Source organism: Acidovorax sp. Q11 (assembly GCF_054950075.1).
Map to the genome: position 1 here is coordinate 1 of NZ_JBUDZG010000033.1, position 45,446 is coordinate 45,446.

The 45,446-nt window shown below is 66.7% G+C and carries 38 protein-coding genes; 21 read left to right on the forward strand and 17 right to left on the reverse strand.

Annotation, left to right across the window (positions count from 1 at the left end):
- Positions 1-1,333, reverse strand: a 1,333-nt coding sequence (locus ACYZGB_RS19490) for a PAS domain-containing protein (protein ID WP_462390505.1), incomplete at its 3' end; no start/stop codon positions are given.
- A 218-nt stretch (positions 1,334-1,551) separates the two neighbouring features.
- Here ACYZGB_RS19490 and mutS point away from each other — a divergent pair.
- On the forward strand, positions 1,552-4,170 hold the full coding sequence (gene mutS, locus ACYZGB_RS19495; protein ID WP_462390540.1) for a DNA mismatch repair protein MutS: 2,619 nt from the start codon (positions 1,552-1,554) through the stop codon (positions 4,168-4,170).
- 42 nt (positions 4,171-4,212) lie between these two features.
- On the opposite strand, the gene ACYZGB_RS19500 is transcribed toward mutS, so the two are convergent.
- Complete coding sequence (locus ACYZGB_RS19500) at positions 4,213-5,430, reverse strand: alpha/beta hydrolase family protein (RefSeq protein ID WP_462390506.1); 1,218 nt, start codon at positions 5,428-5,430, stop codon at positions 4,213-4,215.
- Between the two features lie 248 nt (positions 5,431-5,678).
- On the opposite strand from ACYZGB_RS19500, the gene ACYZGB_RS19505 reads away from it, so the two are divergent.
- The 7 genes from ACYZGB_RS19505 to ACYZGB_RS19535 all read left to right on the forward strand — a co-directional run bounded on the left by ACYZGB_RS19505 (position 5,679) and on the right by ACYZGB_RS19535 (position 15,212).
- Positions 5,679-6,506: a peptidase gene (locus ACYZGB_RS19505; protein ID WP_462390507.1), complete on the forward strand. Its 828-nt coding sequence runs from the start codon at positions 5,679-5,681 to the stop codon at positions 6,504-6,506.
- A 57-nt stretch (positions 6,507-6,563) separates the two neighbouring features.
- A complete protein-coding gene (locus ACYZGB_RS19510) occupies positions 6,564-7,385 on the forward strand; it encodes an alpha/beta fold hydrolase (protein ID WP_462390508.1) in 822 nt (273 codons plus the stop codon).
- A 161-nt stretch (positions 7,386-7,546) separates the two neighbouring features.
- A complete protein-coding gene (locus ACYZGB_RS19515; RefSeq protein ID WP_462390509.1) occupies positions 7,547-8,368 on the forward strand; it encodes a carotenoid biosynthesis protein in 822 nt (273 codons plus the stop codon).
- The gene (locus ACYZGB_RS19520; protein ID WP_462390510.1) at positions 8,365-9,816 is read left to right on the forward strand and encodes an oxygenase MpaB family protein; all 1,452 of its coding nucleotides are present in this window, start codon (positions 8,365-8,367) and stop codon (positions 9,814-9,816) included. Before ACYZGB_RS19515 ends, ACYZGB_RS19520 begins: the two co-directional genes overlap by 4 nt.
- Before the next feature lie 59 nt (positions 9,817-9,875).
- Positions 9,876-11,624 (forward strand): diguanylate cyclase domain-containing protein, encoded by a 1,749-nt coding sequence (locus tag ACYZGB_RS19525; RefSeq protein ID WP_462390511.1) that lies wholly within the window; start codon positions 9,876-9,878, stop codon positions 11,622-11,624.
- A gap of 291 nt (positions 11,625-11,915) precedes the next feature.
- Positions 11,916-13,577: a diguanylate cyclase domain-containing protein gene (locus ACYZGB_RS19530; protein ID WP_462390512.1), complete on the forward strand. Its 1,662-nt coding sequence runs from the start codon at positions 11,916-11,918 to the stop codon at positions 13,575-13,577.
- A gap of 138 nt (positions 13,578-13,715) precedes the next feature.
- Entirely contained in the window at positions 13,716-15,212 is a 1,497-nt protein-coding gene (locus ACYZGB_RS19535) for an FAD-binding oxidoreductase (RefSeq protein WP_462390513.1), read from the forward strand.
- 40 nt (positions 15,213-15,252) lie between these two features.
- On the opposite strand, the gene ACYZGB_RS19540 is transcribed toward ACYZGB_RS19535, so the two are convergent.
- The 3 genes from ACYZGB_RS19540 to ACYZGB_RS19550 form a co-directional block, all read right to left on the reverse strand.
- Positions 15,253-16,578, reverse strand: a complete 1,326-nt coding sequence (locus tag ACYZGB_RS19540; RefSeq protein WP_462390541.1) for a diguanylate cyclase domain-containing protein — start codon at positions 16,576-16,578, stop codon at positions 15,253-15,255.
- Positions 16,579-16,755: 177 nt separating this feature from the next.
- A complete protein-coding gene (locus ACYZGB_RS19545; RefSeq protein WP_462390514.1) occupies positions 16,756-17,604 on the reverse strand; it encodes a MipA/OmpV family protein in 849 nt (282 codons plus the stop codon).
- Positions 17,605-17,614: 10 nt separating this feature from the next.
- Positions 17,615-18,439 (reverse strand): undecaprenyl-diphosphate phosphatase, encoded by an 825-nt coding sequence (locus ACYZGB_RS19550; protein WP_462390515.1) that lies wholly within the window; start codon positions 18,437-18,439, stop codon positions 17,615-17,617.
- A gap of 229 nt (positions 18,440-18,668) precedes the next feature.
- Between ACYZGB_RS19550 and ACYZGB_RS19555 the strand changes: the two genes are divergently transcribed.
- From ACYZGB_RS19555 to ACYZGB_RS19590, 8 genes are all read left to right on the forward strand, one after another.
- Positions 18,669-19,079 carry a DUF2306 domain-containing protein gene (locus ACYZGB_RS19555; RefSeq protein WP_462390516.1) on the forward strand — a complete coding sequence of 137 codons (411 nt, stop codon included), beginning with the start codon at positions 18,669-18,671 and terminating at the stop codon, positions 19,077-19,079.
- Between the two features lie 44 nt (positions 19,080-19,123).
- Positions 19,124-19,705 carry a DUF6622 family protein gene (locus ACYZGB_RS19560; protein WP_462390517.1) on the forward strand — a complete coding sequence of 194 codons (582 nt, stop codon included), beginning with the start codon at positions 19,124-19,126 and terminating at the stop codon, positions 19,703-19,705.
- Positions 19,706-19,750: 45 nt separating this feature from the next.
- Positions 19,751-20,044 carry a 2TM domain-containing protein gene (locus tag ACYZGB_RS19565; protein WP_462390518.1) on the forward strand — a complete coding sequence of 98 codons (294 nt, stop codon included), beginning with the start codon at positions 19,751-19,753 and terminating at the stop codon, positions 20,042-20,044.
- A gap of 26 nt (positions 20,045-20,070) precedes the next feature.
- Positions 20,071-21,120 carry an alpha/beta hydrolase family protein gene (locus ACYZGB_RS19570; RefSeq protein WP_462390519.1) on the forward strand — a complete coding sequence of 350 codons (1,050 nt, stop codon included), beginning with the start codon at positions 20,071-20,073 and terminating at the stop codon, positions 21,118-21,120.
- A gap of 78 nt (positions 21,121-21,198) precedes the next feature.
- Complete coding sequence (locus tag ACYZGB_RS19575) at positions 21,199-22,218, forward strand: alpha/beta hydrolase (protein WP_462390520.1); 1,020 nt, start codon at positions 21,199-21,201, stop codon at positions 22,216-22,218.
- Between the two features lie 56 nt (positions 22,219-22,274).
- Positions 22,275-22,571 (forward strand): 2TM domain-containing protein, encoded by a 297-nt coding sequence (locus tag ACYZGB_RS19580; protein ID WP_462390521.1) that lies wholly within the window; start codon positions 22,275-22,277, stop codon positions 22,569-22,571.
- Positions 22,568-23,656 carry a sensor histidine kinase gene (locus ACYZGB_RS19585; RefSeq protein WP_462390522.1) on the forward strand — a complete coding sequence of 363 codons (1,089 nt, stop codon included), beginning with the start codon at positions 22,568-22,570 and terminating at the stop codon, positions 23,654-23,656. The genes ACYZGB_RS19580 and ACYZGB_RS19585 overlap by 4 nt, the downstream gene beginning before the upstream one ends.
- Positions 23,653-24,516 (forward strand): LytR/AlgR family response regulator transcription factor, encoded by an 864-nt coding sequence (locus ACYZGB_RS19590; RefSeq protein ID WP_462390523.1) that lies wholly within the window; start codon positions 23,653-23,655, stop codon positions 24,514-24,516. Before ACYZGB_RS19585 ends, ACYZGB_RS19590 begins: the two co-directional genes overlap by 4 nt.
- A 24-nt stretch (positions 24,517-24,540) precedes the next feature.
- Here ACYZGB_RS19590 and ACYZGB_RS19595 read toward each other — a convergent pair whose 3' ends face one another.
- From ACYZGB_RS19595 to ACYZGB_RS19645, 11 genes are all read right to left on the reverse strand, one after another.
- Positions 24,541-25,995 carry an efflux transporter outer membrane subunit gene (locus ACYZGB_RS19595; protein WP_462390524.1) on the reverse strand — a complete coding sequence of 485 codons (1,455 nt, stop codon included), beginning with the start codon at positions 25,993-25,995 and terminating at the stop codon, positions 24,541-24,543.
- Complete coding sequence (locus ACYZGB_RS19600; protein WP_462390525.1) at positions 25,992-29,147, reverse strand: efflux RND transporter permease subunit; 3,156 nt, start codon at positions 29,145-29,147, stop codon at positions 25,992-25,994. The genes ACYZGB_RS19595 and ACYZGB_RS19600 overlap by 4 nt, the downstream gene beginning before the upstream one ends.
- A gap of 871 nt (positions 29,148-30,018) precedes the next feature.
- Positions 30,019-33,129, reverse strand: coding sequence for an MdtB/MuxB family multidrug efflux RND transporter permease subunit (locus tag ACYZGB_RS19605; RefSeq protein ID WP_462390526.1), 3,111 nt, complete (start codon positions 33,127-33,129; stop codon positions 30,019-30,021).
- A 54-nt stretch (positions 33,130-33,183) separates the two neighbouring features.
- A complete protein-coding gene (locus tag ACYZGB_RS19610; RefSeq protein WP_462390527.1) occupies positions 33,184-34,917 on the reverse strand; it encodes an efflux RND transporter periplasmic adaptor subunit in 1,734 nt (577 codons plus the stop codon).
- A gap of 223 nt (positions 34,918-35,140) precedes the next feature.
- Positions 35,141-35,782, reverse strand: coding sequence for a LysE family translocator (locus ACYZGB_RS19615; protein WP_462390528.1), 642 nt, complete (start codon positions 35,780-35,782; stop codon positions 35,141-35,143).
- Between the two features lie 100 nt (positions 35,783-35,882).
- Positions 35,883-36,512 (reverse strand): ABC transporter ATP-binding protein, encoded by a 630-nt coding sequence (locus ACYZGB_RS19620; protein WP_462390529.1) that lies wholly within the window; start codon positions 36,510-36,512, stop codon positions 35,883-35,885.
- Between the two features lie 30 nt (positions 36,513-36,542).
- Positions 36,543-37,460, reverse strand: coding sequence for an EamA family transporter (locus ACYZGB_RS19625; protein WP_462390530.1), 918 nt, complete (start codon positions 37,458-37,460; stop codon positions 36,543-36,545).
- Positions 37,457-38,467, reverse strand: a complete 1,011-nt coding sequence (locus ACYZGB_RS19630) for an NAD-dependent epimerase/dehydratase family protein (protein ID WP_462390531.1) — start codon at positions 38,465-38,467, stop codon at positions 37,457-37,459. The genes ACYZGB_RS19625 and ACYZGB_RS19630 overlap by 4 nt, the downstream gene beginning before the upstream one ends.
- On the reverse strand, positions 38,464-39,399 hold the full coding sequence (locus ACYZGB_RS19635) for a bile acid:sodium symporter family protein (protein WP_462390532.1): 936 nt from the start codon (positions 39,397-39,399) through the stop codon (positions 38,464-38,466). The genes ACYZGB_RS19630 and ACYZGB_RS19635 overlap by 4 nt, the downstream gene beginning before the upstream one ends.
- Before the next feature lie 10 nt (positions 39,400-39,409).
- Positions 39,410-40,744, reverse strand: coding sequence for a flavin-containing monooxygenase (locus ACYZGB_RS19640; protein WP_462390533.1), 1,335 nt, complete (start codon positions 40,742-40,744; stop codon positions 39,410-39,412).
- Positions 40,741-41,586 (reverse strand): SDR family oxidoreductase, encoded by an 846-nt coding sequence (locus ACYZGB_RS19645; RefSeq protein WP_462390534.1) that lies wholly within the window; start codon positions 41,584-41,586, stop codon positions 40,741-40,743. Before ACYZGB_RS19645 ends, ACYZGB_RS19640 begins: the two co-directional genes overlap by 4 nt.
- Before the next feature lie 90 nt (positions 41,587-41,676).
- Between ACYZGB_RS19645 and ACYZGB_RS19650 the strand changes: the two genes are divergently transcribed.
- From ACYZGB_RS19650 to ACYZGB_RS19670, 5 genes are all read left to right on the forward strand, one after another.
- Positions 41,677-42,429 (forward strand): IclR family transcriptional regulator, encoded by a 753-nt coding sequence (locus ACYZGB_RS19650; protein WP_462390535.1) that lies wholly within the window; start codon positions 41,677-41,679, stop codon positions 42,427-42,429.
- 15 nt (positions 42,430-42,444) lie between these two features.
- Complete coding sequence (locus tag ACYZGB_RS19655; protein ID WP_462390536.1) at positions 42,445-42,813, forward strand: hypothetical protein; 369 nt, start codon at positions 42,445-42,447, stop codon at positions 42,811-42,813.
- A 136-nt stretch (positions 42,814-42,949) separates the two neighbouring features.
- The gene (locus tag ACYZGB_RS19660; protein ID WP_462390537.1) at positions 42,950-43,918 is read left to right on the forward strand and encodes an MBL fold metallo-hydrolase; all 969 of its coding nucleotides are present in this window, start codon (positions 42,950-42,952) and stop codon (positions 43,916-43,918) included.
- Positions 43,896-44,498 carry a histidine phosphatase family protein gene (locus ACYZGB_RS19665; protein WP_462390538.1) on the forward strand — a complete coding sequence of 201 codons (603 nt, stop codon included), beginning with the start codon at positions 43,896-43,898 and terminating at the stop codon, positions 44,496-44,498. The genes ACYZGB_RS19660 and ACYZGB_RS19665 overlap by 23 nt, the downstream gene beginning before the upstream one ends.
- A gap of 151 nt (positions 44,499-44,649) precedes the next feature.
- A complete protein-coding gene (locus ACYZGB_RS19670) occupies positions 44,650-44,820 on the forward strand; it encodes a hypothetical protein (protein ID WP_162995995.1) in 171 nt (56 codons plus the stop codon).
- A 95-nt stretch (positions 44,821-44,915) separates the two neighbouring features.
- Here the strand turns inward: ACYZGB_RS19670 and ACYZGB_RS19675 are convergent, their stop codons facing one another.
- A complete protein-coding gene (locus ACYZGB_RS19675) occupies positions 44,916-45,371 on the reverse strand; it encodes a LysR substrate-binding domain-containing protein (RefSeq protein ID WP_462390539.1) in 456 nt (151 codons plus the stop codon).
- Positions 45,372-45,446: the final 75 nt, after the last annotated feature.

Consider the following 45,446-nt stretch of genomic DNA (forward strand, 5'->3'; position numbering starts at 1 on the left):
GTGCGCCCAGGCTTTTGGTGCGCTGGCAGCCGGCGATGGAGCGTTGCAGGCGGTCCAGCAAGAGGCGCCGGTTGGGCAGGCCGGTCAAGGCGTCGTAGAAGGCCAGGCGTTCGATTTCCTGCTCTGCCAGCTTGCGGTCGGTGATGTCCATGGTGAAACCATGCGACACCACCGAGCCATCGGCTTCGCGGTGGGGCACAGCGTTGGTCATATGCCAGCGCACGCTGCCGTCCTGCATGCGCACGCGGTATTCGCACTGCCAGGGCACCAGCTTGCGCACCGACATCATGGCCGAGCGTTGCACCTGGGGCAGGTCTTCGGGCACCACACGGTGCATGAGCACGCCGTGGTCGGCGGTCACCTCGTGGGGCTCGACGCCCATGAACTCGCGCACCGCATCGCTGATGTACTGCACGCTGGTGGCGCCATCGGAATGCAGGCGGTACTCGTAGATGAAGCCCGGGATGCGGCTGGCAATGCGCTGGATGAACAGCAGCTGTTCGCGCAGCTGCTCGGCCGCACGGTGCTCGTCGGTCACGTCCTGCACCACGCCCATCACCACCTGCACCCCATCGCGCGGCAGCGTGCGCTGCACGCGCGAGCGCATCCAGCGCACCTGGCCATCGGGCCGGCGCCAGCGGTACTCCACATCCAGTCCGGACCCGCGCTCGCGGATTTTGTCGAACACATGGCGGTCTTCCGGCAGGATGCCGCTCACGGCGCGCTCCGGGTCCACCCATTCCTGTTGTTCAAAACCGGCGATGTTGCACAGGCCCGGCGACCACAGCAGCACGGTTTCGCCCGGGTCTTCAATGCGGCGCCAATGACCGGTGCGGGCCAGGCTCTCCATGGTGTTGAAGACTTCGGTCTGCTCGCGCAGCTCGCGCCGCACTTCTTCGAGCGAGCGCTCGGATGCGGCCAGCGCAGCACGCAAGGTTTCGGCCTCGGAAGCGTCGCGCACCGTGACCATGATGCAATCGTGGGTGACCCGGCGCGCCGACAGATCCCAGGCCAGCAGCAACCGCCCGGGCTCGCGCACCACCTGGCGGCACTCCAGCGGCACCCCTACGCGCACCACGCCATACAGCTGGTCCAACAAAGAGGTGTTCGCCAGCAGGTCGAACACCTCGCTGGCATCCGCACCGGGCGCACGCACGGCGCCCAGCCCCGGCATGCGGCGTGCGGCTGCGTTGGCCGCCAGCAGCACCAGTCGGCCGTTCTGCAGCCGGAACTCCATCAACGCCACCGGCACCGCATCCACCAGGGCCTGCAGGCGCGCCTGCGCCATGGGCTCGATGAGGCCGTCGCCCACGGGGGCGAGAAGGTCGGTCAACAGTTCGGACGAAATCACGGTCGCTCTGAAACCTTCGAATCCTGGGGTTGGGAAAAGCGCCCTCGCAACGGAGAGCGCCTGCGGTCAAAGCCAAGCTGCCAGCATACAGCCAAGAGTATGTCAAAACGTAACAAAGCTACAAAACCTGTGGCAAATCATTGAGGGGAAACCCCATGGGCAAGCTGCTACAGTCCACGCCTCATTCCCCCGCCCCCTGCATGTCCGACACGCTCGAACACCACACCCCCATGATGCAGCAGTACCTCGCCCTCAAGGCCGGGTACCCTGAAACGCTCCTGTTCTACCGCATGGGCGACTTCTACGAGGTCTTCTGGCAAGACGCCGAAAAGGCCGCGCGGCTGCTCGACATCACGCTCACGCAGCGCGGCCAGTCGGGCGGCCAGCCGGTGGTGATGGCGGGTGTGCCCTTTCATGCGCTGGAGAACTACCTGGCGCGCCTGATCAAGATGGGCGAGTCGGTAGCCATTGCCGAGCAGGTGGGCGAGGTGGGCGCCAGCAAGGGCCCGGTGGAGCGCAAGGTGGTGCGCGTGGTCACACCCGGCACTCTGACCGACACCGAACTGCTTTCCGACAAATCCGAATCGCTGCTGATGGCCGTGCACCAGGCGCCCCGCGCGCGCTGTGGTTTGGCGTGGCTGAGCGTGACGCAGGGCCGCGTGTACCTGGCCGAATGTGCGCACGACGAACTGGGCGCCTGGCTGGCCCGCGTGGCGCCCAGCGAGCTGATCTACAGCGCAGGCGTGACCGAGCGCTTTGAACAACAACTGCAGGTGCTGCGCCAAGGCGGCGCCTTCACCTGCCCCATGAGCCTGCGGCCCGACTGGCAGTTCGACAGTGCCCTGGGCGAGCGCAAGCTGCTCGAAAACCTGGGCGCGGCCAGCCTCCAGGCCTGGGGTGCACACGAATTGGGCGAGGCCCACGCCGCCGCCGCCGGGCTGCTGACCTACGCCGAGCACACGCAGGGCCGCACCCTCACCCACGTGCACAGCGTGCAGGTGCAGCGCAACGACGACCTCATCGACTTGCCCGCCACCACGCGCCGCAACCTGGAGCTGGTCAAGACCCTGCGTGGTGACGATGCACCCACGCTGTTCTCGCTGCTCGACACTTGCATGACCGGCATGGGCAGCCGACTGCTCAAGACCTGGCTGCTGGAGCCCCAGCGCGATCGCGCCGAGGCGCGCCAGCGCCTGTCGGCCACCACCGCCTTGCGCGGTGCGGGGGGTGCAGGCGGCGGCTCAGGGCCCTGGGTCACGCTGCGCGGCGAACTCAAGTGCGTGAGTGATGTGGAACGCATCACCGCCCGCATCGCGCTGCGCCAGGTGCGCCCACGCGAACTGGTGGGCCTGGGCAAAACGCTACAAAAATCAGAGCTATTAGCGCTTAATGGACGCGCGCCAGAGCCTTTTTTGGTTCAGATTTTCGGCCACCTTCACCCGCCCGAGGGCTGCACGGCGCTGCTGCAGGCCGCGATTGCCGAGGAGCCCGCCGCACTGGTGCGCGACGGCGGCGTGATCGCCACGGGCTTTGACACCGAACTGGACGAACTGCGCGCCATCCAGACCAACTGCGACGCCTTTTTGCTGGAGCTGGAAACGCGCGAAAAGGCCCGCACCGGCATCGCCAACCTGCGCGTGCAGTTCAACAAGGTGCATGGCTTCTACATCGAGGTGACCAGCAGCAACCTGGACCGTGTGCCCGACGACTACCGCCGCCGCCAGACGCTGAAGAACGCCGAGCGTTTCATCACGCCCGAACTCAAGGCGTTTGAAGACAAGGCGCTGTCCGCCAACGAACGCGCCCTGGCCCGCGAGAAATGGCTGTACGAGCAGATCCTGGACCAGCTGCAGCCGCATGTGCCTGCCCTCACGCGGCTGGCGCAGGCGCTGGCCACGCTCGATGTGCTGTGCACGCTGGCCGAGCGCTCGCTCACCCTCAACTGGTGCGCGCCGCAGTTTGTGCCCGAGCCCTGCATCGAGATCGAAGGCGGCCGCCACCCGGTGGTCGAGGCGCGCCTGGCCGAGACATCGAGCGGCAGCTTCATCGCCAACCACACGCGGCTCAACGCCAACACGCGCATGCAGGTCATCACCGGCCCCAACATGGGCGGTAAATCGACCTACATGCGGCAGGTCGCGCTCATCGTGCTGCTGGCCAGCATCGGTAGCCACGTGCCCGCCGCCAGTTGCCGCCTGGGGCCCATCGACGCCATCCACACCCGCATCGGCGCAGCCGACGACCTGGCCAATGCGCAATCCACCTTCATGCTGGAGATGACCGAGGCCGCACAGATATTGCACGCAGCCACGCCGCACAGCCTGGTGCTGATGGACGAGATCGGCCGGGGCACCAGCACATTCGACGGCCTGGCGCTGGCCAGCGGCATCGCCACGCACCTGCACGACAAGACCCGCGCCTTCGTGCTGTTTGCCACGCACTATTTCGAGCTGACCGAGTTGCCTGCCAAGGCGCGCCACGCGATCAACATGCATGTGAGCGCCACCGAGTCGGGCACCGACATCGTGTTCCTGCACGAAATCCAGCCCGGCCCCGCCAGCCGTAGCTACGGGATTCAGGTGGCCAAGCTGGCGGGCATGCCCTCGCCCGTGCTGCACCACGCGCGCCACGCGCTGGCAGCGCTGGAAGAGCGTGCAGGCGAGGACGAGTTGCAGGTGGACCTGTTCGCCGCGCCCGAGGTGCCCGAGAGCGCGGGCGCGAGCCCGCTGGAAGCTGCGCTGGCCAGTATCAACCCCGATGCCCTGAGCCCGCGCGAGGCGCTGGATGCGCTGTACCAGCTCAAGAAGATGGCGGGCTGAAGCGGCGACGCCACGCGCCGCCCTCCGCAGGCCGCCGCAGCCTCACAAGTCCTGCGCCACCGGCGCCAGCTGCCCCAACATGAAGGTGATGAATGGCGGCACACATTGCAGGTGCCCGGCCACCGGTTGCGCGCGGCATTCGGTCAGGCTGACCAGGTCGCCCGCGCCACGGTCCTGCATGGCGCGCAGGGTGCTGACCGAGCTGGCGTAGGGCACGGTGCGGTCATCACGGCCGTGGTACAGGCGCACGGGCACGTTCGGTTTCCAGTCATAGACGTTGCTGGCGCTGGCCAGGGCCAACACGTCATCGGCCAGGAAGTGGTCGATGAAGCGTGTGTCATAGGCTACGTCGGCATCGCCCGGGATGAGGGCGCGCAGCAGCAAGCGGCGCACCTCGCGCTGCACGCTGCCGCCCAGGTAGCGCAGGAAGCCGGGGTTGATGAGGGCGCCGATCAGCGGTTGTTCCTGCCGCACCAGATCCACCAGGCCGTCCATGGTGGCCTGCACGTTGTAGGGACCGGCGCCGGGCACCACCATGCGCAGTTGTTGGAGGTGAGGCGATGCGCTTGCTTGCAGCGCGCGGTGCGCGGCCATGGTGACGTAGCCACCTTCCGAATAGCCTGTGAGGAAGAGCTGCCCGTTGTCCACCACACCGGCCTGGCTGCGCCAGGTGCGGGCGGCGGTCAAAAAATCGACCGTGGCGGCGGCCGATGGCGCCGCCAGCAGGTAGGGGTGGGGCGTGCCCTTGGAGGCGCCAAAGCCCACGTAGTCGGGCGCGAGCACGATGTAGCCCAGCGAGGCCAGCACCACCGCCACCTCTGACGCCACGGCGTTGTTGCTGGGGGCCTCGGCGTCTTTGAAGAGGGTGCCGTGCTGGTAGCTCAGCACCGGGCTTCTGGCACCAGCTGCCTTGATGGGCACGCTCACCAGACCGGAGGCACGCACCTCGCGGCCATCGGCGTCGGCGGTGAGGTAGTCCAGCCGGTAGGAGGTGACGCCGTAGCGCGGCACCACGTCCTGGGCCAGAGACTCTTTGGCGGCCAGCGCGGCCACGATCTCGCTGGCCGGAATGGACCCGAGCAGGCGGGCGGATTCCAGCCGCCCCGAACGCTCGGGCGGGATGGGCGGTGTGGTGGGCGTGCCCCCGTCAGCCGGGGCGCTGCTGCCGCCGCCACAGCCCGCGAGCCCCACCGCCAGGCAGGCCCCCAGCACGGCGGCACACACACGGCGGGTGCCCGCCAGTTTCCACGAAGTCCCCATGATCCACCCCACCAGAAAGTCCAGCGCCGGATGATAGGGCGGCAGGCCCCACAGCGCCGGACCGGAGCGGGTTTGCCCCCGGAATCATGGTCAAAATTGCCGTTACCGCGCGACCATAAAGCAAAGTTTGCTATTGTTTTTATAACACCCATGCTTGCCATGGAGCGGGTGGCCGCCCGCCCCCTCGGGCCCAGGCACGCGCACGACTAAACTTGCGGGTTCCCCACACCACTGATCCACACCTGTTCATGACGTACTGCGTCGCCATCAAACTCAACGCCGGGCTGGTTTTCCTGTCCGATTCCCGCACCAACGCTGGTCTGGACCAGATCAGCTCGTTCCGCAAGATGATGGTCTATGAAAAGGCGGGCGACCGCTTCATGGTGCTGCTGTCGGCTGGCAACCTGTCGATCTCGCAGTCCGTGCGCGAGATCCTGCAGAACGAGCAGATCAAGGACGGTGATACTGGCGAAGCCATCACGATCTGGAACGCCAAGAGCATGTTCGATGCGGCCCGCGTGCTGGGCTCGGCCGTGCGCCACGTGCACGAGCGCGACGGCGCTGCGCTCAAGCGCTCGGGTGTGGACTTCAATGTGTCCATGGTGTTTGGCGGCCAGATCAAGGGCGAAGGCATGCGCCTGTTCCAGGTCTATTCGGCGGGCAACTTCATCGAAGCCACGTCAGAGACGCCGTACTTCCAGGTGGGCGAGTCCAAATATGGCAAGCCGGTGCTGGATCGCGTGCTCACCCCCGAAACGCCGCTGGACGAAGCCGCCAAATGCGCGCTGGTGTCCATGGACAGCACCCTCAAATCCAACCTGTCGGTGGGCCTGCCGCTCGACCTGGTGGTGTACGAGGCCGACCGGTTTGCCACCGACAAGGTGGTCTGCATCGACGAGAACAACCCCTACTTCCGCATGCTGCACGACAGCTGGGGCCAGAAGCTGCGCCAGGTGTTCGACAGCATCGAAGACCCGGCCTGGGGCGGCGGAGCGACCGAGGTGCCCATCATGGTGAGCCCCGCACGCAGCAAGCCGCTCAAGAAGATCACGACCCACACAGACCGGCTCATCTAAGAGACCCACCGGGCGCGCCACCGCCCTTCCCCAGCCCTGCCGGTACGCCTTTTGCCCATGCTCCCCATCGTTTTTTCTCACGCCAACAGCTTCCCGGCGGGCACCTACCGCCTGCTGTTCAAGCTGCTCAAGGCCCGTGGTTTCCAGATCAGCGCGGTGGAGCGCTATGGCCACGACCCGCAGTACCCGGTGACCAACAACTGGCCCCACCTGGTGCAGCATCTGGCCGACTTTGCCACCGCGCAGGTGGAACGGCTGGGCCAGCCGGTGTTCCTGGTGGGGCATTCGCTGGGCGGCTTTCTGAGTGTGATGGCCGCCGCCCGCCACCCCGAGCTGGTGCGCGGCGTGCTGCTGATCGACTCGCCGCTGATCGGCGGCTGGAAGGCCAATGTGGTCGGCGTGGCCAAGCGGGCGCAGGTGGTGGGCTCGATATCGCCAGGCCGCGTGAGCCGCCAGCGCCGCTTCAGCTGGGCCAGCAACGAAGAGGCGCTGGAGCACTTCCGCAAGAAGAAGGCCTTTGCACGCTGGCACCCCGAGGTGTTGCAGGACTACATCACCCACGGCCTGCAGGACCAGGATGGCAAGCGCGTGCTGGGCTTTGACCGTGCTGTGGAAACCGCCATCTACAACACCCTGCCGCACAACCTGGGCCGCCTGCTCAGCGCCCACCCGCTGCAGTGCCCGGCCGCCTTCATCGGCGGACGCGACTCGGAAGAGATGAAGCAGGTGGGCATGGCCATGACGCTGCGCATCACCGAGGGCCGCACCATGATGCTGGACGGCAGCCACCTTTTCCCCATGGAGCAGCCGCAGGCCACGGCAGCGGCCATCGAGGCCGCGCTGCTCAATCTAGCCTCGCTCGCGCCTGACCGGGGCTGAGAGCCCGGGCCCGCTGCGTGTGGGCCTCTATATCACCAAACTCCCCGGCGCAGCGCCTGAAACAGCGCCGCAACAGCGACCTTTGATCAGGGCAAACAGGGAGCACGACGCCCAGGGCAATCCCCTACACTTGAGGATTGTTACAGCGTGATACACCCGACATGCCTGCACAGCCCTCCCTCACCTCGCGCCTGCCCGCGCTGAGCTACCTGCTCCTGGCTATTTACCTGGTCATCCTTGCGTTTCGCACCCACAACGACACGACCATGGCCCTGATGGTGGCCTCGGTGGTGATGTTTGCCTGCTGCTGGGCCAGCGCCACGCACCTGCTAGGCGCTCGGCCCGCGCTGCACCTCGTTCTGATAGCAGTCAGCTTTGGCTGGTTTGCCGAACAAATGGGCAGCACACACGGCTGGTTCTTCGGCCACTACACCTACACCGAGGTACTGGGTCCGCGGCTGGTAGGCGTGCCCATTGTCATTCCCATGATGTGGTTCGCACTGACCTACGCGGGTTATGTGATCAGCAATCTGATCGTCTGGCAGTCGCCGGTAGACGGTGCGCCGGGACTTGGCAATGCCGTCATGCTTTCGTTTCTGGCAGCGATGATCGTCACCGCGTTCGATCTGGGCGCCGATCCTTACTTTGTATACACCCTGAAAGCCTGGATCATGGCCAAGACCGATGGTGCCTGGTTTGGTGAAACGGTACAGGGCTTCTTTGGCTGGGTTTTCGTGGCATTTATGATCATCTTCAGCTTTCGCATTTCGGTGCGCAAACTCGCGCTTCGCCCTACCAGCCCCTTCCTGCGCCGCCATGCGCTGGTGCCACTGACCATCTACGCATCGGGCATGGTATTCCAGATGATTCTGGGCAATCCGGTGGAGATCCGCTCGATCGCACCGTTCGCCATGGGCATACCGTTGTTGTGCGCCCTGGCGGGCTTTCAGCGCTGGCGCGCAACGGCGGAGGCCACAGCATGAACCACAGCAACACCTTCTCACCAGCACCTCCGCCCGATTCGGAATTGGCAGCCATGCAGCACCACGCCGATCCGTTGGCAGACAAGACCATTGCCGACATCCTTGGCGACTGGCCCGCAGGGGATGTCGCAATGGACGCGCCGCAATGGGCGCGCATCGACACCGTGAACCGCCTGTTCGGCCAGTGGGCAGACAACGCAAGCTTGGTGAGATGGACCGCCCAGGGCGAGGGCGTGGATGCGGCCATTTCCAAAGCCTTGAACCACTACGTGGAGACCGCCCAAGTGCTGCCGCCGTGGGTTGATTCGAAAAAAGTAGAGCGCGCCGAGAAGCTCTTCACGGAGCATGGTGCGCTGTCGTGCATCCTGCTATTCTGCGCCAGCCTGCCTGAGTGTTATGTGATCCCCGATCTCTCCAGCGTGCTGCACACCTCGGGCCAACTGGAACAGAATGCAGAGTACCGCATCCGCTCCACTGCCGCGATGATCTTCCCCGTGATGATGCGCGGCGGCCTGAGCCAGCGCGGCGCAGGGGTGGCCCAGGTGCTCAAGGTCCGGCTGATCCATGCCACCATCCGCAACCTGATCCTGCACGGCAGCCCGCAAGACGCCGTCAAACAACTGCTGGCCGGGGGCAGCGGGCAGGTGGCACCACAAGCCCTGCCCATGGGCGGTGGGCGCCAAGCCATGTTCAAGACGCTGTATGCGCGCGGCTGGAACCTGCAGGGCGACGGCCTGCCCTGCAACCAGGAGGAGCTGGCCTACACCTTGCTTACCTTTGGCTACGTGTTTTTGCGCAGCCTGCGCCGCCTGGGGATTGGTTTGCGCCCGGCCGACGAAGAGGCCTACTTGCATGCCTGGAACGTGGTGGGCCACATCCTGGGCATCGACCGGGCCCTGATGGTGGACACCATGGACCAGGGCCAGGTGCTGATGGCCCGCATGCAGGCCCGGGGCCGCGCCGAACCCGCTGTGCCCGACCCCCGCCCCGCCCTGGGCCGGGCCTTGATGCAGACCATGGAGAACTCGCTGCCCTGGAGCATTGTGAAACCCTTCCCCGAACTAATGACCCGCTACCTGTGCGGGCGTGACACCGCCAGGGATTTGGGCCTGACCCGGCATCTGCCCTGGCTGTCAACGCTGCTGTTCTGGGGGGGATTGCTCATCGCACGGGCCATTGACGAGTTGTTGCGGACAGTGCTGGCACGCTTTTCCATTGTGCGGACACTCACCCGCATCCTGGGCTATCACTTCATGAGCGAGGTGCTAATGAGTCAGACCCGCCCCCTTCAACTGCCGACCGAACTACTCAATCAGGTGGACACCGTGGTCCACAGCTGGAGCGACGACCCCAATGCGCCGGGCTGGCTCAACCGGCTGGAAGACCGGCTCACCACGCGGGGCAGCTGGAATTTAAACCTCGCGGGCAAAACAAAAGGCACGCCATAGTGCGAGTCAATCCGACGTTTCGGCCCAGGAATGCGCTGACACTATCCAGCAGCGCCGCCATGCGGTTCCTGCGGCTCTGGTGGATAGGGTGCGTGCTCGCGGGCTTGACCGCGTCCTGTGCGCACGCGGCCGACGCATCCCTCGTGATGCGGCCCGAGGCGCGCAGTATGGACACATGGTCGGCCACCTCCATGCTGGCCGACGAATCGCGGAAGCTTACCGTACAGGACGTGCTAGCCCGGAGATCCGATTTTGCACCGCCACCTCGGACCAGCGGAAGCTTCGGGGTGCGCAAAGAGGCGATCTGGCTGCGTATTCCCCTGGTATCGTCAGTGGCCTCGAGCAACCAATGGATTGTCAACATCGACTTCGCAGTGCTGAACGAGGTGGACTTCTTTCTGACCGTCCAAGGCAAGGTCGTGCAACACGCCGCTCTGGGCAACCTGCGGCCTTTTTCGGAACGGCCCCAGCGAGGCCGAACGCCCGCGATGGCCCTGGACCTAGTCGCCGACACGCAGTATGAGCTTTTCGTACGCGTCTACACCGGCGGGGCCATGATCCTGCCCATCACCATCAGCAAGCCCCCCATCCTCGTGCCCCATGCACTGGGCGAACAGATGCTGCAGGGCGTGCTCGCCGGCCTAGCCCTGTGCCTAGGCATCTACAGCTTCGCCCAATGGGTTAGCCAGCGGGAAAAGCTGTTCCTGTACTACACGATGCTCGTGACCGGGAGCGCGGGCTTTTCGCTGCAGTTCTTCGGCATAGGCACCCAGTTCCTATGGAGCGACAACATCTGGATCGAAACCCACGCCGCTGGCGCAACGGGGCTGCTAGCGATAGCCGGGTCCTTCCTCTTCATGGGCCACGCGCTTCTGGGCCACGAGCCGGGCCACCGCTTTCTGCGCGCTATGAACGCGGGGGCCATGCTCAGCGGCGCGCTGCTGGCGGCGTTTGTGCTCGATCTCATCAGCACGCGCACGGCCACGGCCATCATCAGTGTGCTGGGCCCGGTGCCATCCCTCGTAAGTCTGCCCATCGCACTCGCCCGCGTGCGCAAAGGAGACCCTGTCAGCGCGACGCTGCTGGTGGCCTGGTTCGCCTACTTTGCCGCAGCCGTTGTCATGGTCGCGCTTGTGCAGGGCGCGCTGCCGGTGAACTTCTGGACCCTGCACTCCTTCCAGCTGGGGTCTGCGGCAGACATGCTGCTGTTCCTGGGGGTACTGGGCCAGCGCTCAGCCGCTCTGCGGGCGGCCACCGCCGAAGCGGTGCGCGAGCGCGACGTGATGCGCTCGCTGGCCTACACCGATTCGCTGACCGGGCTGCCGAACCGGCGCGGCCTGCAGCTGGCGCTCCTCGCAGCCCTGGCACGGTGCGGCCCCCAGCGGATGGTAGCGGTCTACCTGCTAGATCTCGACGGGTTCAAGCCGGTCAACGACACCCATGGGCACGACGTGGGCGATGACCTCCTCGTGTCCGTGAGCCAGCGGCTGCAAGCCAGCGTGCGCCAGCACACCGATGTAGTGGCACGGCTGGGAGGCGACGAATTCATCATCATGGCCCAAGACCTCGCCACTCCTGAGCAGGCGCACGAACTGGGCCTGTCGCTGCTGCAGGCCTTCGAGCCCCCCATTGCCCTAAGACAGCTTCACCTGCAGGTCGGGCTGACCATGGGCTACGCATTGGCCCCGCTCGACAGCGATGATCCGCAGGGGCTGATCCAGCTGGCTGATGCTGCCATGTACGCAGGCAAGCAACGTGGCAAGCACACGCTACGACGCGCTGGCGGTGAAGCGGCTCGCGTGCCATGACACGATGACCACTCCGACATCTACTCAGCAGCGTGCCAGCAATTATCTCGAAGACGGGGCAGCCGTTACCGTCGCATTGGGAGTGGGTGGCGGCAGCCCACGCGAATACTGCGCGCCAAACGTTGCCAGCATTCCTATACTCAATGAGCATTGAAGAACACCATGCTCCCAGCCTCCTCCCAGCGACCGTTGCAATGGTTTCCGGCTCAGTTCAGACGCTGGCTGTTGGGGTGCTTGCTGCTCGTGTTGAATGCAGGAAATGCCTGTTGGGCTGCGACACAGCCGCTGCTCTTGCGTGACGACCAGCCCTCGGTCAACGCCTGGCCTGCAGTCACGGTCCTTGTAGACCCGTCCCGGGTGTTGTCGGTGCAATCCGCAATGGCAGCGCCATCGGACTTCTCTGCACCTCCCGGAACCAATGGAACGCTGGGGGTGCAGCCTGATGCGGTGTGGGTCCGCGTTTCGCTGGCGGTGTCTCCCGCGTCAGACGGGGCCTGGGTACTGGACATCAACTACCCAGTCCTCAACCGCGTCGAGGTATACCTCGCCACCGAGGGGCTTATCAGCCAGCAAGCGACCCTGGGCAGCCTGCAGCCTTTCTCGCAGCGCCCGCTGCGCAGCCGCACACATGCCTTGGCCCTGAACCTGAAGCCCGGCCACCACTATGTTCTGCTGATGCGCGTTGAGACCCGCGGCGCGATGGTGCTGCCCATTTCACTCAACAAGCCAACAGCGTGGCACAGTGCCGCCTTAAACGAGCAAATGCTGCAGGGCGTTCTGACCGGGCTAGCGCTCTGCCTGCTGATATACAGCCTGGCGCAGTGGATTAATCTGAGGGACGTGCTGTTCGTCCAATATGCGCTTCTGCTCACGGGAAGCCTCCTCTTTTCACTACACCTCTTCGGCCTGGGCACCCAATACCTCTGGCAGGAAAACCCGTGGCTCGAGGTCCACGCGGCGGGCCTGTCTGCGCTGATGGCCACAGGCGGCTCATTTCTCTTCATCAGCCAAGCGCTTGTGGGCCACCGCCCCAAGAGCCGCTTGCTACGCACGATGCGGGGTGGTGCCCTTCTGTGCGCGCTTCTGGTTTTAGTGCATGTGCTGGACATCCTCAGTGCCTCGGCCACTGCGGCCATCGTGAGCGTTCTGGGCCTGGTTCCTGCGCTCATGGGCATACCAGGGGCCATTCGACGGACACGCCAGGGGGACCCCGTAGGCACCAGCCTGCTGCTGGCCTGGCTGGTCTACTTTGTGGCCACGGCCATCGTCATCGGCGTGATCAACGGCCGGGTGCCGGTGAACTTCTGGACCATGCACTCCTTCCAGTTCGGTGCAACGCTGGACATGCTGCTCTTCATGCGGGTGCTGGGCCTGCGCACCAAGGCCCTGCGGCTGGAGGCACTGGATGCCAACCGCGAGCGCGACGTGATGCGCTCCCTGGCACACACCGACCCATTGACCGGCCTGCCCAACCGGCGCGGGCTCAACATTGCGCTGGCGTCCGCGCTGTCGCGCTGCAGCCCCGAGCGGATGCTTGCGGTGTATGTGATGGACCTGGACGGCTTCAAGCCCGTGAATGACCAGCATGGCCATGACGTGGGCGATGAACTGCTGATCGCCGTGACCCAGCGCCTGCAAGGCCATGTGCGCCAGAGCGACCTGGTAGCGCGCCTGGGCGGCGATGAATTTGTGGTGATGGCCGGGCAGTTGCACAGCCTGCAGCAGGCGCAGGAGCTGGGCCACAAGCTGCTGGATGCGTTCCGCGCACCGTTCTCGCTGCAAAACGTACGCGTGGAGGTGGGCCTGACCATCGGCTATGCCATTGCCCCCCACGACGGCAACAACGCCATCGGCCTGCTCAAGCTGGCGGACGCCGCCATGTACAGCGGCAAGCAAGGCGGCAAGTTCTGCCTGCGGCGCAACACGGGCGACCTGGCGCTGTCGTCCTCCTGACCACGGCGGGACGCCCCCGCGCACATCGGCCCAGACCAGGCACGGGTCCAAAAAGCAACGCAGGTCATTTCCGACTGGTCAACCCGCTGCCTATCCAGTACACACGGGACTTCGTCTTTTCACGGAGGATCGTTCGCTATGGCCCATCGCAAAAGCCCTGCCCGCATTGCCAAAGACGCGCGTGTTGCGCATTTCCGCTCGCTGGCGGCCCCACAGGCTGCCGCCCTTCAGGCAGCTGTGGCGCCCGGCCCGGCACTCGCCTGGGATGCCATCGCTTCGCTGGAAGCCAGGCTGGTGGGCCGCATCGTCCTGCCCTCCAGCCCCGACTACAACGAGGCCCGACAAGAATCCAACCCCGCCTTCCAGGCCTATCCAGAGATCATCGTGTACTGCGCCTGCGAGAACGACGTGCTGGAGTGCCTGGCCGTGGCCCGCGCCTACAAAGTGTGGGTGGCCGTGCGCTGCGGTGGCCACAGCACGGCGGGCTATTCCGTCAACAGCGGCATGGTGGTGGACCTGAGCGACATGAAGGGCGTGGTGCTGGACCCGGCACGCGAACGGGTGCATGTGCTGCCCGGCACCGACTTCGACCATTTCAACGGTGCCATGAACCACACCGGCTGGCATGTGCCCACGGGGGCCTGCGGCAGCGTGTGTGTGGGCGGTTTTGTGCAGGGCGGTGGCTATGGCTACACCTCGCGCGCCTTCGGCATCCAGAGCGACCTGGTGGAATCCTTCCGCGTTGCGCTGGCCAACGGCACCATCGTCACAGCAAGCGCCCAGGACCACCCTGACCTTTTCTGGGCCCTGCGGGGTGGCACCGGCGGCAACTTCGGGGTGGTTTTGCAGGTGACCTACCGCATGCACCGGCTCGACCAGGTGTGGGCCTGGGCCATCAGCTGGGACCAGGCCCATGCCGCCCAGGTGCTCACGCTGATGCAAAAGAGCTTCATGAAAACCGGTGCTCCCGATGCGCTGGGCTACATGATGAACCTGGGCTACCAGCAAGGTGTGCCGGTCTACATGGTGCAGGGCATGTTCTGCGGCACCCGCGAAGCCGGCCTGCAGGCCATTGCGCCGCTGCTGGCCATCCCCAGCGCCCAGCTGCTGGTGGACAAGACCGGCACCTACCCCGAGATGAACATCTGGCTGGAGGACCACCCCTACACCCTGCCCGACAATCTCCCGGATGGCATTGCCGAAACCAAGGCCAGCGGCTACATCAACACCCCGCTGTCGCCCGCCGACTGGCAGCGCATCATCGACTACTTCAAAACCTCTCCCAACCCCTGGTCCTTGGCCTACCTGGAGCCCTATGGGGGCGCCATCAATCGCTACCCGGTGGCCGACAGCGCCTTCATCCATCGCCATGTGGATGCCGACCTGGTGGTGGATGTGTTCTGGCGTAACCCTGCGGAGCGCACCCAGATGGAGGCCTGGCTGGACGGATTCATGCAGCTGGTGAAGCCCTTCCTGAACGGGCATGTCTACCAGAACTACCCGGACGCACGCCTGTCGGATTTTGCGAACGCCTACTGGGGGCCCGCCTACCCGCAACTGCAGCAGGTCAAAGCCCGGTACGACCCCACCAACTTCTTCCACTTTCAGCAGAGCATTCGGCTGCCACAGGGCTGAAGAAAGGCGCGGGGCGAGCCCCGCCACCGCCCTTGCTTGATCAAGCGACCTGGGCGTAATGCAGCCGCCCCTTGCCCGCGCGCTTGGCCGCATACATGGCCTGGTCCGCGCGGTTCATGAGGGCATCGATGTCGCCCTCCATCGGGGGGTACATCGCCACGCCAATGCTGGCACCAATGGACAAATCGCGTCCATCCACCGCCATGGGCAGGTGCAGGGCCTCGATGATGCGGTGGCCGATGGTGTCGGTCACGTCGCGCGTGACCTCCTGGTCCAGCATGACCAGGAACTCATCGCCCCCGAGGCGCGCCAAGGTGTCGCCCACCCGCACCGTGCTGGCGATGCGCTGGGCCACAATGCGCAGCACCTCGTCCCCGGCGCGGTGGCCTTCGGCGTCGTTCACACTCTTGAAGCCGTCGAGGTCGATGAACAACAGCGCGACCGCCCCCGCACTGCGGCGGGCCTGCAGCAGCGACTGCTCCAGGCGCCCCTGGAAGGCCGCACGGTTGAGCAAGCCCGTTAATGAGTCGTGGTTGGCCAGGTAGTGCTGCTGGCGCGCGATCTGGATCTTGGCCGACACATCCTGCACCAGCGCCATGATGGAAGTAACCTGGCCGTCCTCGTCGGTCAGCGCCGAGTTGAACCACTCGCAATGCACCTCGGTGCCATCGCCGCGCACAAAACTGGTCTCGGCGCGGTTCTGCGCTTCTTCACCCGACTGCAGGCGGGACAAGGCCAGCTGCAGGCTGTTGTCCACGGAAGCCGGGTCGAGCAGGTCGGTGAGCAGCCGCCCCTCCAGACCCGCCACATGCAGCCAGCCCATGAGCTGCACCGCCCGCTGCGAGCAATGCAGCAGTTGCAGCTTGTGGTCCATCTCCAGCACCGCCAGCGGGCTGTTCTCCATATGGGAGGACAGCCGCTGATTGGCAGCGCGCAGCGCGTTCATGGTCACCTGCAGTTCGTGCACATCCAGCGCCGTGGTGATGAAGCCGTCGATGTCCCCCTGACTGTTGTGCCAGGGCGTGAGGCAGATGGTGCGCCACTCGTCAAAACCGTAAGGTGTGCGCAGCATGCGCTGGTACTGCACCCGTTCGCCCCGCAGCACACGTTCTACAAACGGCATGAAACGGGCACAGTCCTGCTCGCCATACACATCCACCAGCGTTTTGCCCACGAGGCGCTCTGGCGACATATCAAACCAGCGTGCGTATTCATCGTTGACGTAGATCATCGTCAGGCTGCGATCAATGACCGCCATGGTCGCACCCGCGCTGCGGGAGATCAGGTCCAGCAGCTCCGCCTTGGACCATGTTTGCTTCTGCGTAGCGGCGGAAGGCAGTGGCAACTCAGGCTCGTCTTGCATCATGCGGAGAAAGCCCATCGGGGCATGGTCATCAACAGGAAGACTAAAGCCCCTTGTGGCTTGCCGCCGCAGGGGCACTGACAGCGGCCTGCAACGCGCGGCAGTGGGGTTGCCGCAGCTTATCACTTTCGGTAACAGTTTCGCCCACCCCCGATGGAGCGGCGGGCTTTGCCCGGTTCCTCAGCGGCAGCAGCGGTAGGCCAGCCCCACAGACACCGAGTAGCCCACTGGCTCCACCGTGAGGGGGCTGCGGCGTGCGTCGCCCTGGAGCTGCGACACCCGGGCCGAACCCAGGATCACCCAGTGGCGGTTGATGGCCGACATCACCTCCACCCCACCGTCCACGCTGTAGAGACCCGCTCGCGGATCGAACGCAGGCAGCGGGCTCGCGCCACCCGCAGGCACGCCAAAGTGCCCCCGCAGGTAGGCGCGGTCGCCAAAACTGGCACCCGCGCCAATGGTCACCTTGGTCTGTTCGGTAAGGGGCCAGGTGTAGCCCACGCTGGTGGACAGCTGGGCACCGCCATCGCGGCCCAGAATGTCCTGCGACACCCCCGCCCCCACCGACCAGCGATCGGTGATGGCGTACCCAGCGCTCAGCCGCGCGCGCAGCGTGGAACGCACCGACGGCAAGCCCACCAGGATAGGGGCGTCGGAGCCGTCGCGGCCCTTGTCGATGCGCAAGGCCGCGCTCAGGCTGAAACGGTCGCTTTGCGCCAGGGTGGCACTGGCGCCCGATTCGCGGGAAGTCCCCAGGCCATGCCCCATGAAGGCGCTGCCGCGCGAAGTGCTCAGGCGAAAGCGCCCATATTCAACCGCCCAGGCGGGCCGCAGGCTGCTCTTGCGGCCATCGCCGCCCGCATAGTCCGGGCCGTTGCTGGCAATGGCCCCCAGGGCGTAGTGGAGCTTGGGCCCGGCGGGCTCGTCCAGGGCCGCAGCGTTTTGCGCCCAAGCGGGCAGCAGGGCCCACCCCGACACCAGAGCCAGAACGCCAGAACGCAAAAAAATCAATCCGGTAGAGCTGCGCATGAACGGATTATCAGTCCGCCCACTGCACCCATCCAGTCCACGCGGTCACCAAAACAACGATCCCGAACACGATGCGGTAATAGGCAAAGGGCACAAAACTGTGGGTGCTGATGTAGCGCAACAACCAGCGCACACACAGCCAGGCGCTGAGGAAGGAAAAGACCAGCCCCGTGAGGAACATGGGCAGGTCTGCCATGGACAGCAGCGCCCGTTCCTTGTACAGGCTGTACACGCCCGCGCCAATGAGCGTGGGAATGGCCAGGAAGAACGAAAAATCGGTGGCTGCCTGGCGCGACAGGCCCAGCAGCATGCCGCCAATGATGGTGGAGCCGCTGCGGCTGGTGCCGGGAATCATGGCCAGGCACTGCACCAGGCCCACCTTGAGCGCATCCAACGGTGTCATCTCATCCACGCTGTGCACGCGCGTGGCGGAGGCCGGACGGCGCTCGGCCCACAGGATGATGAAGCCCCCAATGATGAAGGTGCTGGCCACCACCACCGGCGTGAAAAGGTGCGCCTTGATGACCTTGCCAAACAACAGGCCCAGTACCACGGCAGGCAGGAACCCGATGAGCACATTGAGCGCAAAACGCTGCGCCTGGCGCTCGGTGGGCAAGGCCACCAGGGTGGAGCGGATCTTCTGCCAGTACACCAGGATCACCGCAAAGATGGCGCCGGTCTGGATCGCAATGTCAAACACCTTGGCCTTGGCGTCGTCAAACCCCAGAAGAGAGCCCGCCAGGATCAGGTGCCCAGTGGAAGAGATTGGCAAAAACTCGGTCAGCCCCTCGACGACCCCCATGATGGCGGCCTTGACCAGCAATACAACGTCCACGCGCACTCCTTGCAAATAGGAGCGGGATTATCCGCCGGGCGTGCTGGCGCTGCGGGCGGCGGAGCCCTCCTGCCGCCGGCGCGGGCCACTTTCTCCGCAAAAACGGCCTGCAACTCGCGCCATGCCCTTGCATTTCACGGCCCGAAGGCTGCATTTCGTCGCAAGGCACTGGCTGCCTCTGGGGGCTCCCGGCACAGTCCACCCCATCGAACGCGCCAGGAGCCCCACCATGCAAATCACCCCCGTCATTGCCATCCACCTTGCCGCTGCACTGGCCGCCGTGGTCATCGGCCCGATTGCCCTGTGGGCCCGCCAGGGCGCCACGCAGCGCCCCCGCCTGCACCGTGCGGCCGGGTATGCCTGGGTCACCCTGATGGTGGCCACCGCCGTGTCCGCCATCTTCATCACCGGCGGCCCCGGCCCGCGCTGGGGCAGTTTCGGCCTGATCCACCTGTTCATTCCAGTGACGCTGGGCATGCTGGTGATGGCCTTCGTCTACCTGGCGCGTCGCAACATCGTGGGCCACCGCAAGATGATGCAACGGATCTACATCGGCGCCTGCCTGGGGGCTGGAGCCTTCACCTTGATGCCCGACCGCTTCCTGGGCCACTCGGTCTGGTCCGCACTGGGCCTGATCTGAACACCGCCCCCTCCTCCATCCATCTCCAGCCAGGAATTTTCGCTATGCTCGCCAACCTGCTCATTCAACAGCCCCAGATGCTGGGCGCCATCATCCAGAACACCCCGTACTGGGTCTGGGCCCTGCTTGCCGGCCTGATCGCCCTGGGCGCCAGCCAGCTGGCGGGCCGCAACGTCAGCCTGGCACGGGCCACGGCCATGCCCCTGGCCATGACGGGCCTGTCGGTGTACGGCCTGGTATCGGCTTTCGGCAGCGCAGGCCAGGTTGGCACCTCGGTGGGTGCCTGGCTGGTGGCAGCCTGTGCCATCGCGGGGCTGGCCCTGTGGCTGCAGCCTGCGGCGCCCAGCGGCACGCTGTATGCCGCCACCTCGCGCAGCTTCTATATCCCGGGCAGTGCCATGCCGCTGGGGCTGATCCTGGGCATCTTCCTGACCAAGTACTTCGTCGGCGTGGAGCTGGCCCTGCAGCCCGCGCTGGCCCGTGACAGCAGCTTTGCCTTGCAGATCGCCCTGCTGTACGGCGTCTTCAACGGCCTGTTTGCCGCCCGCGCCCTGCGCCTGTGGGGCCTGGTGCGCCGCAGCGCCGCCTTTGCCGCTACACCACCGGCCTCATCCGCCTCGGCCTGAGCCCTGGCGCACTGCACCTCCCCCACCTTCACCAAGGCTTCTGCCATGCAACATCACCCCCTGATCACCGACCCCACAGAGCGCCTGGCCCGCAAGCGCGCAGGCGCCAAGCTGGGCTGGTACATCCATGCCGGCGCGTACCTGGCAGTCAACCTGCTGCTGGTCGTGCTGTCTGCCAGCAGCGGACGCCACTGGGCCGTGTTCCCCTCCGTGGGCTGGGGCATTGGCCTGGCCATCCATGGCGTGGTGGTGTTTTTCATGGCGGGCAGCAGCAGCCTGCACGAACGCATGGTGCAGGCCGAGCGCGACCGCATTGCCCGCCAGGGCACCCGTTCCTGACCCGTCCACACCCTAGGGAGCTGCCCATGAAAAACCGCTGGATCACCGCCCTCATCGCGGTATGCCTCCACACCGCGAGCCAGGCGGGCACGGGCCTGATGGAGCTGCCGGGCTTGGAGGGAGACGGGCCCGTCACCGTGTTCTACCCCAGCAGCGGTGCCGACGAACCCGTGAAGCGGGGCCCCTTCCAGCTGCAGCTGGCCTGGCAGGCTCCCGCCGTGCGGGGCAATGGCCGCCTGGTCGTCATCACACACGGGTCGGGCGGCAACCCGTGGGTCCACACCGACCTGGCACGCGCCATGGTGGCAGCAGGCTTTGTTGTTGCGTTGCCCGAACATACGGGGGACAACGCCAAGGACCCGTCCACGCCCGGCCCCGAAAGCTGGAAGCGCCGCCCCGCCGAGGTCTCCCGCGCCATCGATGCCGTGGCCCGGGACACCCGCCTGGCCCCGCTGCTCGACCGGGACAAAGTGGGGGTCTTTGGAGGCTCTGCCGGTGGCCACACGGCCCTGAGCTTCGCAGGCGGTGCGTGGTCGCCTGCACGCTTTCGCCAGCACTGCGAGGCCCACATCGCCGACGACTTTTCCTCCTGCGTCGGCTTCATCACCCGGCTGCACGGCAATCTGCTGGACGGCCTGAAGAAATGGTTTGCGCTGGCCGTGATACGCCACCGCTTCGGCGACGACACCGCCTACACGCACCAGGACCCGCGCGTGCAGGCCACCGTGGCCAGCGTGCCGTTTGCGGCCGACTTCGACATGGCCAGCCTGGCCCACCCGCGCATCGCGCTCGGGCTGGTCACGGCAGGCATGGACGTGAACCAGGTGCCGCGCTTTCACAGCAGCGCCGTGCTCGCCGCCTGCCAGGACCGCTGCACCCATGTGGCCCACCTGCCGGGCGCCAGCCACGGTGCCATGTTGTCCCCCATGCCGCCGCTGCACCTGCTCAACGACGTGCAGACCGCGCTGCTGGGCGACCCGCCCGGCTTTGACCGCAACGTGCTGCCCGAGGTGGACGCCCGGATCGTGGACTTCTTTGCCCAGCACCTGCAGCCACTGCCAGCGCCCCATCGCTGAGCCTCCAGCGGGTGGCGCCTTGGCCACCATCCACCGTATGCTTCCCATCTCCACGGCCACCCCGGCCTGCTCGCCACGATGACACCAACCCGCACACCCCAGCCCCGCCGCCGTTACACCATGTGGATCGCAGCCCTCCTCCTGACCGCCGCCCTCGCAGGGCTTGCCGCTGCCATTGCCTGGGGCGGCCCCAAAGACATTCCGCCGCTGGCCAGCATCAACAACCCGTTCAAGGACGTGGACTACAGCAATGTGCCCCCGGCCCAGCGTTACACGGCGCGCGATGGCACATCGCTGGCCTGGCACGGCTACAGCCCCACGGGGGGCACAGGGGGCACGGATGCCTCGGCAAGCGCCCCCCAGCGCCGGGTGGTTCTGGTGCACGGGTCTTCCGCACGCGGGCAGTCCAACCATGTGCTGGCACAGGCGCTGGCTGCCGCAGGTTACGCCGTGGCATCCCTGGACATGCGGGGGCACGGTGCTTCCGGCCCCAGGGGCCAGGCCGCATATATCGGTCAGATGGAAGACGACATCGAGGACTTTTTGCGCGCCGTGCCCCACGCGGGCCCGCAAACGCTGATGGGCTTCTCGGCAGGCGGCGGGTTTGCACTGCGTTTTGCGGGCAGCGCGCGGCAAGGCCTGTTCGACCGCTATGTGCTGCTGTCGCCTTTCTTGCACCACAACGCGCCCACATCGCGGCCGGACAGCGGCGGCTGGGTCTCGGTGGGCCTGCCGCGCATGATTGCCGTCACGTTGATCAACCAGTTCGGCATCACCCGGTGGAACCACCTGCCCGTGCTGAGCTTTGCCCTGAACGATGTGGCGCGCGAGCTGCTCACGCCCAGCTACTCGTACACGGTGGCCACCAACTTCCGCCCCCGCGACGACTACCAGGCCGACATCCGCAATGCCCGGGGCACCGTCTGCATCGTGGCCGGAAAAGACGACGAACTGTTCTACGCCGACCGCTTTGCCGACCTGTTTGCCCAGGCAGGCAAACCCGTGCCCGTCACCCTGGTGCCCGGCGTGAACCACATGGGGCTGACGCTCGATGCGCAGGCCGTGGCCACGGTGGCGCAGCAGGCCTGCCCGACGTAGCAATCCGCCGTGCCCCCTAGAATTCTGACCACCCTGCCCCACGCCCCTTTGCCGCCATGCCAACTCCCCTGAGCCCCGAAGAACTGGACACGCTGGCCCGTCGCCGCGCCAACGCCAAGCTGGGCTGGTACCTGCACGCAGTGGCCTTCGTGCTGGTCAACGCAGTGATTTTTGCCATGTCGCGCTATGCATTTGGCAGCCGCCCCTGGTCGGTGTACCCCCTGCTGGGCTGGGGGCTGGGGCTGGTGCTGCATGGCGTGTCGGTGTTTTTGCTGGGCACCGGCGGCGGCCTGCGCGAGCGCATGGTGCAGCGCGAGCGCGAAGCCCTGCAGCGGCGCCAGAACCGGCCATGACGCTGCGCCGCGATTTCAGTGGGGTCAGCAAGCTGCGGCACTACCTGCAGGTGGTCGCCTTCACGCTGGTCGTAGCCACCCTCCAGTACGCCTTCATGCCCGACAAGCCCTACGGGCCGCCGGTGGTGTATTCGGTGCTGATCGGCACCTTCACCTGGGCCATCATCGACCTGGGCCGCGAGCTGATGCCATCGGCCGCCGAAACCGGCTGGCCGCAGGGCTGGCAAGGCATCGCGCTGGTGGCTGCGGGCATCGTCATCGGCTACCTGGCGGGCACGCTGCTGGCGGATGCGCTGTGCGTTTACTACTTCCACTTCTACCCGGCGGGCGCCTCGCTGTCCGGGGCCGACCAGCGCACATCCATCCTCATCACGGCCATTGCCGGGCTGGTGGGCAGCTACTACTTCTACGCCATGCACAAATCGGCGTACCTGGAAGACAAGATGGCCGAGGCGCGCATGCACGCCACCGAAGCGCGCCTGAAGCTGCTGGAAACCCAGCTCGAACCCCACATGCTGTTCAACACCCTGGCCAACCTGCGTGTGCTCATCGGCACCGACCCCGCCCGCGCGCAGGAGATGCTGGACCGCATGATTGCCTACCTGCGCGCCACGCTCAGCGCGTCGCGCAGCACCCAGCACCCGCTGGAGAACGAGTTTGATCGCCTGCGCGACTACCTGGAGCTGATGGCCGTTCGCATGGGCCCGCGTCTGGCCTACACACTGGACCTGCCCGACACCCTGCGCAACGTACCCGTGCCCCCGCTGCTGCTGCAGCCCTTGGTCGAGAACGCCATCCGCCACGGACTGGAACCCCAGATCGAAGGCGGCCACATCACCGTGCGCGCCAGCACCCGGCCGGGCAGCGGCGGCCCCCAGCTGGTGCTGGAAGTGATAGACACCGGTGTGGGCCTGCCCGAGCAGTTGCCCACACCCGGCCCCGGGCAGAGCTTTGGCCTGGCCCAGGCGCGCGAGCGGCTGGCCACCCTGCATGGCAATGCAGGCACTCTTGAATTGATAGCTGAAAACACAGGCGGGACGCGCGCAAACGTCATTTTTCCCTTGAAAAATCCACCCCCACCATGAACCCGCCCGCCCCCCGCGCTCTGATTGCCGAAGACGAACCCCTGCTGGCCGCCGCCCTGCGCCAGGAGCTGGCCCGCGCCTGGCCTGCGCTGGAGATTGTGGCCACCGTGGGCGACGGGCTATCGGCCGTGCAGCAGGCGCTGGCGCTGCGGCCCGACGTGTTGTTCTTCGACATTCGCATGCCCGGCCAGACCGGCCTGGACGCCGCCGTGGAACTGGCCGACGCCTGGCCCGGCGATGTGCCCTTCCCGGCCCTGGTGTTTGCCACAGCCTACGACCAGTACGCCGTGCAGGCCTTCGACGCCCAGGCGGTGGACTACTTGCTCAAACCCATCGAGGCCCGCCGCCTGGCGCGCACGGTGGCCAAGGTGCAGGAGCTGCTGGCACAGCGCCAAGCCAGCGCGGCTGCGGCGCCTGCTGCGGCCGCCCCCGCGCTGGAGGCCACCATGGCCCAGTTGCGCGCCTTGCTGCAGGCGCCCGGCGTGGGTGCAGCAACCCCACCGCCACCACCTTCGCAGCCTGCACAGCCTGCTGCACGGCTGAGCGTGATCCAGGCCAGCCATGGCACACAGATCCACATGGTGCCGGTGGCCGAGGTGGTCTATTTCGAGGCCGCCGACAAATACGTGCGGGTGCTGACCGCCGAGCGCGAGTACCTGATCCGCACCGCGCTCAAAGAGCTGATCGAACAGCTCGACCCGCAGGAGTTCTGGCAGGTGCACCGCAGCACCCTGGTGCGCGCCACCCACATTGCCACCGTCACGCGCGACGAGGCAGGCAAGCAGCACATCAGCCTGCGCGGGCGGCCCGAGCGGCTGCCGGTGAGCCGGCTCTATGCGCACCTGTTCAAGGCGATGTAGCCGCGCCCACCATCCACGCGGGTTTCAGGCGGGCGGCAGAGCCTCCCAGCGCCCGGCCACGTTCTTCAGCAGCGCATTCACGGCCGACAGGCGGCGGCTCTTCACATCGATCAGGCTGCGCTGGGAGGACAGCACCGTGGTCTGGGCCGTCAGCACATTCAGATAGCCCACGGTGCCCGCACGGTACTGGTTCTCCACCACGTCCAGCGCGCGCTGCGCGGCGGCCGTGGCCTCGCGCTGCAACTGCTCTTCTTGCGCCAATGCGGCAGCGGCGGTGAGGTTGTCCTCCACTTCCTGCAGCGCCGCCAGCACGGTCTGGCGGTAGGCCGCCGTGACCTGCGCGTGGTTGGCGCGGGCTGTCTCTACCGCTGCGTTGCGCGCGCCGCCGTCAAAAATGGACGCCGCCAGAGCAGGCCCCAGCGACCAGAACAGGTTGGGTGCACTGAACAGGTCAGCCAGTGGCGAGCCCCGGTAGCCGCCCGCCGCCGACAGCGTGAGCGCAGGGAAGTACGCAGCACGGGCCACACCGATCTGCGCATTGGCGGCGGCCACGCGGCGCTCGGCGGCAGCGACGTCGGGGCGGCGCTGCAACAGATCGGACGGCAGGGCCTGGGGCACGCTCGCCGGTGCGGGCAGCGCGGCCGTGGCTTCCAGCGCAAAGGCTGCGGGCGCCTGGCCCAACAGGGCGGCCAGCGCGTGCTCCAGCTGGCTGCGTGTGGTCTGCGATTCCAGCAGCTGCACCTGCGTGGACTTGTACTGCACCTCGGCCTGCGCCACATCGGCGCTGGAGGCCACACCCGCCGCCTGGCGGTTGCGCGTCAGCTCCCAGCTCTTGTCGTAGGCCTTCAGGGTCTCGGCCAGCAGGGCGGCCTGGGCCTCGGCGGCACGCAGCGAAAAATAGGTCTGCGCCACCGTGGCCTGCAGCGACAGGCGGGCGGCGGCCAGGTCGTCGGCACTGGCCTGGGCACTGGCCTGCGCAGCACTCACCCCAGCCGACACACGGCCCCACAGGTCCAGCTCCCAGCTGGCAGAAAGGCCCAGCGAATGGCTGGTGCTGATGCGTGCGGTGCTGCTGCCGTCGGATAGTTGGGTGCCGCTGCGCGCGCGGCTGCTGCTGGCATTGGCGCCCACGGTGGGCAGGGCCGCCGCGCTGCTGCTGGCCACTGCCGCCTGGGCGGCGCGCAGGCGCGCGGCACTTTGCGCCAGCGTGGGGCTGCTCGCCTCGGCCTGCTGCTGCAGGCGGTCCAGCACGGCGTCGCCGTACACCGTCCACCAGGTGGTGGGCAACACATGCGCGGCCTGTGGTTGTGCGGGCCTCCAGATGCCCTGGGCTTGGGCAGCGGCCTGTTCCTTGTAGGCCGCCGGGATGTCCATGGTGGGGAGCTCATAGGGGGGCGTCTGTGCACAGCCCGCCAGCCACAGGCTGCTGGCCAGCGCAACAGGCCAGGTGGCCCGGCGTGAAAAAGTGGAAGAGGTCATCCGTCGTTTCCTTGCAGTGCCACCGGGGTCGCTGGCGTGGCGACCGCTTGCTTGCGTCGGCGGCCCACGGCGCGCAGCACGCGCGTGCGCAGCCGGTCCAGCGCCACATACATCACCGGCGTGGTGTAGAGCGTGAGCAGCTGGCTCACCAGCAGGCCGCCCACAATCGCAATGCCCAGCGGCTGGCGCAGCTCGGCGCCATCGCCTCGGCCCAGGGCCAACGGCAGCGCGCCAAAGATGGCCGCCACGGTGGTCATGAGGATGGGGCGCAAGCGCAGGTTGCAGGCGCGGTAGATGGCCTGCGCGGCCGTCACAGGCGCCCCGCCCTGCTGGCGCTGCCGCGTCAGGGCAAAGTCAATCATCAGGATCGCGTTCTTCTTGACGATGCCGATCAGCAGGATCACGCCGATGAGCGCAATGAGAGAGAACTCGGTCTTGAACAGCATCAGCGCCAGCAGCGCCCCCACGCCCGCCGACGGCAGCGTGGACAAGATGGTGACCGGGTGCACCAGGCTCTCGTACAGCATGCCCAGCACCAGGTAGATGGTGATCATGGCCGCCAGGATCAGCAGCGGCTGGCCCGCCAGCGCATCCTGAAACGCCCCCGCCGTGCCGCTGAACGAGCCCCGCACCGACACCGGCACGCCCAGCTCAGCCACCGCATTGCGCACGGCATCCGACGCCTGCGACAGCGACACCCCCGGCGCCAGGCTGAAGCTGATGCTGCTGGCGGGTGTGCCCCGGTCGTGGTTGACCGAAAGGGGCGTGTTGGTGGTGGTGATGCGTGCAAACGCGGTGAGTGGAATCGGCTGGCCCAGGTTGTTGACAAAGAAAAAGCCGCGCAGCGTCTCGGGGCTTTGCAGGTAGCGGGCCTCGGCCTCCATCACCACGCGGTACTGGTTGAGCGGGTTGTAGATCACGCCCACCTGGCGCTGGCCAAAGGCGTCGTTCAGCGTGGCGTCGATCTGCGCCATGGTCAGGCCCAGGCGCGCCACGGCGTCGCGGTCGATGACCAGCGAGGTCTGCAGGCCGTAGTCCTGCACATCGCTGTTCACGTCCTCCAGCTCAGGCAGCTGGCTCAGCACCTGGCGGATGCGCGGCTCCCAGGTGCGCAGGTCGCCAATGTCGTCGGCCTGGAGCGTGTAGTCGAACGAGGCGCCGCTGCTTTGCCGCCCGCCGATGCGCACATCGCGCTGCGGCGACATGAACAGGCGCGCGCCGGGCTCGTTCTTGAGCTGCTCGCGCAGCCGCGCAATGACAGCCTCCGAACTCTCCTGCCCCGGCCCGCGCTTGAGTGTCATGAACATGGCCGCTGCGTTGCGCTGCCAGCCACCGGTGAAGCCGGTCACATGCTCCACCGCCGGATCGGCCTGCACGATGGACAGGAAACGCTGCAGCCGCTGCTCCATCGCCTGGTAGGACGTGGCCTGGTCGGCCCGAATGAAGCCAGAGATGCGGCCCGTGTCCTGCTCAGGCATGAAGCCCTTGTCGATGGCGGTGTAGAGGTACACGTTAAGCCCCACCACACAGACCAGCGCCAGCAGGGCCACCGGCTGGTGGCGCAGGCACCAGGCCAGGCTGCGCCGGTACAGGCGCATGCCGCGCGCCTGGGCGCGGTCCACCCACCGGCCCACCGCGCCCCGCCAGCCGCCGCGCCGCACGGGGGTGAGGTGCTGGGGCTTGAGCAGCGCCGCGCACATCATGGGCGTGGTGGTGAGCGACACCACCATCGACACCAGGATGGCCGAGGACATGACGATGGCGAACTCGCGGAAAAACCGCCCCACGATGCCGCCCATGAACAGGATGGGCACGAACACGGCAATGAGCGAGAGGCTCATCGACACCACGGTGAAACCGATCTCCCGCGCGCCGTCGAGCGAGGCCCGCAGCGCGGTCTTGCCGCGCTCCATGTGGCGCATGATGTTCTCGAGTACCACGATGGCATCGTCCACCACAAAGCCGGTGGCCACCGTGAGCGCCATGAGCGAGAGGTTGTCGAGCGTGTAGCCCGCCAGGTACATCACGCCAAACGTGCCCGCCAGCGACACCGGCACCGCCACGCTGGGGATGAGCGTGGCGCGCCCGTTGCGCAGGAACAGAAACACCACCAGCACCACCAGCGCCACGGCGATCAGCAGCGCGCGCTCGACCTCTTTGACAGAGGCGCGCAGCGTGGGCGTGCGGTCGGAGACGATCTCGATGTCGATGGCCGCCGGGATGGACGCCTTGAGCGCGGGCAGCAGCGAGCGCACCCGCTCCACGGCTTCAAGGATGTTGGCACCGGGCTGCTTGTAGACCTGCAGCAGGATGGCAGGCTTGCCATTGGCCACGCCGAAGTTGCGCACGTCCTGCACCGAGTCCACCACCTCGGCCACATCCTGCAGCCGCACGGCCTGGCCGTTCTTCCAGCGCAGCACCAGGGGCGCGTAGTCGGCCGCCACTCGGGCCTGGTCGTTGGTGGCCACCTGCCAGTAGTGGTCCTCGCGCTCCACCGCACCCAGGGGCCGGTTGGCATTGGTGGTGACGATGGCGCTGCGCACCTGCTCCAGCGAGATGCCGTTGGACGCCAGACGCACCGGGTCCAGCTCCACGCGCACGGCGGGCAGCGCGCCACCACTCACTGTGGCCTGCCCCACGCCTTCGACCTGCGAGAGTTTTTGCGCCAGCACCGTGGAGGCCGCGTCGTACATCTGCCCGCGCGTGAGCAGGTCGGACGTGAGCGCCAGGATCATGATGGGCGAATCCGCCGGGTTGACCTTGCGGTAGGTCGGGTTGCTGGGCATGCCCGTGGGCAGCAGCGTGCGTGCGGCGTTGATGGCCGCCTGCACATCGCGCGCGGCGCTGTCCACGTTGCGGTCCAGGTCGAACTGCAGCGTGATGGAGGTGCTGCCCAGGATGGAGCGCGAGGTGATCTCCGTCACACCCGCGATGGCGCCCAGCGACCGTTCCAATGGCGTGGCGACGGTGGCAGCCATGGTGTCGGGGCTGGCGCCGGGCAGGCTGGCGCTGACCGAGATGGTGGGGTAGTCCACCTGCGGCAGGGGGGCGACGGGCAGAAGGAAGTACGACACCGCACCAGCCAGGGCCAGACCCAGGGTGAGGAGCATGGTGCCGATGGGGCGGTGGATGAAAGGGGTGGAGAGGCTCATGGGCGGGCCTCTTCTTTTAGGCCTTTTTGGGCGTTTGCGCGCGTTGGCATTGCCTTTTTAGCTACATTATTTATAGCATTCAACGTGCTTTGGCTGCGGGCGGAGGCCGGGGTGTGCGCCCGGCGGCGCAGTAACTTTCTTTCGTCTCGCCGAAAGAAAGTCACCAAAGAAAGGGCGACCCTGCTGTCTGCGACCCCTTCGCTGCGCTGCGGGGCAACCTGGGGTGCTCGGTCACGGGGTGCACCGCAGAACTCGCTGCGCGCCTGCGGCGCTGCGCTCGAACAACTGCGGTGAGTCCGTTCACGAAGCATGCGCGCGAAGGCGCGCATGCCTCCCCGCGCCCTGCGCGCCCCAGGCGCATCCAGAAGGGAAACCGCGAGTCGGACATCCACACGGGCCATCGCTGCGCTCGGCCCAGCCTGCGCAGCGCGAGGCGCTTGCACCCGCGAGATAGGGCCGAGCGAAGCAATGGCCCGTGTGGCTGTTTGGATGTTCGGCTGCCCACCCCCCTGCTGGCTGCGCCTGCGGCGGGGCGGTTGCGGGGTGAGCATGGGCGTCGAAGCGCCCATGCTTCGTGCTCTGACTCGCCGTGGTTGTACGAGCGGCGCGCGCAGCGCAAAGCGAGTTCCACGGCGCACCCCGCAACCGCCCCGACGCAGGTTTGCCCCTTCGCACAGCGAAGGGGTCGCGGACTGGGGGTCGCCTTTTCTTTGCTTACTTTCTTTTGGCGAAGCAAAAGAAAGTGAGTCGCCTGCCGGGGCGACAACCCGGCTCCCGCCCTCAACCCGAGCATGCTTTTCAAACCAGCACGCCCAGGCTTCGACCAGCTCAGCCCGCACGGTAGATGACAAAGCGCAATCCACGAACGCCATCACGCCACCTCACCCCGCCGCCCACGCCACCGCTGCGCCCACCCCTCAAACGTGAGGTAAATCACCGGCGTCGTGAACAGCGTGAGCAACTGGCTCAGGATCAGCCCCCCCACCATCGTCACTCCCAGCGGGTGCCGCAGCTCACTGCCCACCCCTGTGCCCAGCATCATCGGCAACGCCCCCAGCATAGCCGCCAGCGTCGTCATCAAGATGGGCCGGAACCGCAGCAGGCAAGCCTGATAGATCGCATCACGCGCACCCAAGCCCTCGTCCCGCTGCGCCTCCAGCGCAAAGTCGATCATCATGATCGCGTTCTTCTTCACGATGCCAATCAATAGCACAATGCCGATGATGGCAATGATGTCCAGGTCCAGCCGCGCGGCCATGAGTGCCAGCAAGGCACCCACCCCGGCCGAGGGCAGCGTGGACAGGATCGTGATCGGGTGCACCGTGCTCTCATACAGCACACCCAGCACGATGTACATCGTGACCACCGCCGCCAGGATCAGCAACAGCGTGTTTGACAACGACGCCTGGAAGGCCAGCGCCGCGCCCTGAAAGCGCGTCTCCACCGACAGCGGCAACAACCCCTCGGCCTGCACTGCGGCCTTTTCGCGCTCGATGGCGGCCACGGCGTTGCCCAGCGACACGCCCGGCGCGGTGTTGAACGAAATCGTCGCAGCCGGCAGCTGGCCCACGTGGTTGACCACCAGCGGCATGTTCCGCTCCTCGATGCGCGCCACCGACGACAGCGGCACGGGCGCCCCCGCGCTGGAGGGCACATAGATGCTCTGCAGCGCCTCGGGCCCCACCTTGAACTGCGGCGCCACCTCCAGCACCACGCGGTACTGGTTGGACTGGGTGAAGATGGTCGAGATGAGCCGCTGGCCAAAGGCGTTGTACAGCGCGGCATCGATGCCCGCCACCGTCACCCCCAGGCGGCTGGCCTGGGCGCGGTCGATCTGCACATAGGCCTGGCGGCCCTGGTCCTGCAGGTCGCTGGCCACGTCGGTCAGCTCGGGCAAGGCGCGCAGGCGGCGCAGCAGTTCGGTGGTGCTGGTGGTGAGCTGCGGCATGTCGGGCGACGACAGCAGCCACTGGTACTGCGTGCGCGCCACACGGTCTTCAATGGTCAGGTCCTGCACAGGCTGGATGAACAGGCGGATGCCCGGCAGGTTCTGCACCCGCTCGGCCAGGCGCTGCTGTACCACACTGGCCTTGTCGCGCTCAGCATGGGGCTGCAGGTCGATCAGCAGGCGGCCGGTGTTGAGCGTGGTGTTGGCGCCATCGACGCCGATGAACGACGAGACACTGCGCACGGCAGGGTCCTGCAGCAGCCGCTCGGCCACCGCCTGCTGGCGCGCAGCCATGCCCGCAAACGAGATCGACTGGTCCGCCTCGGTGGTGGCCTGCAGCGTGCCTGTGTCCTGCACAGGGAAGAAGCCCTTGGGAATGAACAGGTAGAGCACCACGGTGAGCGCCAGCGTGGCCAGAAAGACCAGCCAGGTCCAGCCCCGGCGGTCCAGCACCCAGGCCAGCATGCGGCCATAGCCTGCAATCGTGCGGTCAAAGAACTGGCCCGTGGCCTGGTACAGGCGGCCGTGGCTCTCCTCGGGCGTGTGGCGCAGCAGGCGCGCGCACAACATGGGCGTGAGCGTGAGCGACACCACGGCCGAGATCAGGATGGCCACGGCCAGCGTGATGGCGAACTCGTGGAACAGCCGCCCCACCACATCGCCCATGAACAGCAGCGGGATCAGCACCGCGATGAGCGAGATGGTGAGCGAAATGATGGTGAAGCCGATCTGCTGCGAGCCCTTGAGCGCCGCCGCCAGCGGCGCCTCGCCCTCTTCCACGTAGCGCGCGATGTTCTCGATCATCACGATGGCGTCGTCCACCACAAAGCCGGTGGAGATGGTCAGCGCCATCAGCGTGAGGTTGTTGATCGAAAACCCCGCCAGGTACATCACGCCGCAGGTGCCAATCAGCGACAGTGGCACCGCTACACTGGGGATCAGCGTGGCCGAGGGGCTGCGCAAGAAGACAAAGATCACCGCCACCACCAGCAGCACTGCCAGGCCCAGCTCCAGCTGCATGTCGCGCACCGAGGCGCGCACCGTGACCGTGCGGTCGGTCAGCACCTGCACATCCAGCGACGCGGGCAAGGTGCTTTGCAGCTGCGGCAACAGGGCCTTGATGCGGTCCACCGTGTCGATCACGTTGGCACCGGGCTGGCGGCGGATGTTGAGGATCACACCGGGCTTGGCGCCCGTGTCTGCCGTACCCGCCCAGGCCGCGAGGCGCGTGTTCTCGGCATCGTCCACCGTTTCGGCCACGTCCTTCAGGCGCACGGGCGCGCCGTTCTTGAAGGCAATGATGAGGTCGCGGTATTCAGCGGCCGACTGCAGCTGGTCGTTGGCATCGATGATGGATGCACGGGCCGGGCCGTCAAAGCCGCCCTTGGCCTGCTTGACGTTGGCCGCCGCGATGGAGGTGCGCACGTCCTCCAGCGTCAGGCCCAGCTGCGCCAATGCCGTGGGGTTGGCCTGGATGCGCACGGCTGGGCGGCGACCGCCCGCAATCGCCACCAGGCCCACGCCCTGCACCTGCGAGAGCTTGGGCGCGAGGCGGTTTTCCACCAGGTCGTTCACACGGATCACGGGCAGCGAGGGCGAGGTGATGGCCAGCGTGAGGATTGGCGCATCGGCAGGGTTGACCTTGCTGTACAGCGGCGGCATGGGCAGGTCGCTGGGCAACAGGTTGCTGCCCGCGTTGATGGCCGCCTGCACCTGCTGCTCGGCCACATCCAGCGCCATGTCGAGCGCAAAACGCAGCGTGATGACCGAAGCCCCGCCCGAGCTGGTGGACGACATTTGCGACAGCCCCGGCATCTGGCCGAACTGCCGCTCCAGCGGGGCGGTGACATTGGAGGTCATCACGTCCGGGCTCGCGCCCGGGTACAGCGTGGTGACCTGGATGGTGGGGTAGTCCACCTCGGGCAGTGCCGAGGTGGGCAGCAGCCGGTAGGCCATCAGCCCCGCGATCAGGATCGCCACCATGAGCAAGGCGGTGGCGATGGGGCGCAGGATAAAGAGGCGCGACAGATTCATGGCGACGGAGGCGCTGGCAAAACAGACAGGGGGGAGACCGGGGAGTCGCTGCGCTCAGCGCGCCGGGCTCGTCGCGCCGCCCTGGGGCTGTTGCGGTTGCAGCCGCTCGCGGATGTAGGCGCGGCGTTCGTCCTGCGGCAGGGCCATCACACGGGCGCGTTCATCGGCAGGCATCTGGTCGAGCAGTGCTTTCACCTGGGGTGGCATGCCGCGTGGCGGCTCAGAGGAAGTCTGCGCCGAAGCAGCAGCGGGTGCCGCAGCGGCGGGTGCAGTGCCCTCGCTGCGCGGGGTGGCGCGGGGCAAGGCCTCTGCGCGCACCGGAGTGGAAGCCGGTGCGGCGGGTGCCACGGCCCCAGAGGCTGCAGACGCGCCCGGGGCGGCTGCGCCCGCCGCGCCACCGGGCCCCATCTGCGCTCGCCGCTCGCGCAAAAAGGCGCGGCGCTCTTCGGGGCTCATCTTCTGCAGCTTTTCGCGCACATCGGGTGGCAGCGATGCCATGAAGGCGCGGCGCTGCGCGGCCTGGTCCTGGGCGGCCTGGTCGGCGCGGGTCACGGCCCCGGCGTCGATCACGGCGACCTTGGCGCCTTCACGCAGGCGGTCGATGCCGTCGGTGACCACCTGCTCGCCTTCGCGCAGCTCGCCTTCGATGCTCACACGGTCGCCATCGGTCACGCCCACGCGGATGCGGCGCTGGGTCACGGTGCCGTCTTCCTGCACCAGGTAGACATAGTTGTTCTGCACGGCCGTGGTGGGCACAGTGAGCACGGCTTCAAGCAGGTTGACCTGCAGGCGCACATTGACGAACTGGTTGGGGTACAGCGCGCCGTCGTCGTTGGCAAAGGCTGCCTTGACCTTGATGGTGCCGGTGGTGGTGTCGATGGCGTTGTCCAGCGCGACCACGCGCCCTTTGGCGATTTGGCGGCGGGCGTCGCGGTCCCACAGCTCCACAGGCAGCTCCTCACCGGCGGCCAGGCGGCGGCGCATCTGGGGAAGGTGCGCCTCGGGCACGGAGAAGGCAGCATCCATGGGCCGCACCTGGTTGATGGTGACCAGGCCATTGGCATCGCTCGGCCCCACCACGTTGCCCTTGTCGGCCTGGCGCAGGCCCAGCCGGCCGGCGAACGGCGCGGTGACCTGGGTATAGCTCAGCTGCAGGCGTGCGGCATCCACCTGGGCCTGGTCTGACGCCACGGTGCCCTCCAGCTGGCGCACCAGCGCGGCCTGGGTGTCCACCTGCTGGCTGGCGATGGAGTCGCGCGCCAGCAGGTCCTGGTAGCGCTTGAGGTCAAGCTGCGCGTTCTTGAGCAGGGCCTGGTCGCGCTGCAGCGTGCCCTGGGCTTGCGACAGCGCGGCCTGGTAGCTGCGGGGGTCGATCTCGGCCAACAACTGGCCTGCACGCACCTCGTCACCCTCCTTGAAGCGCACCGCCACCAGCTCGCCACCCACCTTGGCACGCACCACGGCCGTGGCACGGGCGCTCATGGTGCCGATGGCGCTCACCAACACACGCACATCGCCCCGCTGCACCGTTCCCACCGACACAGGCAGGACGCCACCGCCGCCAAAACGGCCGGGGCCTCCTGCGGGCTTGCGCCCGGCAGGGCCTGCTGCCCCGGCGCCCGCAGTGGCTTCTGTGGCCGCGTCCTGGCGCTGCTTCCACCACCAGGCACCGCCCCCTGCGGCGGCCACGAGTGCGGAGGCCAACAACACTGCAGAGAGCAGCCGCAGCTTGCCGGACTGCGATACAGCGGGCCGCTGTGGACGGGCAAACGGACGGATCAAGGGCATGGTCGGGCGCAATGGTGGCAGGACTTACACGAACAAGGATGCGGGAGCGGTCTACGCCTTGGAGTGGGCGTTTTGCCCGGCCCTTTTTTGCGTAAGTCGTGAATGGATGAGCAAGGGGGTATGGTAGCCAGCGCACACCCAAGGTTTGCCACCAGGAAGGGGCCCTTTACCGAGGATTTACGCGGGCTTTGGGCGGGGTTTACCGGGGCCCCACGCCGGGCCATCAGCGGTTGGTGGCCAGCAGAAGGCCACCGGCCCCCATGAAGAAACCGCCCGTGGCCTTGTTGAGCCGCGCCACACCGCGCGAGGTGCAGATGAAGCGGCGGATCTGGCGGCCAAAGCTGGCGTACACGGCGGTCGAGACGAATTCGCTGCCCAGGTAGATGGAGCCCAGCACCAGAAACTGGCGCGCTGCGGGCTGCGCCGGATCGATGAATTGCGGGAAGATCGCCGCAAACAGGATGATGGCCTTGGGGTTGGTGATGCCCAGCAAGAACTCTTGCGCGATGAGCGCGCGCAGGTTCACCGGCGCCGACCGGCCCTGCTGCGGGCCGCTGCCCGGCACATCTTCCAGCGCCAGGCCACTGAACTCACGGCTGCGCCAGGCGCGCCAGCCCAGCCAGAACAAGTAGGCGGCGCCCACCCATTTCACTGCGGTAAAAGCCGCTTCGGACGCGAGCAGCATGGCCCCGAGCCCCACGGCCGACACCGTGAGAAAGATGGCAAACGCCGCTGCACGGCCCACCGTGGCAATCAGGGCTGCGCCCACACCAGCGCGGATGCCATTATTGAGGCCACAAAAGTTGTTGGGCCCCGGGGTGAGCGAGATGGCAATGGCCACCGGAACGAATAGCAGCGCGTCCATGGAGCAGTCCTTGCGGGATGAATCGAGAGAGGGGAGAGCAGGCCAGTCTACGGCAGACCCTGGCGCACCGCAGCCTGCAAGGCAGAAGCCCCCAAAACGCTCAGCACCGCACCAGATCCACCACCGATCCCCAGGGCACATCCGCCAAGGTTTCGTAGTGCGCCACCACGATCAGGCGGTCCGGCCGGGGGGCCTGGGACGCCAGGGCCTGCGCCAGATAGCGGATAGAGGGTTTGTCCAGGCCGCCCACGGGTTCGTCGATCAGGGTCAGGGGAGCATTCGAGGCCAGGGCCCCGGCCATGAGCACCTTGCGTTTGCTGCCGGTGGACAGCGCATAGAACGGCTTGTGCAGGTGCTCGTGCAGCGCAAAGCCTTCGGTGTGCGCGTCCAGTGCGGCGGTATCCCACAGCGGGTAGCGGACAGGCAGGCTGTCCAGCCAGCCCCGGGCGGTGAGTGTGTCCAGCTCGCCCGAGCGGGGATCGGCCCAGAACACTTTTTGCGCATAGGCCTTGGGTACTTCGCCCGGGCTTGTGCCCTGCAGCGTGATGCGCCCGGCCTGCGCGGTCAGTTCCCCCGCCAACAGGCGCAGCAGCGTGGTCTTGCCACTGCTTTCATCGCCGCGCACCAGCGCCAGGCCTGCGGGCCAGGCCAGCGACAGCCCGTTCAGCACCGCACATTCGGGGTAAGAAAACCGCAGTCCGTCTACCTGCAAAAAAATGCGCTCAGTCACCCGGCCTCCTCCATAGCGAAAGCACGGATTCTAGGAACCTGCGGCGCGCCGCGCCCACAGCCATCCCCCGGTCTGGTTCACCACCAACCCGCACAACACGGCCGTCGCACCCGCCCATTGCAGCGGCAAGGGGGTCTCGCCCAGAAAGGCATAAGCCGCCCAGAGCCCCACCACGGGCACCAGCAGCGAGAACGGTGTGACCCGCCCGGCCGCATGGCGTTGCAGCAGCTGTGTCCACAGCGTGTAGGCCAGCAAGGTAGCCAGGAGGGCCAGGTAGCCCACGGCCAGCAGCGCCGTGCCGTTGATGGCCCGCAGCTGCGCCTCCACGCCGCCCGCCCCATCGCTCCACACGGCCAGGGCAAAGAACGGCACGATGGGCACCAGGCTGCTCCACACGATGAAGGGGAACGGCGCATAGGCCCCAGCCTGCGCCGCACGGCGCGCCACCAGATTGGACACCGCCCACATGAAGGCCGCGCCGAGCGTGAGCACAAACCCCGCCAGCGTCATCTGCCCCGGCCCTTCGCCGTGCGCCAGGCCAATGGTCATGAGCCCCCCAAACGCCAGCGTGAGCCCGCCCCATTGCCAGGGCTTGGCACGCTCGCCCAGCAGGGGGGCCGCCAGCAGCAAGGTGAAAAACGCCTGCGTCTGCATGACCACCGAGGCCATCCCGGCCGTCATCCCCAGCTGGAGGCCCAGGAACAGAAAGCCAAACTGCCCCAGCCCCTGCGCCAGCCCATAGCCCACCACAAAACGCCAGGGCAGCGACGGACGCGGCACGAACAGCAGAAACGGCAGCGATGCCGCTGTAAAACGCAGCGCGCCCAGCAGCATGGGACTGAGCCCCTGCAAGCCCAGCTTCATCACCACAAAGTTCAGCCCCCAGATAACCACCACAGCGAGCGCGCGCAGCAGGTCGCCACGGCTCAAGGCCACTGGCGCATTCATGCGGCAGCCACCGGTGCACCCACCGCCACGGGCCTGCCCTGCCGGGCCCGCGCGGCGACAAAAGCCTCGAACGCCTGGGCGCTGGTTTTGCCTGGCACATAGCCCAGCACTTCCTTGAGTGCCGTGTTCAGCAGCACGGGCCGGTAGCGCAAAAAGTCCAGCTGCTCGGGACCGTAGCGACTCACACACAGTGCGGAGCTCACGGCCAGTGCAGTGCGCAGCAACCCGGCAGGCAGCGCCAGCACAGGTTTGCCCAGGCGCTGGGCGATCTCGCGCAGAGGCAAGGCGCCGTCACCGGCCAGGTTGAAGCACCCGGCACGCTGCGTGCGCAGCGCATGCAGGATGGCGCCGGTCACGTCTTCGTCCCAGATGAAAACGAACGGACTGGCGCTGCCCCGGATGGCCAGCAGGCGCGGCTTTTCGAACAAGGCGGTGATCTGGTTGTCCACCCGTTCGCCCAGGATGGTGCCGATGCGCAGCACCGTCTGCGCCAGCGCAGGGTGCTGCGTGCGGTACTGCGCCAGCATCTCTTCCACCAGCCGCTTGTGGTGCGAATAGGCAAACACTTCATTGCCCCGCAGTGCGTCCGTCTCGCGCAGCCACGCGGGGTTGTCGGCGTGGTAGCCATAGGCCGCGCCACTGGAGCTGACAACCAACTGCTGCACGCCGGTGGAAACACAGGCGCCCAGCACGTTCTGGCTGCCCAGCACGTCTACCGAATATTCAAACTCGCGGCTGGAGCCCTTGCCTGGCGTGACGATGGACGCCAGGTGCACCACGCTGTCGATGGCGTGGTCGGCCAGCGTCTGTGCCAGCCCGGGGTCGCGCACATCCTGCACCAGATAGGACACGCCGGGCACGCGGCGCTCGGCGGGCACCTCACGCACATCGGCCGCCACGATCACACCCGCCTGTTCGCGTGCCAGCGCCGCCACCACGCTGCGGCCCAGAAAACCGTCTGACCCAGTGATGAGGATGCGGCGGTTTGCCCATGCCGCGCCGCTCATGCGCGCTGCTCCGTGGAGCCATCGGCGGGTGGCACGGCGGCGGGCCTGCGCCCCCACCAGCCCGCCAGCGCCAGGCCAGCGATGATGTCCCAGAAGCCCCAGACACCCGCCACCACCGCCATCCCGCCCAGGCCGCCAAAGAAGCTGAAGATCAGCACCAGGCCCAGCCCCGCGTTGCGGATACCCACCTCGATGCTCACGGCGCGCCGGTCGTAGTCCGGCAGGCCGCTCAGGCGCGCGCAGGCATAGCCGGTGCCAAAGGCCAAGGCATCGTGCAGCGCCACCGCCAGCAACACCAGACCCACGTAGTCCAGAAAGTAGCGCCAGTTGCCCGCCACGGCACCGATGATGAAACCGATCAGGCAAACAAAACTGAGGATGCGCACGGGCTTGTTCACCCGTTTTGTAAAACGGGGCAGCTTCTCGGCACAGAGGATGCCCAGCACAAACGGAATGCCGATGATGGCCACAATGTGCCCCGCCATCTCCAGCGGGTCGAGCGCAATGCTGCGCAGCAGGGGCGCCGCCGTGGGGTGCATGCCGCCCCAGAACGCGAAGTTGAGCGGCATGAGCACGATGGCCAGCGCGTTGGAGATGGCTGTCATCGACACCGACAGCGCCACATTGCCCCCGGCGCGGTGCGTGAGGATGTTGCTCACATTGCCCGGCGGGCAGCACGCCACCAGGATCATGCCCAGCGCAATGCTGGGGCCGGGCTGGAGCAGCAGCGTGAGCACAAAGGTCACCGCAGGCAGCACGATGAACTGCGCAGCAATGCCCACCGCCATGGCGCCGGGCATGCGCAGCACGCGCTTGAAATCGGCCACGCGCGTATCCAGCGCAATGCCGAACATGAGAAAGCCCAGCACTACATTGAGCACCACGAGCGATGCGGGGTTGAAGTTGAGGCGTATTTCGTCCACGGGCAGCATGGCGGTCCTTTCAGGCGAGGGCAGCGGCCGCTGCGCGCACCGCGTTGCGGTAGGTGTCCTTGTGCACGTAGTACGCCATGCGTTCGAGCTTCAGGTACTTGAAACCACCCGACAGATCGGGCGGCGGCCCGGCCTTGGCCTGGCGCAAGGCCTCGGCGCGCGGCGATCCTTCAGACTGCGCCTTGAAAAAGCGCGCTACCAGCTCCGCTTGCTCGTAACGGCCCTGCCAGCCGATGCCGCTGGCCTCGATCATCCCCATCACGGCCAGGTTGTCGAAGCGCGGCGACAGGATGTTGAGGTACAGCTGCGGCGCCATGCCCTGCCAGTTGAGCAGGCTGTGGTCGATGAACGGGTAGTGCAGCGTGTAGCCCGTGGCGCAGAGCACCAGGTCGTAGTCCTGCGCGCGGCCGTCCTTGAAGTGCACCGTGCGGCCGTCAAAACGTGCGATGTCAGGCTTCACATGGATGTCGCCATGGCCCAGATGGTGCAGCACGAGCGAATTGACCACCGGGTGCGATTCGTACATCTTGTAGTCGGGCTTGGGCAAGCCAAACCGCGCCGGGTCGCCGGTGAACCACTGCAGCACCACACTGTCGATCTTCTGCTTGAGCCAGGGCGGCATCTTGAACTTGCCGCCCAGCGTGTCGGCGGGCTGGCCGAACACATACTTGGGCACAAAGTAATAACCCCGCCGCACCGACAGATCCACGCTGCGCGCGTAGTGCACGGCATCGACCGCAATGTCGCAGCCCGAGTTGCCAGCGCCCACCACCAGCACGCGTTTGCCCTTGAACAGCTCGGCGCTTTTGTAGGCGCTGGTGTGCAGCAGCTCGCCGTCAAACTGGCCCTCGAAACGCGGCATATTGGGCTCGGCCAGCGTACCGTTGGCAATCACCACGCCTTTGAACTCTGTCGTTTGCGCCGGGCCGCCGTGCTGGCTCCAGGTGATGCGCCACAGCGGTGCGGCGCCCTCGCCCACGGGTTCGACCTTCAGCACGCGGGTCCCAAACCAGTAGTGCGGGCGCAGGCCAAAGTGTTCAGCAAAGTCCATGAAGTACTGCCGCATCTCGCGGTGGCTGGGGTAGTCGGCCACCTCGGCACGCATGGGGAACTCGGTGAACTCCGTCGTGTGTTTGCTGGAGATGAGGTGGGCCGACTCATACACCGTGCTGCGCGGGTTCTCGATGTTCCACAAACCGCCCACGTCAGTGTGCGCCTCAAACCCCTGGAAGGGCACGCCCAGCTTTTGCAGGTTGCGCGCAGCTGCCAGGCCACTGGGGCCAGCGCCAATCAGGGCGATCTGGGTGCGGGTGTCCGCCACGGTGGGTGTTGTCTCCGTTGTCATGCGTTTTTGCTTTCGTTCTGTGTTGGTGTCTCTGCAGGCAACGACAGGCCCGGGATGGCGGTGGCCCCGGCCTCGCCCACGCGCGGCTTGCGCGGCTGGCCCAGCAGCAGGCGGTCGTGCAGGGCGTCGGGCAGCAGGTTGAGCAACCGGGCCAGCCAGCCAATGCGTGCGGGCAGCACGATGTGGGTGTGGCCTTGCGCAACGCCCGCCAGCAGGGCGCGGGCAGCGGCGTCGGGCTCCATCAGGCCCGGCATGGCAAAACGGTTGCCCGCCGTGAGTGCGGTGCGCAAATAGCCGGGGCTGACCGTACTCACCACGATGGACTCACCGCGCAACTCGGCACGCAGGCTCTCCAGGTAACGGATCAGCCCGCCCTTGCTGGCGCAGTAGGCGCCGTTGCCCGGCATGCCCCGCCAACCTGCCATGCTGGCCACACCCACCAGGGCGCCACGCCGCTGCGCGCGCATGGCTTTCACAAACGGCTGAAAGGTGGTGGCCGCGCCCAGCAGGTTGATCTCCAGCATGCGGCGCAGCACAGCCAGGTCGTCGGCTTCGGCGGTGTCAAACCCACCGGCCACACCCGCATTGGCAATCACAAGATCAGGCGTTCCCCAACGGCCCATCCAGTCGGCAGCCATGGCCTGCATGGCCGTGGTGTCGGCCACATCGGGCATGTAGACAGCACAGCGCTCTGGCGCCAGTGCGGCCAGGGTCTCCAACGCGGGCCGGTTCAGGCCCACCAGCGCCACGGCAGCGCCCTGGCCGATCAGCTCCCGCGCCAGGGCCTGGCCCAGGCCACCACAAGCGCCTGTGAGTACCGCGTTCTGAAAAGTCGCCGCCATGAGCACCCCGTGAAATGTTGGTTTGCAGCTTAGCCACAATGCTCAATAATCCCGAAATGTTTTATGGATTCGTCTCGAATTCCGGGATTTATGACCAACTCATCCCCCAGCCTGCGCCTGTTTGAACTGCTGGAAATCATGTGCGCCCACGGCCGCCCGTTCAGTCTAGCGGATGCCATCGAGGCATCGGGATGGCCCAAACCCAGCGTGCACCGCATGCTGGGCCAGCTCGAAAGCGGTGGCCTGCTGGCGCGCGAGCCCGATGGACGCCGCTACACCCCCGCGCCCCGCCTGCTGCGCCTGGCAGAAAGCACCCTCAGCGCAGGCACCCAGCATGGGGTGCGCCACGCGGTGCTGCGCCAGCTGGTGGCCGACATCGGCGAGAGCTGCAACCTCACGGCGCTCAGCGGCGCCGAGGTGATCTACCTGGACCGCGTGGAGTCGGCCTTTCCGCTGCGCATGGAGCTGCGGCCCGGCACGCGTGTGCCCATCCACTGCTCGGCCAGCGGCAAGCTGTTTCTGGCCCACCTGTCGGCCGCGCGCCGGGCGGCGATCCTGGACGGCCTGCCGCTGACCCGCCACACGGCCACGACTTTGACCGACCGCGTCGCCCTGGAGGCCGAGCTGGAGCAGATCCTGCGGCAGGGCTACGCCACAGACGCCGAAGAATTTGTGGATGGCCTCGTGTGTGTGGCTGTGCCTGTGCTGGCCGGGGGATGGCGCCAGGTCCGCAGCGCCGTGGCCCTGCAAGCGCCTGCCGCCCGCATGCCACTGGCGCAGGCGCTACAGCAGGTACCCCGCTTGAGCGAAGCCGCACAGGCACTGGGCCGCACCTGGACCTAACCTTGAATGACACAGATGAATTTGAACTACCTGGATTTTGACTACAGCGAAGACGCAGACGGCGTGGGTACGTTTGATGCCATGGCGAGCGTACAACCCGCACAGATTCCCGCCTTGCACGCCGAAATCGTTGCGATGCTGGCCTGGGCGCACCAACATTGGCCCGATGCCTGCGGCCCCATGGAAGACGGGGGCATATGGCACTACGACCTGCAGGGTGTGCAGGAAGTCAGCACACCGCTGGTGCTGAGATTTGACGACACCGCAGGGCAACTGCATGCGACGGCAGGCAGCCCTGCCCCACCCCGGACCACGATCACCCTCACCGTCAGCGGGAGCGCCGCCTTTTGCGATGCACTGCGCGAGGCCTTCGCCATCGACTAAGGCCCCAATACGGGGTTAACCCCAGTTATCAGCAAAAGCCCCACGTTGCAAACAGGTTAGTGCAACGGCACGTGGCAACCTCTCGGGCACCGCTACAGTTGCGACTCCTCAGTTCAACCCAAGACCGGAGAGTTTTATGCTGTCACGCCGCCACTTCCTGGGCGCAAGCCTGGCCACCACCGCTTATGCAGCGGGCTCCTTTGTCCCCGTGTGGGCACAGAACGCGCCCAACTTCGGAACCCCCACCCTACCCAGCCCCGGCTTTCGCCGCATGAAGGTGGGCGATGTGGAGGTGATTGCGCTGAACGATGGCATCACGCGCCGCCCGCTGGGAGAGGAGTTTGTGAAGAACGCGCCGCTGGCCGAGGTGCGTGCGCTGCTGGCATCCCAAGGACTGCCCACTGACTACATCGACGCGCCCTACACGCCCTTTCTGGTGGTAGCGGGCGCGCGCAAGATCCTCATCGACACGGGCCTGGGGGAATTTGGCGGCGCCACCACGGGCAAGCTGCTCGACAGCCTGCGCGCAGCCGGTCTGCAAGCGGCCGACATCGACACCGTGCTGATCAGCCACTACCACGGCGACCACATCAACGGCATCCGCAACAAGGCCGGTGAGTGGATGTTCCCCAAGGCCAAGGTGATGGTGCCCGCCGCCGAACACGCGTTCTGGATGGACGACGCCCGCATGGCTGCAGCGCCTGCGGGCATGAAAGGCGCGTTCGAGAACGTGCGGCGCACCTTTGCCACCATGCCCGCCGACACCCTGGTGCAGTTTGCAGCCGATGCGGAAGTGGCGCCTGGCATCAGGTCCGTGGCGGCCTATGGCCACACGCCGGGCCACACGCTGTTTGAGCTGACCTCGTCGGGCCAGAAGTTCTTCTACGTCGCGGACCTGACCAATGTGCCCGCGCTGTTTGCACGCAACCCCGACTGGGCCGTGACGTTTGACATGGATGCCGAGGCTGCGCGCAAGGTGCGGCGTGATGTGTTCCAGCGCATCACCGCCAGCAACACCATGCTGGGCGGCTTCCACTTCCCGTTCCCGGCGTTTGGCCGCATGGCGGCTTCTGGCAATGGCTATGCCTTCCAGCCTGCCGCTTGAGCCCGGCATCGCCCGTCGCGCGGTGCTGGGCGCCGGGCTGGCCTTGGCCAGCCTGCGCAGCTGGGCGGCGCAAGACTCGGATGCCGAAGCCTTGTTGCGCAAGGGCGGGGTGGTGGCCGCCTTCCGCCACGCGCTGGCCCCCGGCACGTTCGACCCGCCCGGATTCCGACTGGGTGACTGCAGCACCCAGCGCAATCTGAACGACGAAGGCCGCGCACAGGCGCGCAGCGTGGGTGCGTGGTTTCAGCAGCGCCAACTGCAACCGAGCAAGGTTTTGTCGAGCCCCTGGTGCCGTTGCGTGGACAGTGCCACCCTCGCCTTTGGCCCGCCCCAGGTATGGGCGGCCCTCGGATCACCCCGGGGCAGCCCGGAGACCACCAGCGCGGCCCATTTGCGTGAACTGCGTAAAGCGCTGGCCACAGCGTCGTCCCAGCCCGGTCGTTTCGAAGTGTGGTTCACCCACATGTTTGTGCTGTCCGACCTGGCAAACACCAACACCAGCTCTGGCGAAGCGTTGATCCTGCGGGCGGACACCAAGGGCAAAACAAAGGTGTTGGCACGTCTTGCTGTCCCTGCCTGACAAAGGGACTGGCTGGCTCACCGGGTGCTGCGGGGGCCACAGTTTGTGACGCCATGAGAGTCTGCAAAACACCTGCCAAACACCTTTCAGCGCCCGGCAACCCGGCTGTGGCCTAAAATCGCTCTTTTTTCCACCAACTCTGAGACCTACCATGGGCAACAAGATCGTCACCGAAGCAGACCGCAAGCGCACCCCCCGCCCTACGCCCGTGCCCGGCTACACCCTGGCCACCCCTGGCCGTGGCCAGCGCGTGAGCCTGGAGCGCGGTGTGGCAACCCGCAGCAAGAAGAACCCTGGCAAGCGCTCCAAGAAGGGCGGCTGATCGCCGGATTGCCATGGGCCGGTGGCACACCGGCACCTTGCAAAAGAGCCCTCGCAAGAGGGCTTTTTGCTTTGTGTGCACGCTGTGTCAACCAGCTAAACAGGCATCGCCCCAATGTCCTGGCGCGCCATCTCCAGCAGCCACTGGCGAAACACCGGCAGGCTGGCCGCTGCGTGGCGGCCGGGCAAGCGGCACAAAAAGTAGCCACGCTGCAGGCTGATCGGCAGGTCAAACGGCGTGACAAGGCGGCCCGCATCCAGCTCCGCACGCACCAGACAGCGCTGCACCAACGCAACCCCCATGTCGGCCAGGGCTGCCTGGATCAAGATGGAGACCTGGTCGAACACCGTCGATAGCTCGGGCTCCACCCCTTCGGCACCGGCGGCGTGCAGCCACTGCGCCCAATTGCCAGGAGAGGTGGAATGGGCCAGCAAGGGTTCGGCCGCCAGGTCTGCGGGGTGTTTCCAGCGCTGCCTGGCGGCACGCGCGGGGTGACATACTGTTGCCGCCGACCGAAATCTGACAGTCTGAAAGGTCTGATGCCGATCCAAAATTGACAGGGGTGTTCAACTGCCCTGCTGATTTTTTCAGCAGGGATGTAAGAGGTGATCACCATGGACATGATT

What these genes read in the sequence shown, in the direction of transcription:
- ACYZGB_RS19600 (WP_462390525.1), bottom strand. Translation starts at nt 29,147, where the DNA reads ATGAGCCTCTCCACCCCTTTCATCCACCGCCCCATCGGCACCATGCTC.
- ACYZGB_RS19580 (WP_462390521.1), top strand. Translation starts at nt 22,275, where the DNA reads ATGCCAACTCCCCTGAGCCCCGAAGAACTGGACACGCTGGCCCGTCGC.
- ACYZGB_RS19640 (WP_462390533.1), bottom strand. Translation starts at nt 40,744, where the DNA reads ATGACAACGGAGACAACACCCACCGTGGCGGACACCCGCACCCAGATC.
- ACYZGB_RS19515 (WP_462390509.1), top strand. Translation starts at nt 7,547, where the DNA reads ATGCCTGCACAGCCCTCCCTCACCTCGCGCCTGCCCGCGCTGAGCTAC.
- ACYZGB_RS19625 (WP_462390530.1), bottom strand. Translation starts at nt 37,460, where the DNA reads ATGAATGCGCCAGTGGCCTTGAGCCGTGGCGACCTGCTGCGCGCGCTC.
- ACYZGB_RS19670 (WP_162995995.1), top strand. Translation starts at nt 44,650, where the DNA reads ATGGGCAACAAGATCGTCACCGAAGCAGACCGCAAGCGCACCCCCCGC.
- ACYZGB_RS19545 (WP_462390514.1), bottom strand. Translation starts at nt 17,604, where the DNA reads ATGCGCAGCTCTACCGGATTGATTTTTTTGCGTTCTGGCGTTCTGGCT.
- ACYZGB_RS19560 (WP_462390517.1), top strand. Translation starts at nt 19,124, where the DNA reads ATGCTCGCCAACCTGCTCATTCAACAGCCCCAGATGCTGGGCGCCATC.
- ACYZGB_RS19615 (WP_462390528.1), bottom strand. Translation starts at nt 35,782, where the DNA reads ATGGACGCGCTGCTATTCGTTCCGGTGGCCATTGCCATCTCGCTCACC.
- ACYZGB_RS19505 (WP_462390507.1), top strand. Translation starts at nt 5,679, where the DNA reads ATGACGTACTGCGTCGCCATCAAACTCAACGCCGGGCTGGTTTTCCTG.
- ACYZGB_RS19540 (WP_462390541.1), bottom strand. Translation starts at nt 16,578, where the DNA reads ATGATGCAAGACGAGCCTGAGTTGCCACTGCCTTCCGCCGCTACGCAG.
- ACYZGB_RS19610 (WP_462390527.1), bottom strand. Translation starts at nt 34,917, where the DNA reads ATGCCCTTGATCCGTCCGTTTGCCCGTCCACAGCGGCCCGCTGTATCG.
- ACYZGB_RS19520 (WP_462390510.1), top strand. Translation starts at nt 8,365, where the DNA reads ATGAACCACAGCAACACCTTCTCACCAGCACCTCCGCCCGATTCGGAA.
- ACYZGB_RS19510 (WP_462390508.1), top strand. Translation starts at nt 6,564, where the DNA reads ATGCTCCCCATCGTTTTTTCTCACGCCAACAGCTTCCCGGCGGGCACC.
- ACYZGB_RS19660 (WP_462390537.1), top strand. Translation starts at nt 42,950, where the DNA reads ATGCTGTCACGCCGCCACTTCCTGGGCGCAAGCCTGGCCACCACCGCT.
- ACYZGB_RS19650 (WP_462390535.1), top strand. Translation starts at nt 41,677, where the DNA reads ATGACCAACTCATCCCCCAGCCTGCGCCTGTTTGAACTGCTGGAAATC.
- mutS (WP_462390540.1), top strand. Translation starts at nt 1,552, where the DNA reads ATGTCCGACACGCTCGAACACCACACCCCCATGATGCAGCAGTACCTC.
- ACYZGB_RS19575 (WP_462390520.1), top strand. Translation starts at nt 21,199, where the DNA reads ATGACACCAACCCGCACACCCCAGCCCCGCCGCCGTTACACCATGTGG.
- ACYZGB_RS19555 (WP_462390516.1), top strand. Translation starts at nt 18,669, where the DNA reads ATGCAAATCACCCCCGTCATTGCCATCCACCTTGCCGCTGCACTGGCC.
- ACYZGB_RS19570 (WP_462390519.1), top strand. Translation starts at nt 20,071, where the DNA reads ATGAAAAACCGCTGGATCACCGCCCTCATCGCGGTATGCCTCCACACC.
- ACYZGB_RS19630 (WP_462390531.1), bottom strand. Translation starts at nt 38,467, where the DNA reads ATGAGCGGCGCGGCATGGGCAAACCGCCGCATCCTCATCACTGGGTCA.
- ACYZGB_RS19500 (WP_462390506.1), bottom strand. Translation starts at nt 5,430, where the DNA reads ATGGGGACTTCGTGGAAACTGGCGGGCACCCGCCGTGTGTGTGCCGCC.
- ACYZGB_RS19525 (WP_462390511.1), top strand. Translation starts at nt 9,876, where the DNA reads ATGCGGTTCCTGCGGCTCTGGTGGATAGGGTGCGTGCTCGCGGGCTTG.
- ACYZGB_RS19565 (WP_462390518.1), top strand. Translation starts at nt 19,751, where the DNA reads ATGCAACATCACCCCCTGATCACCGACCCCACAGAGCGCCTGGCCCGC.
- ACYZGB_RS19655 (WP_462390536.1), top strand. Translation starts at nt 42,445, where the DNA reads ATGAATTTGAACTACCTGGATTTTGACTACAGCGAAGACGCAGACGGC.
- ACYZGB_RS19595 (WP_462390524.1), bottom strand. Translation starts at nt 25,995, where the DNA reads ATGACCTCTTCCACTTTTTCACGCCGGGCCACCTGGCCTGTTGCGCTG.
- ACYZGB_RS19585 (WP_462390522.1), top strand. Translation starts at nt 22,568, where the DNA reads ATGACGCTGCGCCGCGATTTCAGTGGGGTCAGCAAGCTGCGGCACTAC.
- ACYZGB_RS19635 (WP_462390532.1), bottom strand. Translation starts at nt 39,399, where the DNA reads ATGCTGCCCGTGGACGAAATACGCCTCAACTTCAACCCCGCATCGCTC.
- ACYZGB_RS19590 (WP_462390523.1), top strand. Translation starts at nt 23,653, where the DNA reads ATGAACCCGCCCGCCCCCCGCGCTCTGATTGCCGAAGACGAACCCCTG.
- ACYZGB_RS19665 (WP_462390538.1), top strand. Translation starts at nt 43,896, where the DNA reads ATGCCTTCCAGCCTGCCGCTTGAGCCCGGCATCGCCCGTCGCGCGGTG.
- ACYZGB_RS19605 (WP_462390526.1), bottom strand. Translation starts at nt 33,129, where the DNA reads ATGAATCTGTCGCGCCTCTTTATCCTGCGCCCCATCGCCACCGCCTTG.
- ACYZGB_RS19645 (WP_462390534.1), bottom strand. Translation starts at nt 41,586, where the DNA reads ATGGCGGCGACTTTTCAGAACGCGGTACTCACAGGCGCTTGTGGTGGC.
- ACYZGB_RS19535 (WP_462390513.1), top strand. Translation starts at nt 13,716, where the DNA reads ATGGCCCATCGCAAAAGCCCTGCCCGCATTGCCAAAGACGCGCGTGTT.